The organism is Micromonospora profundi (assembly GCF_011927785.1).
Lineage (GTDB): Bacteria > Actinomycetota > Actinomycetes > Mycobacteriales > Micromonosporaceae > Micromonospora > Micromonospora profundi.
This window is the reverse complement of record NZ_JAATJK010000001.1, coordinates 1667364-1724642: the sequence shown is the minus strand read 5'-3', so window position 1 is coordinate 1724642 and position 57279 is coordinate 1667364. Positions and strand designations below refer to the sequence as shown.

Below are 57279 nucleotides of genomic sequence, written 5' to 3'. Positions count from 1 at the left end.
CGTGGTGTTGACGAGGGTGATCTCCAGGGTGTCACCCTCGTAGATCTCCAGCACCGGTCCGGGCACTGTGGCCTGGCCGGGCGCCAGCCCGTACCCGAACAGGCCGCCGGGTAACTGCTCGGCGTAGAGGGTGATCTTCTTCGTGACGCCGGCGGCGGCCTGTGCGGGGCTGCCGCCGAAGGCGGTGCCGATCGCCGGGGCGGACGCGCCGAGCGCGCCGGCGGCCAGTGCTCCGGTGGCGATCAGCGATCTGCGGGAGAGCTGGCGGTGAGGGCCAGCAGCATGATCGTCCATGGGTCTCCGTTCCCGACCGGGCGAAGACGCGACGAAGGGCAGGGTGCATCAACCGCCGAGCACGGGGCGGAAGCACGACTGAGGTGAGGCTCGTCGCGGGCTTTGCTCGGAAGACTCATAACTTTCGGTGGATGACAGCAACTTATGTAATCCATCGACGAAAGTACAGGTCTGATTGCAAGAAGATTACCTTGACATCACGGCAACGGTCGATTGACAAGATCGAGCGGCGCAGGCCGTCCCCTCCGGACGGCGCCCGCAGAGCGCCCAGCCCGTGCCGCGGAAACCGCCCGCGATCAGTGGTTGAGTAACCGCCCAACCTGGAACGAGTAAGCCAGCGGTGCCCGACGACGAGGCGCTCCGGCATCGACTGCGAGAAGATCACATCAGGGCCACAGCCACGCCGAATCCGATCGAGTGCCGTACGCCGAGCACCACAGCACCGAGGGGGCACCTCCGATGACGGACACTACTCCCACGACGCCGCAGATGGCGTTCGCACAGTTCGTTCGCCAGACCGTCGAGGACGCACGGGAACAGCACGGCTGGACGGTCGGCGACATCGCGCGACACACGGGCATCAGCCGATCGACGCTGTTCCGCTGGCTCGCCGGCGACTGGCAGCGCTACCCGGAACTGTCGAAGGTCCGCAGCCTCTGCGCCACACTCGGACTTCCCATCGCTGCCGCGATCCGGCCTCTCGCGATGGCCGGCACCCCCGCCCCGGCCAGTCCTCCGGCGCTCACGCAGGTCGAGGCGGACATGGGCAGCATCCGCGAACGGCTGCTCGACGAGACCGTCCCAGCCTCGGACAAGCGCCAGATCCGCGCCCTGCTGCACCGCCTGGCCCGCCGCGACGTCCCGGTGAACGCCCGGCCGTCATCGATGCCGCAGGTCGCCCACCGCAACGCTCCACCCCAGCCGAGGGCGTCGCGCCTGTAACGCCGACGGTCCACCTCGGTTAGCGCCGTCCCCTTCCTCCCTCATCCCCGCGGCGTAGGACTCCGACCACGGTCGCCGCAACCCACCGCCGTGGATCCGCCTGAGCGCCGAGGTCGACCGCTCCCTGTGCCGCCCCATCGTCAGGTCGCCCATACCCATGCGAGTCCTGTGTAGCTCCCCATGCGAGTCCTGTGGAGCTGCCCCACCGGTGGGGCAGGCGGCGGCGCCCCACCCTTGTCCGGATGTCGCTCAATCCGATACGAGCTGCGTCGCGCGCGCCCCAGATTTGGGGCAGCTCTACAGCGCGCCACTACACGTACCGAGGAGGCGGCCAGAGCGGCCGGAGCGGGCAGGGCGGCCAGAGCGGGCAGGGACGGCCCCGCCTCAGCGCGCGGCGCCGCCGGCCTGAGCGGTGCCCCCGCCGGACGGCCGGTGCGCGATGCGGGGCGCCCGCACCGCGGAGGCGGTGCCCGACGCCGGGCGGAAGTCCCGCGCCGCCGAGGCCACCATCTCGTCCGGGTCGCGCTCAAGTGCCTTGCGGATGTGCGGCGGGACGATCTCGGACGTCGCCATCGCCAGTCGCACCTGCACCGAACGGTCCTCGACGAGGCGTTCCAGGTCCGCCTCGTCCAGCTCGACCGAGCGGACCAGCGCCGCACGGACGTCCACCACCGGGTCGTCGGCCAGCGCGCTGCGCTGCGCGGCGGTGGTCCGCCGGTTGCGGGCGAGCCCCTTGCGGACGCGGCCGGTGCGGTCAGCCATCAGAGCGTTGATCACGTCGGGGTCGTGGGTGTGGGTGGCGAGTCGTTCCCGCACCTCGGGTGAGACGTCGTTGACAAGCCGGGCAGCCAGGTCCGGCTCCAGCTCGCGGGTCTCGGCGACGAGGCCACGAAGTTCCTTGTCGGGCGCCTCGACCATGGCCTGGCGTACCGACTCGTCGCAGGCCGGGTTGCCGGCCACCGCCCAGCGGACCCACCGGTCGGCGTCCTTGACCAGACGCAGCAGGTTGCCGACCGACGTCGACGGGTTCCTCGCCACGGCCTCGCGGACCTGGCGGTCGTGATCCCGGGCCAGGGGTCGCAGCGCCTGCGCGGGCGCGTCGCCGCGGCTCGCGACGGCCTTACGGACCGCCGGCGACGGGTCGGACGCCAGATCGATGAGGGTCATCTGCGACGTCGTCGGGTCCTGCGCCGCGGCGAGGCGTGCGTCACCGTCTGTCGCGTCGTGGCCGGTAGTGTCCGATCCGCTGTGCCGGTCGGATCCGCCGACGTGCTGCTGCTTGCCCATGCGGGCAATCATGGCACGAGCTGTTCGAGGTGCCTGCGTTCAGTGATCCTGGCGGCTTTTCCCGCCGCCGAACAGCCCAGGATGGCCGAAGAGCCCCGGCAGGCCCCCGGTGTGCAGGAAGACCACGTTGGCGCCGCGCGGGAAGCTGCCGGCCAGCAGCGCCGCCATGGCCCGGCCGGTGTACGTCGGGTCCAGGAAGATCCCCTCCTCGCGGGCGGTCGTTGTCAGCGCCTCCCGCACCCCGTCGGTGAGGGTGGCGTAGCTCGCGCCCACCTGTGACCCGTCGATCCGCAGCGCGGCCGGCTCGACCTCGCCGGGCAGTAGGCCGGCGACTGTCGAACGGGGATCGGGCAGGGCGCCGACGTCCACCCCGACGACCCGCTCGGCGCCGAGTTCGCGTACCAGCCCGGCCATCGTCCCGCCGGAGCCGAGCGCCACCACGACCTCCGTCGCGTCGATGTCCGGCACCTGGTCGCGCAGTTCCCGAGCGCAGTCCACATAGCCCTGGACCGACGCCTGTGAGGTGCCGCCGAAGGGGATGGCGTACGCCGACCGCCGCGTCGCCTCGACCGCCACCACCTCGGCCAGCGGGGCGTCTCCGGCCCAGACGACCTCCGCGCCCGCCAGTTCGTCGAGCAGCAGGTTCCCGCGCCGATCCGGCGGGCGTGGGCCGGCGAGCACCAGCACGCAGCCGAGGCCGAGTCGCGCGGCCGCCGCTGCGGTCAGCCGGGCGTGGTTGCTCTGTGGCGCCCCTGAGGTGATGAGCGTGGTGGCGCCGGCCGCGATCGCCTCGGCGCAGGTGTAGCGCAGCTTGCGGATCTTGTTGCCGCCGCCGCCGAGCCCGCCGAGGTCGTCACGCTTGAACCACAGCTCCGCCAGCCCGAGCCGGGCCGCGAGCCGGGGCGCGGCCTCCAGCGGAGTCGGCCACGTGCCGAGGGGAACAGGTGCGATCATTCCGACAGCTAATCACGGCGCTCGCCACGCCTGGCCGCACTGCTGTCGGTCACCTCAGCGTGGGCGCGGCACGACCAGGCCGCACTCGTACGCGATGACCACGAGTTGGGCGCGGTCCCGCGCGTGCAACTTGGCCATGGCCCGGTTGACGTGTGTCTTCGCGGTCAGCGGGCTGATCACCAGGCGGTCGGCGATCTCGTCGTTGGAGAGCCCACGCGCGACCAGTGCGACGGTCTCCCGTTCCCGGTTGGTGAGCCCGGCCAGGCCGGCGTGGGCACGCAGGTGGGGCGGCTCGGTGACGTACCTGTCGATGAGTCTGCGGGTGATCGACGGTGCGAGCAGCGCGTCGCCGCGTGCCGCGACGCGGACGGCGTGCAGGAAGTCCTCCGGCTCGATGTCCTTGACGAGGAAGCCGGCGGCACCGGCGCGCAGTGCGTGGAAGACGTGTTCGTCGAGGCCGTAGTTGGTAAGGATGACGACGTGCACCCCGGCCAGGGTCGGGTCCGCGGCGATGAGCCGTGTCGCCTCGATGCCGTCCATGATCGGCATCTGGATGTCGACGAGCGCGATGTCGGGCAGGTGTTGCCGGGCGAGGGCAACTCCCTGCCTCCCGTCGGCGGCCTCGCCCACCACCTCGATGTCGTCTTCGGCGTCGAGGAGCGCGCGGAAGCCGCTGCGAAGGAGCGGCTGGTCGTCGACAAGCAGGACGCGGATCATGGTGTCGGGCCGACGGGAAGCTCGGCGTGGACGCTGAAGCCGCCCTCGTCGCGGGGCTCGGCACGGAGCCGACCGCCGAGGGCGGTGACCCGTTCACGCATGCCGAGCAACCCCACACCGGGCGTCGGTGTCGTGCCCAGCCGGGCCGTGCCGTCGTCGTCGACGCGGATGGCGAGGGCACCCGGGCGGTAGTCGACGCGGACCGACGCCGTCGCGGCGGCGGCGTGCCGGGCGACGTTGGTGAGGGACTCCTGGACGATCCGGTAGGCGGTCCGGTCCACAGCTGCCGGCACCTCGTGTCGCTGTCCCTCGATCGTCAACGTCGCGTCCAGGCCAGCCATTCGCGCCCGCTCCACAAGCTCCGAGAGGTGATCGAGCCCGCGCTGCGGGTTGCCGCCGTCCTCGCGCAGCGCCTCAAGGGTGGCGCGCAGCTCGCGGCTCGCCTCACGGCCGGCCTCCCGGATCGCCAGCAGCGCCTCCGGCACCGCCTCGCCGCGCCTGTGGGCCAGGTGGACGGCCACCTCGGCCTGCACCTTGATGATCGAGATCTGGTGGGTGAGCGAGTCGTGCAGCTCGCGCGCGATGTGCAGCCGTTCCTCGTCGGCACGGCGACGCGCGACCTGTTCCCGGGTGCGCTCGGCTTCGTCAGCCCGCCGCTCGGCCTGCCGCAACGCCTCGCCCGCGGCCGCGGCGGCGACAAGCCACGCCACCTCGAGCGCGCCGCGGGCACGTGTGAGCGCCTCGCCCACCGGAAGGTCCAACGGCGGGGCCAGGGCCGTGAGCGGCAGTGCGAGCAACATGAGTACGGCGGCGATGATCGTGACGGCGCGATGCCCTGCCCGCACGGCGGCGTACACGGCGAACAGGAAGGCGACGGCGGGTACGTCGAACCCCACCGCCTGGTAGCCGACGCCGCACAACCCGCTGACCGCGAGGACGGCGACGGGCGCCTGCCGGCGCGCTGCCAGAGCCAGACCGCTGGCCGCCAGGAGCGCGAGGCCGAGCAGGTCCAGGGAAATGTGGGCGCGGTCCTCGGCGAGCCCTGCGGCGAGCAGCGCCGCTGTCACGCACACGGCGATTCCGATGTCTCGGACACCCACCCGTCCCGTGCTCATGCCGGAACCGTAGCCCCGCGTACGCCGCCTGCGACTCCCCCTGGCGGACGAGCCACCACTACCGCGCCCGCTGTAGCGCACGCCGCGCCTGCCCCGACCGTGGCAGGCGGGTACGCCCTCGACGGCAGGCGAGGAGGCGTCCCGCCGCCGGACGACCGGCAGCCCGCCCGACGCCAGGATCAGAGCACAACGATTGACGACGAAGGAGTGGACACATGAACGCGTCAGGGAATCCGTCAACCGCCCGGCTGGTGGTCGCCGTCGTCGCGTCCACGCTTGCCGGCGGGCTCACCGCTCCGGCGGCCGCGTACGCGGCGACTCAGCCGGTCGCCGCCAGCGTCAGCATGAGTGCCGGGCGGCTCGGGGCCTCAGTGGCAGCCGTGGTGGCACTGGTCGGCGTCATCATCGGCGCGTTGTCCCTGGCCCGTCCCGCAAGTCGCGTCGGCACCGGCACCGGTCGGCTCGGCGCGGCCGTGGCGCTGGCGACGGGGCTGGTCGGCGTGGCGCTCGGCGCGCTTGTGGTGGTTACCTCGGACAGCGGGATCGGCACGGGCAACGGCCGTGGCGGCGCGTACGTGGCCCTGGTGTTGGGCGTGGCCGCGCTGGGTCTCGGTTCGATCGCGCTGAGCCGCTCCCGGCGCACCGTCTGACGTGGCCGGGCGCGGCTGTGCTCATCGACTGTTCTGGTTCTGCCGCAGGGCCTCCTCGAGTTGGTCCTCAAGGATGATGATGCGACAGGCGGCTTCCAGCGCCGTCCCCTGGTCGACCATCTCCCGGGCCCTCGCCGCGAGCCGCAGCTGGTAGCGGGAGTAGCGGCGGTGCCCGCCCGCCGAGCGTTGCGGGTGGATCAGCTTGGCCTCGTCCAGCCTGCGCAGGAACTCCTGGGTGGTGCCGACGATCTCCGCGGCACGACCGATCGTGTACGCGGGGAAGTCCTCGTCGCCGAACATGTCCTCGGGTCCTTGGCCCATCTCACCTCCACGTCGAGGGCCCCGGCGCTGACGCGCCGGGGCCCAGGGTTACAGGGTCTGAAACACCATCTACCGACGAGTTCGTCGGCTTGTCCTTTCCGCACCGGCCTGCTGTGCAGACGTCGGTTGCGAGGATCGCGTAAGCGTGACCGGAGACCACCTCTCGTTCGATGGAAACTGCGGTGTCCGCCCGGCCCGAACAGCGACCGGCAGCGGGCGATCCAACGGTGTAGAACCCTCCCTTTCCTCTGCTTCCATTGCCTGAACTGCTCGCTGGCGTCGAGACCCCACGCAACTTCATGGCCTCGCGCCCGTGCGACGAACTGTCAGCTGGAGCCCTGAACGTGCCTCGGCCCCACCTGCGACCCTCCGTCATGTCGACCGGAGCTTGCATACCTGCACTGCCATGCGGGCGGAAGCGGTGCTGTGCGCCGGCTTCCCGCCCTCTGCCCGTCGCGACCTCGCAACGGGTCAGGTCGTCCGCGTCTTTACGTTCCTCTGCTGTCAACGAGAGATACATTAACCGGCCCGGTCGAGAATATCTACGACAACGGGCACAAGTTTTCTGGCCGCGAGGTGTCAGGCATCAGCCCGGCCGGCTGCTGCTGGCGATGCCCCGGATCGCCAGCAGCAGCCGGGCTCACTGCCGCTCGGCCTCGTCCGACGCACCGGTGATCATCGAGACGATCTCGTTGCGGCTGGTCTCCTCGATGTTGCGGACACCGACCTGGCGGCCGCGGCGCAGCACTGCCACCCGGTCGGCGATCCGGAACACCTGGTCGAGGTTGTGGCTGACGACGAGGACTGCCGCGCCCCGCTCCCGCAGCTTCATGATCAGCTGCTCCACCTTGGCGGTCTCGGCCACCCCCAGCGCGGCGGTCGGCTCGTCCATCAACACCAGGCCGCTCGCCCAGTGGGTGGCTCGGCAGATCGCCACCGCCTGACGCTGCCCGCCGGAGAGGTCCCTGATCGTCGCCTTCGCGCTGGGGATGCGGACGTCCAGGGCGTCCACAAGTTCCTGGGTCTCCCGCGCCATCCGGCGGCGGTCCAGCAGCCGCAGCGGGCCGCGGGTCAACTCCCGGCCGAGGAACATGTTCATGTAGACCGGCTGCGAGTCGGCGAGGGCCAGGTCCTGGTAGACCACCTCGACGCCCTGCCGGCGGGCGTCGGAGGCGTCCCGGAACGTCACCGGTCGGCCGTGCATCCGCAGTTCGCCCTCGGTCGGCTGGTACACCCCGGAAATGATCTTCACGAGGGTGGACTTGCCGGCGCCGTTGTCGCCGACCAGCGCGGTGATCTGACCGGCGGCCAGTTCGAGGTCGAACCGCTCGATCGCGACGACCCCGCCGAACTGCTTGCGGATGTCGCGCAGCTGCAACGGTGGGGCGGCCGTGCCGGCCGCGTCGCCGGCCGGGACGGTGTTCTGGGTGACAGTGCTCATGATGCCCTCCCTGTGCTGCCGGTCGCGTGGGTGCGCGGGTCGGTGTCGTCGAGCCGGATCGGCGTAGACCCGTCGGCGGCGTAGACGCCGGTGACAGCCGGAACGCCGGAACGCACGCCGGTCACGCCTGCGGTCAGTGCCCGGGTGACGAAGACCTGCGGGCGGAATCCGAACAGGACGGTGTCACCGGGCGCGACGGACGGCACCGCGCTGACGTCGGCCATCGCGTAGTAGTCGATCGCCTCCGGCGCGGGCATCTCCACGTCGACCAGGTGCGCGTCGTCGAGACCACCGCCCCGGGGCACGATCAGGGCGCGGGTGCCGCCCAGACCCAGTACGGGGTCGACGTAGAGCCCGCCACCGAAGACGTACGCCCGACCGTCCCACAGGTGGGACACCTCGCTGACGTAGAGCACGGCGGGCTCCTCGACCAGGTCGGTGACAGCGTGCCAGGGCGTCGTGCCGGTCAGCCCGTGACCGGGCTCGACCTGCGTGGCACCAGCCTCGGCGAGCATGCCCAGGATTGCGGCGGACGTCGTACCCGGGGCGTTGATCTCGACGTGGGACCGCCCGGCGGCGCGCAACGCGGCGGCGGCGGTCCGCAGGGTGTCGAGGTTCGCAGTCGGCACCACGCGGCCGGCGGCCGGATCGAACAGTTGGGTTGGGAAGCTCGTGACACCGGCGAACCGTGCCCCGGGAAGGGCGTCGAGCCGGTCGGCGACCGCGACGATCTCGTCGGCCGGGTAGCCGCCCTCGTGACCGCGATAGAAGCGGTCGCCGGGGGCGCTGATCCGGGCGAGCAGCGCCTGCTCCCGGCCGGCGGCGGCGCTGGCGGCCGCCGCCTCACCGGCCTTTGTGTCGTTGAAGACCGTCCAGAATCGCGGGGCGAGCGCGGCCGCGGTGGCTGCCTCGTGCCGGGGAATCTGCACCAGGTGACCAAGGTGACCGATGCCGAGCCCGCCGCGCCGGTCGGCCAGGGCGCACTGCAGGTCCACGCCGACGGCCTCGGTGATGCCGGCGTCGCGGATCGTCCGGCAGAAGTCGGGGTTGCGCCCGACCTGCTTGGTCATCGCGTACGCGGAGAGCCCGTGGCGGTCGGCCTCACGCCGGATGGCGGCAGCGTTCGTCGCCACGGTGTCCAGGTCCAGCGCGTAGCAGTTGGTTGGCAGCTCACCAGTGCCGTGCAGGTCCGCGGCAGCGGCCAGGAGGCCCGGGTTGCGGCGTCGCAGCAGATCCAGAAACATGCGTCAGCTTCCTTCCGGGTCAGCTGCGCCGCTCGCGCAGCGAGACGGAGACGGCAACGAGGATGATCGCGCCGCGCGCCATCATCTGCTGGGACACGGACAGCCCGGCCAGGATCAGGCCGTTGTTGAGCATGCCCATGAGCAGGCTGCCCAGCAGCGCTCCGACGATGGAGCCCTTGCCGCCGAACAGGCTGGTCCCGCCGACGATCACCGCGGCGATCACGGTCATCAGGTCGGCCTCGCCGAGGGTGTACCGGGCGCCCTGCAAGCGGCCGGCGTAGAGCAGACCGGCCATTGCGGCGCACATGGCGCTGCCCATCATCACCATGATCTTGACGCGGACCACGTTGATGCCGCTGACCCGGGCCGCGCCCACGTTGTCGCCGATCGCGAGGGTGTGCGCGCCGTACCGGGTCTGGCGCAGCACGAGGTAGCCGACGACCGCTGCCGCCACCGACCAGAGCACCAGGCCGGGGATGCCGAAGATCTCGCCCTGGCCGAAGATCGCAAGGAAGGCTTCGTTGCCGACCGGCACCGACTGGAGGCCGGTGACCTCGCGGGCCAGACCGGCCACCGCACCCATCGTGGCGAGGGTGACAAGGAAGGACGGCAGGCGCACGAGGGTGACGAAGACCCCGTTGACAAGGCCGACCGCCGCGCCGGCGAGCAACCCGGCCGCCGCGCCGAGCAGCATGCTGTCGGTCTCCCGCAACGTCACCGCGCCGACCAGCGCGGAGAGCGCGACGACCGAGCCGATGGACAGGTCGATCTCACCGGCTGCCAGCACGAAGACCAGGCCGACCGCCATGACCGTGATCGGCGCGGTCTGGATGATGATGTTCGTGAGGTTGCTTGTGGTGAGGAAGCCATTGCTGCCCTGCGTGATGGCAAAGAACAGGAACACGACGGCGAAGCCGATGTAGACCACGTAGTCGCGCCAGTTGAACCTGCTCCAGGCCGGCCCGCTTCTGGCCTTCACCGCAGCATCGGTCTGGGTCATCTATCGTCCCTCCGCTGTTTCCAAAGAGGCGGTCCAGCCGGGCTGGGTCGCAACGGGCCGCGCCGCCGAACCGAGGTGGGCGGGCAGGTCGTGGTGGGTCGGCGGACCGCTGTGGACGCCGGCCTCGGTACGGGCGACAGCGATGGCGCCGAGCAGGCCGGCGCGGTCGCCGAGCAGACTGGTCTTGATCTCCGGGGCGTCCGCGCTCAACGCGGCGACCCAGCGCCGGACCGGATCGACAAGCTCGACCCGGGATCCGATCCCGCCGCCGAGGACGACCGCCTCCGGGTCGAGGACGGCGGTGACCGCGACGATTGCCAACGCGATGAAGCGGGCCTCCTCGTCGATGGCCGTCCGGGCGACCTCGTCGCCGGCCGCGGCCCTGTCGAAGACATCGGGCACGCTTGCCTGCTCGCCGCTCACCGCCCGGTAGCGGGCGGCCAGGGCCGCGCCGGCCACCGCCTGCTCCAACGCGCCGTGGACCTGGTTCGCGGGGTCGAACGGGTCGGTACCCAGTGGCAGGTAGGAGATCTCCCCCGCCGCGCCCCGGGCGCCGTGGACCAGTTCGCCGTTGAGCACGATGCCCATGCCGATCCCGGTGCCGACTGCCACGAAGACGAAATGCCGATGGGTACGTCCGCTGCCCAGCCACCGCTCTCCGGCGGCTGCCATGTTGACGTCGTTGTCCAGCACGACCCTGTGACCCAGCCGGCTTGTCAGCTCGGCCCGGATGTCGAAGGACCCGAGTTCGGAGACGTTCGGGGAGAGGTCGACGGTGCCGGTGGCCGGGTCCGGGGCACCGGGCAGGCCGATAGCGCTGACCCGGACGTCGGACCACGGAACGCCACCCCGGACGGCGAGGTCGCGCAGCAGCGCGTCGATCTGCGCGGCGACGGCCAGCCCTCCGCGCGGGTCGGTGGCCAGCACGTCCTCGGCCACGATGTGACCGGTGAGATCCGCGATCGCGGCCCGGAGCTTGGTGCCGCCGAGGTCCACACCGGCGACGTACCCGGTCGAGTCGGACCGCGGGTTCGGGTGGCCGGCCATCAGCCGACCGTCAGGAGTCGGGCCGGGTTGGCCACCAGCATCGCGTCGAGCGCCTCCGGCGGCACACCGAGCCGGGCGAGACCCGGCACGATCTCCTGACCGAGGTACGAGTAGCCGAGGCGGCCGTGCGTGCCCGGATTCAGGTACGCCTCCGCGCCGGTCAGGTCCATCGAGAGCAGGATCCGGTCGGCGTACCCGTCGCGGACCAGCCCCGCGAGCATGTCCAGGCGGGCGCGGTCGGGCCTGTGGTACGCCCGCTTGCCGAACTCGCCCTCGGGCGGGTTGTCCGGCAGCGGGGCGAGCACGAAGTCCCAGAACTGCTTGCCGAGGGTGTCGAAGGCGATGTTGACGCCGGTCGCGAGCACCGCCCGCAGGTAGTCCGGGTCGGGGTTGATGTCCAGGTGGCCGATGACGATGCGGGAGAGGTCGGCTTTCTCCTCGCGCAGAATCTCGACCTGCTCCAGCGCCATCGTGCCGTGCGTCGTGTGGGTGTTCACCGACAGCCCGGTGGCCACGTGGGCGCGGGCGGCGGCACGTAGGCACTTCTCCTCGTGCGGGGTGATCTCGTTGAGCCCGGTGGCCTGCTCGCCGAAGATGCCGACCTTGACTCCGGTGTCGCCCACCCCGATCGTGGCGTCGGCGACGAACCGCTCCCGCATCTCGTCCACGCTGGCGTTCAGCGCCCAGCCCGGCGAGTACGGCTCCAGGTAGATCGCCGATCCGGCGACGACGTGCAGGCCGGTGCGTTCGGCCACCTCGCGCAGCAGTGTGACGTCGTGGCCCACCACCTCGTACGGGGACAGGTCCACGATCGTGCCGAAGCCCAGTTCCGGCAGGCCACGGACGGCGTCGACGGCGAGGTCCGCGCGGTCGTCGCCGGCGCCGCCGGACAGCCACGGCCCGGGCACCAGCGCGCCGAGGTGCTCGTGGCTCAGCACCCGGCCGAGCGACTCGGGGGCCACTGGCCCGAGGACTGTCTGGACGTACCCCATCTGGCTTTTCCTTCCATCGCGCTTCGCAGAGGGCTCGCGGACCCGGCCGTGTCGCGTGGCCGGAGTGAGGCCCGGGGTCCCGTCGGGGAGAGACCCCGGGCCTCGCGTCACCTGCAGTTAGTTGGCGCGCACCTCGGCCGGCGGCTCCTGGCCGTAGTCGTCGCGCCAGGCCTCGGCGATGTTCTCCTTGGTGGCGGCCATCGGCGATCCGACGACCAACTCGGGAGCCTTCTTGCCGAGCAGCCCGTAGGCGCCGACGATGCCCAGGTTCTGGCCGAGGCGGGTGGAGCCGTTGGCGACGACGCCGACGATGTTGCCGCCCTTGACCATGTCGGCGGCGAGGTTCGCCTCCAGGTCGTTCGTGACGATCTTGACGTCGGTGCGACCCTGCTGCCGGGTCGCGGCGAGCACGCCCTCGGCGGCGGTCGCCCAGGCGACGTAGACGCCGTTCAGGTCGGAGTGGCGGGTCAGCATCGCGGTCGCGATGTCCTCGGTCCGCGCCGGGTCGGAGAACCCGGCCTCCTCGACGATCTTGATGTCGGGGTAGAGGAAGTTCAGCCAGTCCTTGAACGCCTTGTCCCGCTGGTTGGTGAACCAGAAGTCGGCGTCGTGGTAGATGTAGCCGACCTTGCCCTTGCCGCCGAGCGCCTTGCCGAGCATTTCCGCGTTGGCCTTACCGAACGCGGTCAGGTCGGCGGTGACGATGCCGACGATCTGCTCCCCGGCCTTGTAGCCCTTCGGCGGGGTGGTCATCACGACGAGCTTGACGCCGGCGTCGACAGCGGGCTTGAACGCCGCCGCGGCAGCGGTGGGGTCGACAGCGATGGTGACGATCAGGTCGGGCTTGAGCGCCAGGACGGTCTGCAGGTTGTTGGCCTGCCGGGCGGCGTCGAACTCGGCGCTGGTGCTGGCCAGCACCTTGATGCCGAGCTGGTCGAACTCCTTGCGGACGCCGGACTCCACAGCCTTGGTCAGCGCGGAACCCTCGTGCCAGACGAAGGCGGCCGAGAAGTTGCCGTCCTTGACCTTCTGCTGCTCCTCGGGGGTCAGCGAGAGCTGGTCGGCGGCGGTCGGCGTCTCCCCGCCGGGGCCGACGAACGACAGGCTCGGTTCGGTCCGGGGGCCGCTCGACGCGCCGCCGTCATCACCGGACGTCTCGTTCGAGCAGGCGCTGACCATGAGCGCCAGGGCGCAGATCGCGCCCAGAACTGCCCCACGCCTACGGGTGAGATTCATAGCTCTTCCCTCCACAGCAACGGGCCCGGAGCCGGTGGCTCCGGACTGAGACGGGGTTCCGACGTGACCAGCACGGCACGTGACAAGGGACCCGTGCCGTCACCCCGGCTCCGGTCCGTACCGGCGGGGCGGCGGCCTCTATTTCCGTTCAGGGTGAAAGTATTAACGTCCCTGCTCACACCCGTCAAGAGGCCCGCTCGGAGATTTCGGCCACGCGGTTCGACCGCAAAGATGGGTATCTGTCCGGCTACGACGGAAATGCAGCCGACAGCGCGGGCTACCGGCGGTATCCCTGGAGCCGGGCGAACCGACACGCGCTCGGGTGTTGCGGCGGCCAGGGCGCAGCCTTAACATTCGGTCGGAAAGAAATAGGGGAGGTGGACGTGGAAGCACAGGCGCCGCGACGCGCGAACCGGTCGACGGTGCTGACGCACGTCCTCACCCACGGCCCGGTGACCCGCACCGCCATCGGCCAGGAGACCGACCTCTCCCCCGCCACGGTGTCACGCATCGTCGAACAACTCCTCGACGAAGGGCTGCTGACCGAGACCGACGGCACCCCGAGCACCACCCGGGGCCGGCGGGCGACACGGGTGGCGATCGCCGCCGGACGGGGCGTGGTCTGCGGAGTCGACGTCGGCGGTTCCAACGTCCGCCTGGTGGTGGCCGACCTCGCCGCCACGCCGCTTGTGGGCCGCACGGTCCCCACCCCGGCCGACTACGACGCCCCCCGGCTGGCCCACTGGCTGGCCGACCTCATCCGGCAGACCGTCGGCGATCATCTCGACCGGCTCGACTGCGTGGCGGTGGGGCTGCCCGGTGCCGTCCGGCAGCACGACCGCACCGTCCGTAACGCGCCGAACCTTCCCCAGGTCGAGGATCCGGAGTTCCTCCGCCTGCTGGAGAAGCGGCTGGCCACCGGCATCGAGGTGGACAACGACTCCAACTACGCGCTGCTGGGTGAGCTGCGCTTCGGCGCGGCGCGCGACACGCAGACAGCTGTGATGTTCACGATCGGGGCCGGGCTCGGTGCCGGCGTCGCCATCGAACGGCGGCTGTTCCGGGGCCGCAGCGGCATGGTGGGCGAGTTCGGGCACCTGCCGGCCGGCCCGCTGGGCGGCGCACTCGAACAGATCATCACCGGGCCCGGAATCCTCGCCCGCGCCCGCGACCTCGGCCTACCGTTCGACAACGCGGCAGACGTCTTCCACTCCACCGATCCCCGCCTGGTGCCGGTCAAGCAGTACGTCGAGCAGGCACTGCTGATCATCCTCACCGCCGCCGTGGTGGCCTACGAACCCGAGGTGATCGTCCTCGGCGGCGGCATCTCCCACGCGCTCACACCCGATCTCGGCCGATTGGGCAGTCGGCTGAGGGAGATCGTGCCCTCCGCCCCGGCGGTCGTCCAGAGCGCCGAACTCGGGGACCTCTCCGGCGCGTTGGGCGCCGTGGTGGCGGCGCTGCACAACGCGTACGGCCGGCTCGGGCTCGCCGAGGCCGACCTCGCCCACGTACCCCAGTCGGACGCGCTCGCCGGCTGCGACCTGCGCGCGTTGGCCGCCACGGCGGACGCCTGATCGTCAGACGCCGCCGGGCCGTGCCCCGACTCGGGGCTCCGGCCGGACGGCGCCGCTGATGGTGGGCCGACGACAGTGCGATCGCCGGCCCACCATGCCGAAGGGCTACCGCACCCGCAGCTGCTGATGAACGGCCGCGGTGGAGGCGTAGGTCGTGTCGCCGGAGTAGGCGACGTGGACCGGGTATCCCCCGGCCGACAGGCCGCTGGTCGGCAGGTTGACGACGGCCGCGCCATCGGTGAGCGACACCACCTGCGTGCTGCCACCGAAGGTCACGGCGATCTCACCTGTCACCTGCGGCGCCTTCTTGTGCTGGGTCTGCGCCCGCAGGTCGACGTCCAGTGTGAACGTGCCACCCCTGACGATCGACGCGGGCGCGGCCTTCGCCTTCACCACGACCCGTGCCGCGCCCGGGGGCGTCAGGGTGACCCCTGCCGTGCCCGCCTTGGTCGGGTCGACCACCGACGTCGCCACGACGGTGAGCGCCGAAGCGGTCTCGTTCGCCGCCACCGAGAGCCGACCGTCCGCGGAGATGGTCGTACCCGCCGACGTCGCTCCCGTGACCGACCACGTGACCGCCGGGCTCACCCCGTCGTTGGTGGTGACCTGGGCGGCGAACTGCCGGGTCCAGTTCCAGCCCCGCGTCAGGGTCTCGGTCGCGGGGGTCACCGACACCGAGTCGACCCCCGACCACAGGAAGTCCCGCGCGAAGATCGTGAACAGTTGGCCGGCGGTCATCCCGTCGTGCGCACCGGGCACCTGGGTGGTGTAGGCGTCGTACCCGCGGGCCCGGAAGTTGTTCGCGATGCCGTTATGGGCGTTGAGGTTGCCCTCGAAGACGCCGTTGCCGAGAAACACGAAGAGATCGTCGTCGCCGACCGCCGCGGCGATGTTGTCGTAGTCCTGCGGGGTGAGGGACGGGTTGCCGGAGAAGTGCCCGTAGAAGCCGAACGTGGTCGGGTAGTTACGGATGACGAAGCCGCCGGTCGACCCGCCGTAGGAGAACCCGCCGTAGGCACGCCCCTCCCGCTCGGTGGAGACGTTGTAGGTGGACTCGATCAGCGGCAGGATCGTCTGGACCAGGTTGTTCGCGGCGTTGGTCTGGTTGTACGAGGCGAACCCGAGGCTCGTACCCGTGAAGTGGTTGCCCATGGTGACGACCACCGTCGGCTCGATCTCGCCCTTGGCCGTCATGTTGTCGAGGATGTTCGGGACGTTCGCGGGGACCATGAAGTCGGTCTCGTCGCCGAAGATGCCGTGGGCGAGATACGCGACCTTGTACGGCTGGGCGCGGTTCGGGTCGTAGTTCGGCGGCAGGTAGACACCGAGGTAGTGGCCGCTGTCGCCGAGGATCGTGGTGTAGGGGATGTACCGGACGGTGCCCCGCCGCGACGGGTCCGCCACTGGCAGCTCGTACTCCGCGCGCTCCTTCAGCACCGGGTCGTTCTGCTTGTCGGCGTACGGCACGTACACGGCGTCGAGCACGTCGTTGTTGCGGACCCGGAACGAGGATTCGCCCGGGGGCCGGGGGTTCGTCGAGGCCGGGTCCCAGATGCGCTTGTTGACCCAATCCTGGGTGGGGTCCCAGACCCGGTACCAGTAGCTGAGGCTGCCGGCGTGCAGCGGGAGCGAGACCGACCAGCGTCCCGTGGAATCCCTGGTCATGTCCCTGAGGAACTCGGTGCCTCCGGAGTGGTACCGACCCGGCTGCCAGGCTTCCGGCTGGTACCGCGTGGTGCCGGTGCCGACGTCGAGCAGCGTCAGGTCGCCGGCCAGGCGGACCTGCGTGGCGTTGGGGTTGTGGTAGACGAACCTGACGGTGTAGCCGGTCGGTGAGGCGCTGTCCGCAGTGACGGTCGCACCTTCCACAAGCGCGGTCGTGGCGGCGGCGGCAGCCGGCGCGGAGACGATCGCGCTGGCACCGAGTGACGCGAACGCGAGCAACGCGACCGCACGCGCGAACCCGCGCCTTCCGATCGCCTTCCTCATCTGAGCACACACCTTTGTAGTCTCATATCACGGCCTTTCAGACCCACGGTTCTATTCGGACACTGTCGACTGAGGGCAGCACTGATCGAGCCCCAACCGGGGGCGCAGCGCTTGATTCGGCTCACTACCGGAGGAGCCACCGGAGCTGAAGGCGTCTGGGGACGGGACGCGGGTTGGTGGTGGTGGGACGTGAAGAGCCTCCTCCTGGGCCACCCGGGCTCGCGCCCGTCGATAACGACCCGTTCCGGCACTCTCTGGACCTGATGCTGCGCTAAATCGAATTAGCAAAATTAGTGTGGCCGCGCACACCTTCCGCTGTCAAGGGATCTAGCGCCCGCGCGCGGGCCCGACCGCCGGATGGCCGACGAAGGTGCGACCGTCGCGCGGGGCGAGCTCCACCGCCACGGCGAGGGTGCTCGGGCTGGCTGCCCTCGTGGCGAGGGCGCCGATGTCGACCCTCCGGCCGGCGCCGTCGGTGACGAAGCCGGCCTCCAGCCGCAGATCGCCGAGGGGTACGTCGAACATTGTCGACGCGGCCCTCAGGAGCCGTTGTCGGGCGATGGCAGCGGCGACCCGGATCGGCGCATAGGACGGCCCGCCGGCAGCCGGGGTGCCCGCACGTTCCGGCCGGGCGTCGGCAAGTGCGACGCGGATCCGTCCGCGCGGTACAGAGAGTTCCTCGGCGATCAGGGCGGCGGTCGAGGTGGTGGCCGTCTGCCCCATCAGGGCTCGCGGCACCGCGATCGAGACGGTTCCGTCCTCACTGACCTCGACGGCGATCAGTGCCGATGTGGTCAGCGCCACGGCGGTCATGATGTCGTTGAGGCCGAGCAGCTCCATCGGGTCCGACGACGGCAGCGCGGCAGCACCGGGGGTCGTCACCAGTTCCGCAGCGGTCACCAGCACCGGCGCGGCCAGCACGTACCCGGGGAAGCGTCCCCGGGAATTGCGCTCCACCATGGCCGTTCTCACTGCTGATCGGTGTGCTGTCTCGCGAACTGGGTGCGGTGCGTCGGCAGGGGTCGGGGACGCGACACCGGCCGCGTCCCCGACTGCGACGTGCACGATCAGGATGGACGGTTGCCGAGCGGGATCTCGATGTTGATCTGCTGCCCCTCGGACAGGAAGAGCAGGGCCAGCTTGCGCAGGAACTCGTCGAAGAGCCAGTACGACGGCGGCGCGAGGGGAAGCGGAAGCAGCGCCTCCCGGACGGCGATGAACGGCCCCCAGGCCGTCTGCAACAAGGTGTCCCAGAGCGGTTCCCGGGGGATCTGCAACCAGTTGGCGATCTGGTTGCCGAGCAGGAACCTCGTGAACGAGCCGAGGATGGGCTTGCTCAGGATGCCGGCGTCGATCTCCTTGCCGAGGTCGAGCAGGATGTCCGCGAGCGCGATGCCCTCGGGGGTCGGTGCCAGCACCGGGTCGAGGACCTGGTCGGCCTGGGCGTTGGCCTCACTCCACGTGGCAGGGATGTACTCGTCCTTGATGCCCAGCATGTGTGCGGCCACCTGCCACAGGTGGAGGAATGCTGTCGACTCCCGGGTGGGGATCGGAACCCGCCACGCATTCAGCTGGCGCATGACAGTGGTCGGCAGGCTGTGCCACGTGACCATCATGTCCCGCTGACTGATCGGGATGTCCTCCGGGGCGACGGCCACCCACCTCGGCGACTGCGGCAGGAGATGACGTACGCCGGCGTGGGCCAGCCGGGTCTTGACGGCCGTCACGATCATCGAGCCGGTGGGCTGGTAGGCGTTGGCCGTGCCGATGTCGTACCCGAGCTTTGCCGTTTTGGAGATGCGGTCCTTCATGTCCGCGCCGCCCTCGGAGTAGTAGACGGCGCGGGCCTCCTTCGGAATGACAGTGCTCATCATGCCGCTGGCCAGACCGTACAGGACGCCGAGGTAGAGCCCCCGCTTCTCGTTGAACTGCACCGCGGTGGCGAGCTTGCCCTGGTCGACCCAGGACGGAAGCTGACGGGCACGTTGGATGAACTGGTGTACGTCAGCGGGCAGACCGTCCGGCAGCGGCTGCCCGTTCCTGGTCCAGGTCCGCAGCACCCGGTTGACCAACGGCGCGTCGCCCCTGTCGAGCAGCGAGGCGACCAGAGGGTCGGCCTCCTCGTCCCACACCCATCGCGGATCGGTGCCCGCCCCGGCGCCCGCGACCGAGCCCATTGGGGACCAGGACCATGGTGCGGCCTGCGCTGACGTGGTGGCACTCAACGCGCCGAGCGCGCCCAAGGCCCCACCGACCTGCAACATCCTGCGTCTGCTGACTGGTTCCACGTTCACTCCTCGGGGTCGAGGCCATTGATACGGTGAAACAAATGTTGCGACTGTGTATCAGATGAGAGCACACTGTGCCGAGGATCACAAGGCCGAATGCGATGACGGTCGATGTTCGGCCCAACCTGAACTGCACGGACGCCACGCCGTCCGCAATCCCCACTGTGGCAAGGGGTTGCGGTGTTCCGTCGCGATCGGACGGTCCATGACCGAAGAGGCGCCCCGCGGAAATGGCCGGGCGGCAGAGGCGCTTGTGCACATGGGACAGCGCGTGGTCGACGGCGGGGCGTCGCGACGCTGGCTCGTGACGGACACCGTCGAGGAGAGGAAACGAGATGAGCGTGGTCGACGGGCAGCTTCAGGGCAAGGTCGCCTGGGTGACGGGCGCCGGCCAGGGCGTGGGGGCGGCGATCGCCGAAGGGCTGGCGGAGGCGGGCGCTTCCGTGATCCTCCAGTCGCGCCGGTTGGACGCGTTGGAGGCGGTGCGCGACAAGATAGTCGCCAACGGTGGCACGGCGGACATCGTGGCCGGCGACGTCACCGACGAGGCTGTTGCCGAAGCCGTCGTGACGTTGGCCCGGCGACGATGGGATCGCCTGGACATCCTGGTGAACAACGCCGGCATCAGCCCGGCGCTGCACCGCAGCGAGCAACTGAGCGTCGCGGACTGGCAGCAGGTGATCGACACCAACCTGTCCGGGGTGTTCATCTGCGCCCGCGCCGCCGGCGCGATCATGATCGAGCAGGGCGCGGGCAGCATCGTCAACATGTCCTCGGTGCACGGCCAGGTCGGTCTTCCGCGGCTGGCCGCCTACAGCGCCAGCAAGGGCGGGGTCGAGCAGCTCACCCGGACGCTGGCACTGGAGTGGGCGGCCGCCGGCGTCCGGGTGAACGCGGTCGCGCCCGGCTACCTGGAGACACCGATGACGGCAGGGCTGCGCAGCCACGACCAGTGGTCGAGGCGGTTGCGCGAGCGGATTCCGATGGGCCGCTTCGGGCTGCCGCACGAGGTCGTCGGCGCCGTCGCCTTCCTGGCGTCGGACGCCGCCAGCTATGTCACCGGCAGCGTCCTGCACGTCGACGGCGGGTGGACCGCGCAGTAACACCGGTCCTGTCCCGACGAGCGCCGCTGCGGCCGCCCCTGCCCGGGGGCGGCCGTTTGGTTAGGCGAAGTTCTAGCGCGGGTCACGACTGCGATCCAGATTAGCCCGTGCGGATAGTCGGTCCTTCCCAGAAAGTTAGCCCTCGTTTACAGTGCTGTCACAGGCTGCGGCACCCTCGCCACCACCACGATGAGGGGTACACCGGCCTCACCCCACCAGGCCCGGTTACGGCTGAAGGAGTAACCCCATGGACCCCGCCGACGCTCTTGCCGACCAATGCGCCAAGACGGCCGCCAATCTGACTGTTCCCGTCCTGCTGCACCGCAACGCCACAGACTTCGCCGACCTGCCGGCGCTGACCACGCTCGACCGCGACGACACCCGCACGTGGGCGCAACTGCACGGCGAGGTCGCCGAGCTCGCCGGCGGCCTGGCCGACATCGGCCTGGAGCCGGGCGGCCACATGCTGATCATGATGTCGAGTCGGCCGGAGCACTGGCTTGTCGACCTCGCCGCAGTCCACCTGGGCGCGGTGCCCTCCACGATCTATCCGACGCTGAGCACCGACCAGATGCGATACGTGGCACTACACAGCAGCGCCCAGGTGCTCGTGCTGGAGAACGCCGCCGCGCTGGCCCGCTGGCGTCCGGTCCTGCCGGACCTTCCGCACCTGCGCCGGATCGTGGTGGTCGACGCGGCCGAGCCCGACGATCTGTCCCCGAAGACCGTGCCGCTGTCGCAGGTGCGTTCCGTCGGTCAGGCCGCGCACCGGGCCGACCCCGCCGCCTTCGAGCGACGCTGGCGCGCGATCCGACCTGAGCAGCCGGTGACGTTGCTCTACACGTCGGGGACGACCGGTGACCCGAAGGGGGTCGTGCTCAGCCACCACAACGTGATCTACCAGGCCGTGGCCCTGGAGGCCAACGTGTTCGTCCCCGACCACGCGCCGTCGGTGGCCTACCTGCCGCTGGCCCACATCGCGGAGCGGTTCCTGGGCATCTACAACCCCATCTACCGCGCCGGCCACGTGACCATCTGCCCGGACCCCACCCAGCTCGTCAAGGCCCTGCGCACTGTCGCTCCGTTCTCGTTCTTCGGCGTCCCGCGAATCTGGGAGAAGATGGCCGCAGGCGTCCAGGCCCATCTGGCCGCCGCGGAGCCCGCCGTGCAGGCCGCCTTCAGCGCCGCGAGCGCCGTCGCCCTCCAGGCGTACGAACTGCGCGCGGCGGGCGAGGCCGTGCCCGACGATCTGGCTGCTCAGTTGGCGCAGGCCGAGGCCACGGTGCTGCGCCCGATCCAGTCCACACTGGGCCTGCAGAACATGGTCTGGGCCGGCAGCGGCGCCGCCCCGATCCCGGTCGACGTTCTGCGGTTCCTGGCCGGGCTCGGCGTCGACGTGCTGGAGGTGTGGGGCATGACCGAGACCACCGGCACCGCCACCATCAACCTGCCGGAGCGTTTCCGTACCGGCAGCGTCGGCCGGCCTCATCTGGGCATGCAGGTACGCCTCGCCGACGACGGTGAGATCTTCGTACGCGGACCGTTGGTGTGCTCCGGATACCTGCGCGCCGACGGCAGCGTCGAGCCGGTCGTCGACGCGGACGGTTGGCTGGCCACCGGTGATGTCGGCACGATCGACGACGACGGCTTCCTCACCATCACCGACCGCAAGAAGGAAATCATCATCACCTCCAGCGGCAAGAACATCTCGCCGGCGTACATCGAAGGACTGCTTCGGGCACATCCGCTCATCGGTCAGGCCGTCGCGATCGGCGACCGGCGACCGTACGTGACAGCGCTGATCGTGCTCGACGACGAGGTCGCTCCCCAGTGGGCGCGGGCACGTGGCATCAGCGACGCGCAGCTGCCCCACCTGGCCTCGGACCCCCTGCTGCTCGCCGAGATCCAGGCCGCCGTCGACGCCGCGAACGCCAGGCTCGCGCGACCGGAGCAGGTGAAGACCTTCGAGGTGTTGCCGTCGAGTTGGACGCCGGAGTCGGGCGAGCTGACTCCGACGCTGAAGCTGCGCCGCCGGGTCATCGTCGACCGGTACGGCGACAGCATCGACGGCCTCTACCAGTCGACTGTCCCGGCGGCCGAGTCCACCACCGGATAGCCGTACACCACTGTCAGCGATCGGTCGGCGGCTCCGGTCCGGTGCTCGGCGGCGGCACCGGGCGGGCCAGCCACTTCGGGTCGAGGTCGGGCGGCGGTGGCGGTGCGCCCAGGTCGGAGGGCTCGTACCCGTGCGGGTAGCCGGGGTAGGTGCGGTTGTCCGGCGCGATTGTCAGCCTGCTGGTGCCGCGCGGCGGCATCAGGCGTACCGCCGCAGCCCGGCCGCGCAGCCCGTAGGTGACCACGGCGGACACCCAGCGCGGCGCGGCCGGGAGCCCGAAGGCGGCGCGCAGCTCGGCGGGCAGCAGTGCGAGCACGCCGAGCCGCGCGGCGCGGCGCAGCGGGCGCGGGTACCAGGAGGCGAACAGATCCAGGGTGTGTGCGGCGATGCGCTGGTTGCTCGGGTCGTAGCGGAACGTGGCCCGTTCGTACTCGCGCTTGAAGTCGAGGAACGCGTCGAAGTCGTCCGGCACGTCGCGGATACCCATGCGCGCGCCGACAGCCCGGTAGTAGTGGAACGCGGCCAGCCGCTCGTGCTCGTGCAGCCGGCGCCAGCCGAACCGGTCCAGCCAGTCGATCGGCTCGTACACGAACGTGGACAGGACGTAGCGCATGTCGTCGTTGGAGATGGCGTACCGATGATGTGCCCGGTTGATGGCCTTGAGCGCCTGCCGGCCGCGCGGCGAGTCGTAGCCGTGCTCGGCCATCTCGGCCATCAGCAGCGCGGTGTCGTCGTACCGCCGCTGGGCGCGGAGCCGGAACTCGCCGGTGGCATCGAGCAGCGCCGAGATGCTCGGCACGCAGTACGTGCGCAGCAGTGCCAGCTCCAGCGCCCGCTGGTAGTCGAAGGGAAACTCGTAGCCGATCGAAATGCGGTAGATCTCGTGATGGTCGCGGACCGGATCGAGTGCCTCGATACGGCGCAACCAGCGGTGTCGGCCGCCATCAGCCATCGCGATCACCTCCCCAGCAGGTTCGGCGACGGCGCGGCCCGATGTCAAGGCCGCGTGCGGCATCCGGCCGGGTGCCAACGACCTTCACAAACGGCGAGAGGAAGCCACGATGAACACGAGCACGGCCCGAACCAGCTTCTCCGAGCTGCGCCGACAGGGCGGCCGGGTATCCGCCGCCGAACTCGACGACATCTGGGCCGCGTTGGACACGGTTCGCCCCGAGGAGATTCTCGGCGAGTGGAAGGGCAGCGCGCTCGACACGGGGCACCCCCTCAACGGGCAGCTGGACCGGGTCCGGTGGTACGGCAAGCGCTTCGTCTCCCGCACCGACGTCAAGCCGTTGATCTGCCGCGACGACAGGGGCGAGTTGTACTCCAACACCGTGCTCGGCAAGGGCGAGGCCAGCCTGTGGACCGTCGAGTTCCGTGGCGAGTCGACCGCCACCATGGTCTACGACGGGCAGCCGGTCTTCGATCACTTCAAGCGAGCTGACGAGAACACCCTCATGGGGATCATGAACGGCAAGAACGTCCCCGCCGACGGTCCCTTCTTCTATTTCGTCCTCGAGCGCGCGGCCTGAGGCTGACCGCTCGCGAAGGAGTCCGCCATGCGAATCCGAGCTGCCGTCACCGACACCCCAGGCGGGCCGTTCGTCGTCCAGGCCGTGGATCTCGAGGCCCCACGGCCGTACGAGGTGCTGGTCCGAATGGCAGCTGCCGGCCTGTGTCACACCGACCTCAGCATGCAGGCGAGCTGGCCCCGCCGGCTGACTCCCATGGTCTTCGGCCATGAGGGTGCCGGCGTGGTCGAGGAGGTCGGCGCGGCAGTGACCACTCTCGCGCCGGGTGACCGTGTCTGCCTGACCTTCAACAGTTGCGGTGCGTGTGAGCAGTGCGTGGCTGGTCATCCGGCGTACTGCCGTCGCCAAGGGGCCCTGAACACCTCCGGCGGGCGGGGCGACGGCACCACCCCGTTGTCCCGCGACGGCGCACCCGTACACGCGGGGTTCTTCGGCCAGTCCAGCTTCGCCACGTTCGCGCTCGCCCACGAGCGCAACGCCATCCGGGTCCCTGACGACCTGCCGGCCGTCGTCGCCGCGCCGCTTGGCTGCGGTGCGCAGACCGGGGCGGGTACGGTACTCAACCGCCTGCGCCCCGAGCCGGGGAGTTCCCTGGTCGTCATCGGTGCCGGCGGGGTCGGACTCACCGCGCTCATGGCCGCGCTCGTGCGCGGCTGCGCCCCTGTCATCGTCATCGAGCCGGTCGCCTCGCGACGCGCCCTGGCCGTCGAGCTCGGCGCCACGGCGGGCCTGGACCCGGGAGCGGCCGACCTCGTCACCAACGTGCGTGACCTCACCGGCGGCGGCGCACACCACATCGTGGACACCACCGGCCGTCCGGAGATGCTTCAACAGGCCGTCGCCTTCCTGCGTCCCCGGGGCGACCTCGCCCTCGTCGGTGTCGGTGCCACAGTCGCCTTCGACGTCATGAGCCTGCTCACCAAGGGGATCCGGGTCCACGGCGTGATCGAGGGCGACGCGGACCCGACGCGCTTCATCCCCGTACTGGCCGATCTTCACCAACGCGGCCTCTTTCCGCTGGACCGGCTCATCGCCGCCTTTGCCTTCGACAACATCGGTGACGCCGTGGCCGGCATGCGCGACGGCTCCGCGATCAAGCCTGTGCTCACCTTCGGTTGACCCGGGTCGCTACCCCTTGCCGACCGAGTTACGGTCCTCTATGTTAATAGAAAATCACACGCCCGGATAACTTGAAACCTGCTTGTAGCACCCACCTCAAGCTGGTGTTCAGGGCGATGTCCGGCTAGCCCGGAAAGCGGTGGCTAATGGAAAATCTCAGCAGACGAAGCGCCCTGACCCTCGGCGCGGCGCTGGGTCTGGTAGCCGTGACTGACGTGCCCAAGGCGTGGGCGTGGTCGTCGACCAACTCGATCGCCGGGACCAACGCGGTCACGGACCCGTGGGACGTGTGGGACGACGACACCGACCCGCTCGTCGCCTCCATGCTCGACAATGGCCAGATCCCGGCCGTCAACAACGCGTTCAAATCGTTCATCAAGAACGGCGACCCGGTGCCCAGCGGTCTGCCCCCCGCACTCACCACCTACCTCAGGCAGTTCAACAAGCTGCCGTCGTGGGCCGACCAGGCCAAGCTGGACCGTGCCGCCCAGTTCAACAAGCGCATGAGCATGTACCTGTTCCTGCTGTACGGGCTGGGCAGCGGCATCATGAGCACTGTCATCCCCCGCGAGGCCCGTAACGTCTACTGGTCCGAGGGCGGCGCCGACATGAAGTCACGCGCGGCGAAGACCTTCACCTACGGCTACGACCTGAACACCCCCGACGCCTTCAAGCCGACGGGCAACTTCATCACCACCTCCACCAAGACCCGCCTGACGCACGCCGCGGTGCGGCATCTGCTGCCGCAGTCAGCGGCGTGGCGGGAGGTCACCGACCATCCGATTCCGATCAGCAACGGCGACATCCTGATCACCTTCCACAGCCTGGGCACCTACGTCCACAGCAAGTTGGTGGAGTGGCGTCGCTACGGCCTGCGGGTCTCGGCGGCGGAGGAGGAGGCGTACCTGCACATGTGGCAGGTCGCGCTGCACCTGCTGGGCGTACGGGACGAGTTCATCCCCGCCACCTGGGCCGCCGCCCACGAGCAGTCGCAGTACGCGCTGACGCCGATCCTCGCGCCGACTCGGGAGGGGATCGACCTGGCCGACATCCTGTTGAACCTGACCTCGTCGCTCGACCTGGGCATCACCAAGGGATTCCAACGCGAGTTCGCGCGCTACGTGCTCAGCGACCAGATCGGCAACTGGCTGCGGTTGCCGCGCGACCTCATCTCGCGAGGCGTGATCGAAGCCGGATGGCCGACGTACATCATGTTCCGCGAAGGGCTGTCCCCGGTCATGCCGCGCACCTTCTCCACCTTCGACCACTTCGTGCGCGGCCTGGCGATGCTCTTCCTCAACAACGGCACCTCGGCGTCGCACACCCCCATCACCATCCCGGTGATGAACCGGCCCGGCAGCTGAGTCGGCCTGTGCTCACCGCGTCAGGGCACCGGTGACCAGAGCGGTGACCGCGTCCCGGTGGCCGGGCGCGTCCTGCCAGCGCAGGGCGCGCCCGGCCTCGACGACCACACCGAAGCCGGCGTGAACCAGCAGTCGGGCCTGTCGTGGGTCCAGTTCCGGGCGGACCATTCGTACCTGTTGCTCCCAGACGGCGATGTGCTCACGCTGCGCGAGGATCAGGGGCCGCCGGAGCTCGGCCGGCAGGCCGGCGACCTCGGCCTCGGCGACGCTGTTGAGCGCGTTGTGCTCGAAACAGTAGGCCACGTACGCCGCCGCCAACGCGACGACGGCCTGATGTGGATCGGTCGCCCGGTGCAGGCTCCGCTCCACCGCCTGGGCCAGCAGGCCCGCCGCCTGCAGGCAGGCGGCCACCAGAATGTCGACCTTGCCGGGGTAGTGCCGGTAGATCGCGGACGGGGCCAACCCCACCGCCTGGGCGATCTGCGCGTTCGTGACATTGGCGAAGCCGTCGCGCGCGAAGAGGGGGACGGCCGCCGCCAGGATCTCGGCACGTCGAGTGCGCGGGACGGGCTGGGCGGGCAGTTCGACAAGGCGCGCACTGCCCTCCGCCGTCGCCGGATCGGTGGCCACCACGCCCAGGGCGGACGCCAGCAACAGATCCTCGATCCGGCGTTGGGCGATCGAGGTGCGGTGCATGGTGATGGACCCGATCACGCCGAGGGCCGCCATCGCCCGCAGGCGCTCGTCGGGCAGCGGGTACTCGCGCCGTACCGTGTCGGTGACCCGCTCCACGACGTGCGCGAACTTCGTCCGCAGCAGTTGGCGGTCCGCGCGCTTGAGGTAGCGGGCCTCCCACCGGTAGAGGCCGCCGGACGCGCGGTGGGACACCGTGACCCGGGTGAGGGCGGCGAGCACGTCGGTCAGGGCCGCCTCCGGCGGCCACTCGTCGACGACCGCGACAAGCTTGTCGACGATGACGTTGGCGCACTCGGCGAACAACGCGTACTTGTTCGGGAAGTGCCGGTAGAGGGCTGCGGCGCTGATGCCGACGACGGCGGCGATCTCCTCCATGGACGCCGCGTGGTAGCCGCGCTCGCTGAAGACCTGACCGGCTGCCTCGAGGATGACCTGCCTGCGGTTGCGAGGTCGGGTGGCCGCGGTCGGCCCGGTGGTCACCGGATCAGTCGATCAGGCGTCGGAGGAGACAGGAGCACGCCTGCTAGTCAATCACAGCGCTGTCGCGACCCGTGCTCACCGCCGGGCCGGCGTACCTGGGCGCCACCGGGCGATCGGCCCTGAGGTGTCCGGCCCGGATGCCTGCTGGTCAGGCGTACAGGACGGCGAGGGCCAGGTGGGCCGTCTGGGTGTCGTAACCCTCGGCACTGTCGAAGCGGCCGAGCCGGCCGATGTCGGTGATGACGTTGAGAGCGGCGTGGACGAGCACGCGGGCGTCGGTCGCCGGCAGGTCCGGTCGCACCGCGCGGACGAGTCGTACCCACTCCTCGACGTGCAGGCGCTGCGCCCCGCGCAACTGGTGGCGGTCCTTGTCCGGCAGGTTGTTGTTCTCCGCGAGGTAGACCGCGACGAGGTTGCTCTGGCCGAAGGCGAAGGCGACGTAGGCCCGCACAACTCGGCGCAGGGCGTCGGCCGGGTCACTCGCCTCGGTGATCGCCTCGCTGGTGGCTCCGGCGAGGCGGTCCGTGGCGCGGTAGTAGGCGGCTGCGAGCAGGTCGGCCTTGCTGGGAAAGTACCGGTACACGCTGGATGCCTGCATGCCGGCGGCGCGTCCGATGTCCTCGACGGCTACGGCGTGGTAGCCGTGGCGGCGGAAGAGGCGGATAGCCTCGATGAGCAGCAGTTCCCGGCGCGCCGCCGGGCGCACCGGCGCGGTGCCCGGCGTGCCGCGCGGCGGTGGCGGCAACTGCGGCGCGTCGCCGCGCAGCAGGGTCCAGGCGACCCGGGTGAGCAGTCGCTCGGTGCCGGTGCCGGTGGTCGCCGCGCGGTAGGTGGTCACACTGCCGAAGGCGCTGAGAGCCGCGTTGACGAGCAACTCGGCCTGCTCGGCGGTCAGTTCGGGTCGCAGCTCGCGCAGTGGCCCGGCGAGGCGGCCGACAAGCGTGGTCAGAGTCGCGGCGAACTCCTGCCGATGCTCCGGGGTGAGGTAGCGGCCCTCCCACTGGTACAGCCCCGCGACGCGCCGCTTGCTCACCGCGACGTCGGCGAGCCTGCCCAGCAGCACGTCGAGGACGCCCTCGGCGGTGACCGCCGGTGGGTCGGCGGTCGCGGCGAGCAGCGCGCCGACCATCTCCCGCGTGGCGTGCACGAGGATGGCGTACTTGTTCGGGAAGTGCCGGTAGACCGCCGGGCCGCTGATGCCGACGACGGCGGCGATCTCGTCGACGGAGACGCCGTGATAGCCCCGCTCGCAGAACAGCTCGGCTCCGGCCAGCGCGATGCGGTCCTTGCGATCCTTGGGACGCTTCGTCGCTGCGGGACCGGTGCCGCTGGCTGCTGTTCGCACCCCTACACGTTAGCGCCACCTCGCAGGATTGCGGCGATGGCCCTCAGCCGCCTCGCTTGCCGACATCGACCCAGGCCGAATGCGGCCAGCGGGCATGAGGGGCGGATGTTGCTTGACAAGCGGCCGCGAGCTCAACGAAAGTTAGGCGGGATTCGCATTGAGGTGAGTAGCGAGGAGCTTGGCTATGACAACCGAGGCGTTCATCTACGACGCACTGCGCACACCGCGTGGTCGGGGCAAACCGAGCGGATCGCTACACGGGGTTAAGCCGGTTTCGCTCGTCACCGGCCTGATCGAGGAGACCCTGCGGCGGATGCCCGGTCTGGATCCGGCGCTGATCGACGACATCGTGCTCGGAGTGGTGTCCCCGCTTGGTGACCAGGGCGCCGACATCGCCAGGACGGCCGCCGTCGTCGCCGGCCTGCCCGACACCGTGGCCGGCGTCCAGCTCAACCGCTTCTGCGCCTCGGGCCTGGAGGCGGTGAACATCGCCGCGCAGAAGGTGCGTTCGGGCTGGGAGGATCTCGTCCTCGCCGGCGGCGTCGAATCGATGTCCCGTATCCCGATGGGTTCCGACGGTGGAGCCTGGGCACTGGACCCGGAAACCAACTACACCACCGGTTTCGTGCCCCAGGGCATCAGCGCGGACCTCATCGCGACCATCGCAGGCTACGACCGCGACGTGGTCGACGGCTACGCGCTGCAGTCGCAGGTCCGGGCCGCCAAGGCATGGGCCAACGGCTACTTCACCCGCTCGGTCGTCCCGGTGCGGGACCGCAACGGGTTGACAATCCTCGACCGCGACGAGCACATCCGGCTGGACTCGACAGCCGAGAGCCTCGCCTCGCTTCGTCCATCCTTCGCCGGCATCGGGGAGCAGGCCGGCTTCGACGCGGTCGCGCTCCAGAAATACCACTGGGTCGAACGCATCAACCACGTCCACACGGCGGGCAACTCCTCCGGCATCGTCGACGGCGCCTCGTTGGTGGCCGTCGGCAGCGAGGCCGTCGGCGCGGCCGCCGGCCTCGTCCCGCGGGCACGCATCGTCGCCACCGCGATCAGTGGCGCCGAACCGACGATCATGCTCACCGGCCCGGCGCCGGCCGCGCGCAAGGCGCTGAGCAAGGCGGGTCTCGGCGTCGACGACCTCGACCTGGTCGAGATCAACGAGGCGTTCGCGGCAGTGGTCCTGCGGTTCGTCGCCGACATGGGCCTGAGCCTGGACAGGGTCAACGTCAACGGCGGCGCGATAGCGATGGGGCACCCCCTGGGAGCGACCGGAGCCATGATCCTCGGCACCCTCGTCGACGAGTTGGAGCGACGCGGTGGCCGCTACGGGCTCGCCACCCTCTGCGCCGGCGGCGGCATGGGCATCGCGACAGTCATCGAACGAGTCTGAGGAGTCACGAATGGTCAACACGATCCGGTGGGAACGCGACGACGACGTCGTCCTGCTCACCCTCGACCACCCCGGCCGTTCGGCGAACGTGATGAACAGCGAGTTCGGTGCGAGCCTCACGGCGACAGTCGACCGGCTCGAGGCCGAACGCGACCACATCGCCGGCGTGATCATCACCTCGGCCAAGAAGACCTTCTTCGCCGGCGGCGACCTGGACGCGCTGCTGCGGCTGACGCCCGCCGACGCCGAGGCGTCGGAAGCGGAAACCCGCCTGCTCAAGGACACCGTACGCCGCTTGGAGACACTCGGCCGTCCGGTCGTTGCCGCCATCAACGGCTCGGCCCTCGGTGGTGGGCTCGAACTCGCCCTGGGCTGCCACCACCGCATCGTCCTCGACAACCCGGCCATCGAGACCGGCTTCCCGGAGGTCACCCTCGGCCTGCTGCCGGGCTGTGGTGGCGTCGTGCGCAGCGTCCGCCTGCTGGGCGTGACCGACGCGCTTAGCAACTGGCTGCTCCGCGGTCAGCGGCGCCGACCGCAGGACGCGCTCTCGCACGGGCTGGTCGACGCGATCGCCGCCGACGAGGCCGACATGATGGATGCCGCCCGCGCCTGGATCGCCGCCAACCCCGACGCGATGCAGCCGTACGACCGCAAGGGCTACAAGATTCCCGGCGGCACCCCGTCCACTCCGGCGCTCGCCGCCCAGTTGCCGGCCGTGCCGGCCATTCTGCGCAAGCAACTCAAGGGCGCCCCCTACCCGGCTCCCCTCAACATCGTCGCCGCCGCCGTCGAAGGCGCACAGGTCGACCTGGACACCGCCCTCACCATCGAGGGGCGGTACTTCACCGAACTCGCCACCGGCCAGATCGCCAAGAACATGATCAAGGCGCTCTTCTTCGACGTACAGGCCGCCGGCTCGCGGGACATCGGTGCGGACCATCCACCGCTGGGGCGGGTGGCGGTCATCGGCGCGGGCATGATGGGCGCCGCCATCGCGTACGTGTGCGCGCGGGCCGGGATGCGGGTCGTTCTCAAGGACGTGACCGTCGAGGGGGCGTTGCGCGGAAAGGCGTACTCGGTGGGCGTCCTTGACAAGGCTGTCGCCCGGGGCACGTCCACGCCGGACGAGCGCGACGCGATCCTGGCCCGGATCGAGCCCACCGAGGACATCGCCGACCTCGCCGGCGTCGACCTCGCCATCGAGGCGGTCTTCGAGGACCCCGCGCTCAAGCAGAAGGTGTACGCCGAGATCGAGCAGGTCGCACCGGAGGCGCTGATCGCCTCCAACACGTCCACACTGCCCATCACACTGCTCGCCGAGGGCGTCAGCAAGCCGGAGGAGTTCATCGGGCTGCACTTCTTCTCGCCGGTGGACAAGATGCCGCTTGTCGAGGTGATCCGCGGCGAGCGCACCGACGAGGCCACGCTCCAGCGGGCACTGGGTCTGGTACGTCGGATACGCAAGACGCCCATCGTCGTCAACGACAGCCGCGGTTTCTTCACCAGTCGGGTCATCGGGACGTTCACCAACGAGGGCGTGGCGATGCTGGCCGAGGGGATCCCGGCGGCCACCATCGAGCAGGCCAGCAGCCAGGCCGGATATCCCGCGCCGGTCCTCGCGCTGATGGACGAACTCACCCTCACATTGCCCCGCAGGATCCGGCAGGAGACGGCCGCGGCGACGGTCGCCGCCGGTGGCACCTGGCAGCCACACGCCGCCGACGCGGTCATCGACCGGATGATCGACGACTTCGGTCGACCGGGACGCTCGGGTGGCGCGGGCTTCTACGACTACCGCGACGGCAAACGGGTCGGTCTCTGGCCGGGCCTGCGGGACAACTTCGGCGGAACCAATCTCGACACACCCTTCGAGGACCTGAAGGAGCGGATGCTCTTCATCGAGGCGGTCGAGTCGGTGCGGTGCCTCGAAGAGGGGGTGCTCACCTCGGTGGTCGACGCCAACGTCGGTTCGATACTGGGCATCGGCTACCCGAGCTGGACCGGCGGCGTCCTGCAGTACATCAACCAGTACGAGGGCGGGCTGCCGGGCTTCGTGGCCCGCGCGCGGGTGCTCGCGGAGCGCTACGGTGACCGGTTCAGCCCGCCCCCACTGCTGTTGGCAATGGCCGACCGGGGCGAGCGGTTCGAATAGGCGGTCAGATCCCGGCGGCGAGTCGTTGGGCGTTCATGTACGCGATGGCCTCGACGGAGATCATCGGGTTGACGCCCAACGACGCCGGGAAGGTGGACGCGTCGGCGAGGACCAGGTTCGGGACCTCCCACGTGGCACCGTCGGGCCCGGCGACCGACGTGGCCCTGCTGCCGCCCATGCGGGCCGCGCCCATGATGTGCAGGGCGGCCATGGCGACCTGACCGGGCGCGGTGCCCAAGGTGTCCGTCTGGCGGATGAAGTCCTCGATGGATCCCTTGCCGCGTTCCCAGATCCTGCCGCGCTGATGGCCGGAGAACAGCTTGCGGGCACCGGCCGCCTCGACGATACGAGCCGCACCGGCGATCCCGGCCCGCATGTGGGCGGCGTCGTAGGCGGAGAGGCGGTAGTGCACCACCGGCTCGCCGTCGCTGCCGACCTTGACCTGTCCACTGTCGCGGTCGCGGGTGATGATGCCGACCCCGCTGAGGTTCGGCAGCGACCGCATCTGGTCCAGGTGGTTCCGGGCGCCCGTCCAGCTCATGAAGGACACGGCGGTGGCCGGGTTGGTGGCGGCGGTCTCGTAGATGACGCCGTAGCCGAGGCCGTCGAGATCGGCGTGTTCGGTGGAGTACCGGGTCTGCATTCCGCCCTCCCACGGGCGGACCTCCTCGGCGAACACGCCCCAGACGCCGGTGGCCGGGTGCAGATGGAGGTGCCGACCGATGTTCGGGTTCGTGAGGCCGGAGCGGCGCAACAGGGCCGGCGTCTGCACGCTGCCGGCCGCGGCGACCACCGCGCGGGCACGAATGGTCACCGGGTGACCGTCGGCGGTGTGGCCGGCGACGCCGGTCGCCCTGCCGGCCGTGATGGTGACCGTGCGGACGTCGACGTCGACGAGGAGGCGCGCACCCGCGCGCTGGGCGTCGACGAGCCAGGTCTTTGTCGCGGATTTCTTGGCGCCGATGCGGCAGCCCAGACCACACCGCCCGCACTCGACGCCGGTGTCGCAGCCGTCGACGTTGCGGGGCATCTCGTCGACATGCCAGCCGAGCGCTGTCAGTCCGCGCTCCATGAGCGCGTCACGAGACGAGATCCTGCCGTGGTCGCTGTTGACGCCGAGCCGGGACCACACCGCGTCGAGGCAACGCTCGTACTCGTCAGTGGCGAACTGTGGCACGCCCAGCGCGGCCCACTCGTCGCGAACCCGCGGCGGGGTGCGGAACGACGTGGTGTAGTTGACGACGGTGCCGCCACCGAGGCACTGTCCCTGGAGGATGCTCAGCTGGCCCTCCGCGGTGGCCGAGGGGCCTGGGGCGTAGAGCCGCGACAATCCGGACAGCTCTCCGCCGTCGAAGTCCCTGTCGTCGTAGTACCCGCCCTTCTCCACGACGATCACGTCGAGGCCGTGGCCGGCGAGGACGGCCGCGGCGGTGCCGCCGCCAGCGCCCGACCCGACGACGACGACGTCGCAGTCCAGGGTGGTCGGCGCGGACGGGCGGATCGGCGCCAGGGCGGGCTCGGGGGCGTCGGTCCTGGTGCCGAGCGGGCCGGGGTAGCCGATGGCGGGCCACACCGGCGATCGGCCGGTCGGCCCGGGCGCCATGTAGTAGGACAGGGTGGCCGCGCCCTTGAGCGCCTGGAAGAGCGCCCGCTTGCGGGTGACGTTCGACTCGGCCAGGGCGAGCAGCATCCGCTCGCGGCGCTGCTGGGTCTGCCGGGAGAAGCGCCGTGCGCCGCCGCCGAGGATCAACTGGGTGGCGCGGGAGTCCCACAGTTCCAGCAGTTGGAGGAACTGCTTGACCTCGGCGGCGCGAGGGTTGTGCAGAACCAGCGCGGCCATGATGTCGACCGCGCCGAGCTGACTGGCCGGCGGGAGGTCAGCCCCGTCGCCCGGTGTGAAGGTGTCGCAGATGCTCGCCAGGGCGGCGCGCTGTTTGGCAGATAATTCCATTATCTTTCCCGTTCAGAGCGGTGGGCGGGATCCCGCGTGGCCGGCGCCAGGCGCGGGGGCGGTGCCGAAGTAGGCCTCGGCGACGGCGCGCCGGTCGGCGCGGAGTTCGGCGGCGGACCCGGTGAGCACGACTCGGCCGTGATGAAGCACCATCGCCCGGTCGGACCGGCGGTACCGGCGGTGACAGGCGATCGGCCCGCGATCGTTGGCGCGGGCACCCTCTTCGTGCTTACGGCACTGTAAATCACACGTAACTTCTTGGGAAGAGTTCTGGGCCTCGCACTGATCGGCATAAGTGCGTGCGCGGCCCCCTGCCCACCGAAAGGTGGGGACGACGAGCGGGTGATGTCGAACCATGCCTAACAAAACACCCCGGCCGGCGAGTGTTCGGCACACTCGTCGGCCGGGGTGTCCGCCGATGGACGTGCCATCGGCGGCGTATCGCTTGAGCCTTACCGCATGTGGTCGGACAACCCGTACGTCTTCGCGATGATCTCGCGCTGGATCTCGCTGGTGCCGCCGTAGACGGTGGAGACGACCGAGGATCGGACCAGGCGTTCCATGTCGAACTCGGTCGCGTACCCGTAGCCGCCCATCATCTGCATGGCATCCAGGGCGACGCGACGGGCCGTCTCGGTGGCCTTGAGTTTCGCCATCGAACTCTCCCGGGGCAGCACCTTCTCCGGGGCCCTGTCGACCTGGGCCGCGGTGTTGTAGATCAGCAGCCGGGCGCACTCGATCTCGGTGGCCAGGTCGGCGAGGCGGTGCCGGATCACCTGGAACGACCCGATGGGCCGGCGGAACTGCTGCCGGTTCTTGACGTATTCCATGACGTCGTCGAACGCCCGCTGCGCGGTGCCGAGCATGACGCTGGCCAGGATGAGTCGCTCCATGTTGAGCCCGGCCATCAGTTGCCGCCAGCCGTTGTCGACCTGACCGACCACGGCGTCGGCGGGCAGCACGCAGTCGGCGAAGTAGAGGTCGTTGACCTCCCGGCCGCCCATTGTGTCGATGCCGGAGATGGTCAGTCCGGGCGCGTTGGCCGGGACCAGGAACATGGTGAGGCCGTGGTGGTCACCGGCGCTTCCCGACGTCCGGGCGACAAGCAGGATGTGCTCGGCGAGATGGGCGTTGGAGCACCACGTCTTCTGGCCGTTGATGACGAAAACGTCGCCCCGGTGCTCGGCGCGGCAACTCAGGTTGGCCACGTCCGAGCCGGCCTCCGGCTCGGACATCGCGACCGCCTCGACGACGCCACGGGCCACCCCGCTGAGGATGCGCTTCTTCTGCTCGGACGAGCCGAAGCGCTCGTAGGTGGCGGCCACGATGATCGACGTGGTGAAGCCGCCGATCGGCGCCATCGCCTTGGCCGTCTCCTCCAGGAAGAGGCACAACTCCACCATGCCGGCCCCACCGCCGTCGAACTCCTCCGGCAGCGACAGGCCCAGCCAGCCGAGGTCGGCCATCTTGCGGTACAGCTCGGGACTGTGGGGCTCCCGTCCGCCGTTCGTGAGGTGCTGCCGCTGCTCACGAGTACCTGCCTCGCGACGACAGAAATCCTGCACGGCGGCGACCAGTGATCGTTGCTCGTCGCTCCATTCCACAGCTGTACCTCCAGCGTCGCAAAGGGATTGACAGCAAGGCTAAACTATCGAATATCAAATGTCAGGAGCTGCGGATGACATCCCTCGTTGAGCAACCTCGCCGGTTGCACCTCGTCGACCCGATCACCGGCGAGTCCCGCACCGACTACGACATAGCTGACGCAGCTGTCGTACGCGCCGCCGTCGACAGGGCACGCGAGGCGGCAGGCTGGTGGGCCGGCCTGGACGCGCGGCAACGCCGGCAGCACCTGCTCACCTACAAGGCGGCAATCGCGAACCGCATCGACGAGCTGGCCGAGCTGATCCGCAGCGAGACAGGCAAGTCGATCGCCGGGGCTCAGCTTGAGGTGATGCTCGCCGTCGAGCACCTGGACTGGGCCGCCCGGCACGCCCGACGCGTGCTGAGGCGACGCGGGGTCTCCTCGGGCCTGCTCGCGTTCAACCAGGCCAGCTCCGTGGAGTACGTGCCGTACGGCGTCGTCGGCGTGATCGGGCCGTGGAACTACCCGGTCTACACGCCGATGGGAGCCATCTCGCACGCGCTGGCCGCCGGCAACGCGGTGGTCTTCAAGCCCAGCGAGTTCACCACCGGCGTCGGCGTGTGGCTCGCCGAGCGTTGGAGTGAGCTGCTCCCCGATCGGCCGGTCCTGCAGGTCGTCACGGGTGACGGCACGACCGGGGCAGCACTGTGCCGCGCAGGGGTCGACAAGATCGCGTTCACCGGGTCGGCGGCGACAGGCCGGACGGTCATGGCCGCCTGCGCCGAGAACCTGATCCCCGTCGTGATCGAGGGCGGCGGCAAGGACGCGCTCATCGTCACGGCCGACGCCGACCTCGACGCCGCCGCCCAGGCGGCGGTCTTCGGCGGCCTGGGCAACGCCGGGCAGACGTGTGCCGGTGTCGAGCGCGTCTACGTGGAGCAGGCCGTTTACGAGCCGTTCGTGGCCAAGCTGGCCGAGCTGGTGCGGCAGGTCCAGCCGGGCGCCGAGCCGGACGCGCCGTACGGGCCGATGAGCACGCCGGCCCAGCCCGGCATCGTGCTGCGCCACATCACCGACGCCATCGACCGGGGTGCCCGCGCCGTGGTCGGTGACGCGAGTTCGGTGCGGCCACCGTTCGTCGAGCCGGTCGTGCTCACCGACGTCCCCGAGGACAGCGCGGCGGTCACCGACGAGACGTTCGGCCCGGTGCTGGTGGTCAACCCGGTGCCCGACGTCGACGAGGCGCTACGTCGGACGAACGCGACACGGTACGGCCTCTCCGGCTCCATCTTCACGCGGCATCGCCGCCAGGGGCTGGCACTCGCGGCCCGGCTGCGGGTGGGAGCCGTGTCGGTCAACTCGGTGCTCGGGTACGCCGGGGTGCCGTCGCTGCCCTTCGGCGGCGTGGGCGACTCGGGTTTCGGACGGGTCCACGGCGCGGACGGCCTGCGCGAGTTCAGCCGACCGCGCTCGGTCACCTGGCAGCGGTTCCGGCCGCCGATCGACGTGATGGCGCTGCAACCCGCCGCTTCCGCCATGCGGACCTCGCTGGCGATGTTCAAGTGGCGTCATGGTCGCCACTGACTCACTCGCTCCACACCCCCAGACCGTCCAGGTGCTTGACCAGCCGCTCAGCGCCGTCGGTGAAGTGGCGGGCCATGACCGGCCGCACGGCGACCGGGTCGTGGGCCTCGAGGGCGTCCAGCAGAGCCTCGTGGTCGGCGATCATGCCCGCCCGCCACTCGGCGTCGGTGGCGTAGAACCGCGACGGCGTGTAGCGCGTCGCGGTCCGCAGCAGCCAGGACAGCTTGCGTGCGCCGGCCAGCCGGTTGATGCCGCGGTGGAACTCGAACTCGAGCTGCTCGACCCGGCCGACCTGCCGGGCCTGGGCGGCCCGGCGCAGCCGCTCGTGCTGCTGCCGCAGGTCGTCGAGCTGGGCCTGGGTGATGCTGACGGCGACCCGGGCGGCGAGCTCGCCGGCGATGTCGCCCTGCAACGCGAACACGTCCACGATGTCCTGACGGAACAGCGGCGCGACCACGTGGCCACGACGTGGTTGCAGCTCGACCATGTCCTCGGCGCGCAGCATCAGCAGGGCCTCGCGCACCGGCGTGATGCTCAGCCCGGTCTCCTTGGCGACTTCCTCGAGGCGGATCCGCTCACCGGGGCGCAGCTGGCCGGACATGATCCGGTCGCGCAGCAGGCTCGCCACTGTCTCGGAGAGCTGGGGATGAGATACGTCTTGGACCTTGCTCCGGGTTGCCACCCAACAACAGTATCAAATATCAGATATCACAAGGGACGCGCCGATGTTCTCCGTGCTTGAGGCCGAGCCGGCCGGTTGTGGTCTGCGGGCCGCGACCCACGCCGGCGTACGCACGATCTGGTTCGACCGGCCCGCTGAGCGGAACACGATGACGCTCGACATGTTCCGCGACTACTACGCGGCGCTGCTGGCAGCCGACGGCGATCCTGAGGTGCGGGCCATCGTGGTGACAGGTGCCGGCGACTGGTTCTGCGCGGGCGCCGATCCGGGGGCGCTGCAGGCGCTGCTCGACGAGCGTCACCGCGACCAACTGACCAAAGAGTTCGGCTTCGAGCCACATCTGCCGATCACGCTGGGAACGCCTATCGTCGCGGCGGTCAACGGCGGCGCCGCCGGCCTCGGGCTGGTCCACGCCCTGTACGCCGATGTGCGGTTCATGGCGACGCAGGCGCGCCTGGCCACGGCCTTCAGCCGGCTCGGTCTCATCGCCGAGTACGGCAGCGCCTGGCTGCTCCCCCGGCTGGTCGGCGTCGGCAACGCGCTGGACCTACTGATTTCCGGTCGCAAGATCGACGCGGCGGAGGCGCTCCGGATCGGACTCGTGCAACGCGTACTCCCCCGCGACGAGGTGCTGGCCGAGGCGCAAGCCTACGCCGCCGACCTTGCCGCACACTGCTCGCCGGCCTCCATGGCGGTGATCCGGCGGCAGGTGTTCGCGGGCCTGGAGTCCGGGATCGCCGAGGCGGCCGCCGACGCCGGTCGACTCATGGCCGCCTCCCTGGGCGGTGCCGACTTCGGTGAGGCCCTGGCCAGCCAGGTCCAGAGGCGTACGCCCCGCTTCGCGCCCCGGGCCGGCGCGTGAGCGGGCCACTGGCCGGGGTCCGGGTCCTGGAACTCGCCGGGATCGGCCCCGGCCCGTTCGCCGCGATGCTGCTGGCCGACCTCGGCGCCGACGTCGTCCGGGTCGACCGACCGGGGCCGGGCGCGCTGCCGGCCGGCGACCCGAAGCGCGACCTGCTCAACCGTGGCAAGCGCTCGGTCGTCGTGGACCTGAAGCATCCCGACGGGGCCGAGGTGGTCCTCGGACTGGCCGACCGGGCCGCGATCGTCATCGAGGGCTGGCGTCCCGGGGTGGCCGAACGACTCGGCGTCGGCCCGCAGGCCGCGCTGGAGCGCAACCCCAGCCTCGTCTACGGACGGATGACCGGATGGGGGCAGCACGGGCCGCTGGCCCACGCCGCCGGCCACGACATCGGCTACATCGCCGTCGCCGGGGCTCTGCACCCGATCGGCCGCTCCGGTGGGCCGCCGCAGATCCCGCTCAACCTCGTCGGCGACTTCGGTGGCGGCGCGCTGTACCTCGTCGTCGGCTGCCTGGCCGCGCTGCACACGGCCCGCAGCACCGGCCGCGGGCAGGTCGTCGACGCCGCGATCGTCGACGGCACTGCCCACCTCACCACGCTGTTCGCCGGACTGCTCGCCGACGGCGCCTGGCAACCCGAGCGCGGCCGCAACCTGCTCGACGGGGGCGCACCGTTCTACGACGTCTACGCGACAGCCGACGACGGGCACATGGCGGTCGGTGCACTGGAACCCCAGTTCTACGCCGAGCTGCTGCGAGGGCTCGGGCTGGCCGACGCGGACCTGCCGGCCCAGCACGACGTCACCGGATGGCCGGTGCTGCGCGCGCGCTTCGCGGAGGTCTTCGCGGGCCGTACCCGTGCCGAGTGGACCGAACTCTTCGAGGGTGGCGACGCCTGCGTGGCGCCGGTGCTGTCGCTCGCCGAGACGCAGCACCATCCGCACCTGGTGGCACGCGCGACGTTCGAGGAGCACTTCGGCATTCGCCAGCCCGCTGTGGCACCCCGCCTGTCGCGGACACCCGGGGCGATCGGCGGCAGCCCGCCGGAGCCGGGCGCGGACACCGCGACAGCCCTCACCGACTGGGGCCTCGGCGCCGACCTGCCGCGGTGGCTCGACAACGGCGCCGTCAGCCAGAGACAAGGAGACCACTGATGCGTATCGCGACACCCCTGGCCTACGCCACGGACCCCAGAAGCGGGGCGGACGCCGTGGCCACCTGGGAGCAGGATGGCCTCGACGTGGTCTGGGTGTCGGAGGCCTACGGGTTCGACGCGCCGACCATCATGGGCTACCTCGCCGCGAAGACCACACGGTTGCAGATCGGCTCGGCCATCCTGCCCATCTACTCCCGTACCCCGGCGCTGCTGGCCCAGACCGCGGCGGGGCTGGACGCGGTATCGGGTGGTCGTGCCATCCTCGGCCTGGGCGCGTCCGGGCCGCAGGTGATCGAGGGATGGCACGGCGTCGCCTACGACCGGCCGCTCAACCGCACGCGCGAGGTGATCCGGATCTGCCGGCAGGTGTGGCGACGCGAGACGCTTGTCAACGAGGGCATCTACCGGCTGCCGCTGCCCGCCGAGGAAGGCACCGGCCTCGGCAAGCCGCTGAAGATCCTCACCCGTCCGGTCCGCGACCGCATACCGATCTACGTGGCGAGCCTGGGCGACAAGAACGTACGGATGACCGCCGAAGTGGCCGACGGGTGGCTCCCGTTCCTCTACGACCCGGAGCGCGCGGCCGACATCTGGGGCGCGGCGTTGGCCGCCGGGCAGCGCAAGCGATCCGCCGATCTCCCGCCGCTGGAGGTCGTGGCAGGTGGTCCACTGGCCATCGGCGCCGACGTGACAGGCCTGCGCGACCTCGCCCGACCGCTGATCGCCCTGTACGTCGGCGGTATGGGCGCAAAGGGTCGCAACTTCTACCACGACCTGCTGTGCCGCTACGGGTACGCCGACGACGCCGACCGTATCCAGGAGCTGTACCTGGCGGGGCGCAAGACGGAGGCCGCCGCCGCCGTCCCGGCCGAGCTGCTGGAGCGCACCAGCCTGATCGGGCCGGAGAGCTACGTACGGGATCGCGTCCAGGCCTACCGCGACGCCGGAGTCACGATCCTCAACGTCACACCGCTGGGACCCGACCCGCGGCGTCTGATCGCCACAGTGAAGGACATGGCCCGGTAGGGCCCGTGCGGCAAGGAGCTGACACCAATGGTGAACCGTCCCATCCTCACCGCCGACCACCTCGCGTTCGCCGAACTGGTGCGCGCCTTCATCGACAAGGAGATCGCACCGCACCACGACCGCTGGGAGGCCGACGGCATCGTCGACCGCGGCCTGTGGCGGGCCGCCGGCGCGACAGGCCTGCTGGGCTTCTCCGTCGACGAACGGTACGGCGGAGGCGGCGTGACGGACCGGCTGTTCAGCGCCGTCCTGACCGAGGAACTTGCCCGGGCGGGCGCGAGTGGCCCGGCGTTCGGCCTGCACAACGACATCATCGGGCCGTACCTCACCGACCTGACAAACGACGAGCAGAAGCAGCGCTGGTTGCCGGGCTTCTGCTCCGGGGACATCATCACCGCGATCGCCATGTCCGAACCCGGCGCGGGCAGCGACCTCCAGGGCATCACGACCACCGCCGTACGCGACGGAGACTGCTACGTCCTCAACGGTCAGAAGACCTTCATCAGCAACGGCATCCTGGCCGACCTGGTCATCGTCGTGGCCCGCACCGACCCGGCAGCGGGGCACCGGGGCATCAGCCTGCTGGTGGTCGAACGGGGCATGGCCGGCTTCGAGCGGGGCCGCAACCTCGACAAGATCGGGCAGAAGGCGCAGGACACCGCCGAGCTGTTCTTCGCCGACGTACGGGTGCCTGCGGCAAATCTCCTCGGCGAGGAGGGCAAGGGCTTCGGCTACCTGATGCGCAACCTCCCCTTCGAACGGCTGTCGATCGCCGTGGCGGCGCTCGCCGGCGCCGAGACGGTGTTCGAGCAGACCCTCGCGTACTGCAAGGAACGCCAGGCATTCGGCCGCCCCATCGGCAGCTTCCAGCACAACCGGTTCCTGCTTGCCGAACTCGCCACCGAACTGCGCCTCGGCCGGGTCTTCATCGACCAGTGCCTTGTCGCGCCGGATCTCACGGCGGAGACGGCGGCGATGGCGAAGTGGTGGTGCACCGAGCTACAGCACCGCACCGTCGACCGCTGCCTCCAGTTGCACGGCGGTTACGGCTACATGCGCGAATACCCGGTGGCCCGGGCGTACCTGGACGCTCGCGTGCAGACCATCTACGGCGGCACCACGGAGATCATGAAGGAGGTGATCGGCCGGTCACTCGGCCTGTGAACCGTGCTCCAGCATCGGTACGAGGAACCGCCGGGCCACGGCGCGCAGCTCTTCGGTGTCATCGAGGTCGATGACGTGGCTGGGGATGAGCAGGAAGGAGCAGGACAGCCGGGTCATCAGCTCGGCGACGACCTCGACGTCCACCGCGTCGGAGATGGTGCCGGCGCGCTGTTCGCGACGGAGCTGGCCGGCGACGAACCGCTGCACAGTGGCCAACGTCCGCCCGCCGTCGCTGATCATCGAAGGGACGAGCATGTCCGGTTCGGCGTCCATCAGCCCCCCGATCAGCGGGTTGCTGCGGATGGCCTGCAAGGCGCTGACGAAGCCCAGCACCACCCGGTCGCCGACGGTCGCGGCCCGCTGGATATCGACGAGGAACTGGTCGAAGTAGCGCCGGAACTCCCGGCGGACCACCTGCTCCACCAGCCGGTCCTTCGTGGCGAACCGGCGGTACGCGGTGATCCGGGAGACGCCGGCCCGCCGCGCCACATCTTCCATTGTGGACCGACGGACGCCCATGCGGCGGAACTGCTCGTAGGCGGCGTCGAGAAGCCGCGTGGTGGTCTCGTCGTTGTCCTCGGAGGGCTCGAGCGCCTCGGTGAAGGCGCGTTCCAGCAGCGACTCCGAGCGGGGCGCGGCCCCCGGCGGTGCCGCTACAGGCCGGTCGTGGGCCGCCTCGGACATACCGGGGATTGCTGCGTTCGCGGAAACGGTCCGGGCCATCGTTGCCCTCTCGTGAGATACGTTGACGCGCGCCTTGCATCACGGTAGCAATCAGGGACCCGAAGTTCCGAGACGGTGATGGCGACGCGGTGGGACCGCTGGTGTCGGACGCCCGCTACGGCCCGGCCACTACTCCACCAGGGCGGCCCGCAGGGCGTCGAGGTCGTCGGCGCCGAAGCCCTGCGACGCCAGCCAGGCGGCGACGCCGCCGTGACGCTCCTGCACAAGCGTCAGGAAATGCTCCATGCTGGCTGGTTCCGCGGTGTGCGCCTCCTCGGGCAGGCTCGCGATCCGCTTCTCCCACTCCGGCAGGAGCCGCGCCTGGTTCCAGATCGCCACCAGGTGCTCACGGGTCCGCGCGTAGTCCTCGACCACGTTGCGCGCGGGGACGCCGAGCGCGGCGAGCAGCACGGCGACGACAACGCCGGTGCGGTCCTTGCCCGCTGTGCAGTGCACGAGAAGAGGGTTCTCGCGGGCGTCCACAGCGTGCCGCACCGCCGTGGTGATCGTCGCGGCGGACACGACGAGCATGTCGGCGTAGTGCTCGGCCAGGCGCACACCGGGGTCCGGATGCACCGGTCGCAGGGTCGATCGGCCGAACGGCAGGTGCATGATCCGCAGACCGCCTGTGAGCCGGTCCCGTTCGCTGGTCTCGGCGATCTCCCGGCGGCCCCGCAGGTCGACACGGACCCGGATGCCTGTCACCTCGCGGAAGGTCTCCGCCTCGTCCGGGTCGAGGAACACGGGGGTGGCGCTGCGGTACACCGCGCCGGGGCGCACCCGCCCGCCGTCCACGGTCGGCAGGCCACCGAGGTCCCGGAAGTTCAGCGGCGCGTGGACGCTCATCGGGCGGCGAGCAGGTGGTCGATGAGTTCCTCCCGCTGCGTCGCCGGCCCGTCGAACAGCAGCTCGCTGCTCTTGGCCCGCTTGAAGTAGAGGCCGATCGGATGCTCCCAGGTGAAACCGATGCCGCCGTGCACCTGGACAGCCGTGGCGGTGACCCGGAAGTACGCCTCGGAGCAGAACGACCGCACGGTCCGGGCCTGGACCGCGAAGGCGTCGTCGTCGAGGGTGTCGTCGACCGCGTGGACGAGCGACCGCATCGACTCCACGTCGAGCAGACGTTCGGCACACAGGTGCTTGATCGCCTGGAAGCCGCCCACCGGGCGGCCGAACTGCTCCCGGGTCAGCGCGTGCTCGACCATCAACTCCAGCGCGCGGGCCGCGCCGCCGGTCTGCTCCGCGGCGAGCGCGACCATCGCCTGGTCCCGCACGCGGGCCACCACCGCCGCGGCCTGGCCGGGTCGTCCGAGCCGCCGTGCCGGGGCTGACCCGAAGCGCACCACCGCCTGGCGGCGGGTCGGGTCCAGCACTGGCGACGGCTGCACTGTCACCCCCTCCTCGGCCGGGTCCACCGCCAGGACGTCGACACCGTCCACGGTTTCGGCGACCACGAGCAGGAGCGTCGCCGCCTCGGCGTCGACGACGTGCGTCGCTGTGCCGTCGACCACCCAGGTCCCGTCCTCGCCGGCCCGCGCACGCAGGTCGCCCCGCAGCGAGACGGCAGTCCGCACGGACCCGTCGGCGATCCGGGGCAACACGTCGGCGCGTGCCTGCTCGTCGTCGAGCCGCAGCAGCAGCTCGGCCCCGAGGGCCACGGTAGCGAAGTACGGGCCGCCGTAGAGGACCCGGCCGAGTTCCTCGACCACGAGCCGCAGCTCCGCTCCCCCGAAGCCCTGCCCGCCGTACGCCTCGGGGATGGCCACGCCGGGCAGCCCCAGCTCGACCGCCATCCGTTGCCAGACTGCGGGATCGAAGCCGGCCGGGGCCTCCATGAGCCGCCGTACCTCGGATTCCGGTGACGCCTTCGCCAGGAAGCCGCGCAGCGACTGGCGGAAGTCGGCTTGGTCGTCGCTCACCGGGTCGCCTCCCAGGTGTCCCAGTAGACGACCGACTCCAGCGGACGTCTGCGGGCCTCGCCCCAGCGGCCAGTCGGGACGCCGACCGGGATCAGCGCCCAGGTGATCGCGTCCGGTGGCAGGCCGAGCACCTCCCGCACCTCGTCGGCGGCGTGCCGGTGCGTGGTGGTCAGCGTCGTGCCCAGGCCCAGCGCCCGCGCCGCCAGCATGAGGTTCTGCACCGCCGGGAACACCGACGACGGCTCGTCCACGGTCGTCACCGGAACGATGAGGACCGGCGCCTCACCCATGTGCTCGGCCAGGTGGTCCGCCGACCGCAGCATCCGGGCCTGCTTCTCGGCCGCCTCCGGGTCGGTGGGCACGCGGTCGTCGTAGCGCCGGCGGACCGGCGCCCAGCAGGCCCGGTAAATCTCGCCGAGTCGGGCGCGTCGTTCGGCGTCGGTGACCACCACCCAGCGCAGCCACTGCGCGTTGCCGCCGGAGGGCGCGCAGTGGGCCGCGCCCAGGATGGTCCACAGTTGTTCGTCGGTGACCGGCACCGTGGGATCCAGCCGCCGCATCGCGCGCGTCGTCCGGATCGCCTCGAAGACGTCCATTGCTCAGGCTCCTTCGGCGGAATGCATCAGGCGACGTTCCAGGCTGGGGGTCGCCGCGATCAGGGCGCGGGTGTAGTCCGACTCGGGTCGGGTGAGCACCTGCTCGGTCGGCCCGTGTTCCATCACCTTTCCGTTGCTCAGCACCAGTACCCGGTCGGCCAGATGGCTCACGACGGCGATGTCGTGCGAGATGAAGATCATCGCGATGCCGAAGTCCACGCGGACCCGGTTGAGCAGGTTGAGGACCGTGGCGCGTACCGAGACGTCGAGCGAGGACACCGCCTCGTCGCAGACCAGCACGGCGGGCTTGGCGGCGAGCGCCCGGGCGATCGAGACGCGCTGGCGCTGACCGCCGGACAGTTGCGTCGGACGACGGTCGGCGTCGGCGTCGCTGAGCCCGACGTACCGGACGTACTCCATCGACGGCTCACGGAACCGGCGGGTCAGCCGCCGGTTGACGGCCGTGACCTCGGCCATCGAACGCCAGACCGGCAGCCGGGGGTTCAACGCCCCGGCCGACTCCTGGACGATCATCTGCACCGACCGTGGCCCGCCGGCGAGGTGCTCGACGCTGCCTCCGCTCGGCGGCAGGAAGCCGGCGACGATTCGGCCCAGCGTCGACTTGCCCGAGCCGGACTCACCGACGACGCCGAGCACCTCGCCGCGCGCCAGCTCCAGGCTGACGTCGGAGAGCACGCGGTGGACGCGGCCGCGGGAGCCGTAGTCCTTCGACACCTTCGACACCCGCAGGACGTCGCTCACCGCAGCACCTCCGTTCGGCCGGCACTGCCGGCGGGAGCCGCCTCACCCAGCGGATGCCGGCAGCGCACCAGGCTCTCCTGGACAACCCGCAGGTCGGGATGCTCCCGACAGTCGTCGGCGGCACGGGGGCAGCGGGCCGCGTAGTTGCACCCACCGCCGGTCCAACCGCCCGCCTGGTCGGCGGCGATCTCCGGGAAGGTCCGCAGCCGGTCGCCCCCGAGCCGCGGCACGCAGTCCAGCAGCGCCTGCGAATAGGGGTGCTGCGGCCGGCTCAGCATCGCGTCCACCGCACCGACCTCCTTCACCTCGCCGCGGTAGAGCACCATCACCCGGTCGCTCACGTCGCCGAGAACACCCAGGTCGTGGCTGATGAACACGGCACTCAGGCCGCGCGAGGCGACCAGTTCCCGCAGCAGGACGAGGATGTCCTTCTGCAACGAGACGTCAAGCGCCGTGGTGGGCTCGTCGGCGAGGACCACGTCGGCCTCGCAGCTGAGCGCCATCGCGATCATCACTCGCTGGCACATGCCGCCGGAGAGCTGGTGCGGGTAGCTGCCCATGACCCGATCAGGGTCGAGCCGGACGTCGTGCAGCGCCGCCACCGCGCGCGCACCGGCCTCGGCCCGACTGCCGGGCAGGTGCGCCCGGATCACCCGGACGATCTGGTCACCCACCCGGCGCATCGGATGCAGCGCCGAAACGCTCTCCTGGAAGATCATAGCGATCCTCCGACCGCGAATCGCGCGGAGCCGGCGGCCCCGGAGCCCGACCAGCTCCTGGTCGCCGAGGCGGATGCTTCCGGTCACCTCGGCGTCCGGCGGCAGCAGTCCCAGCGCGGCGAGGGCGATAGAGGATTTGCCGCTGCCGGACTCCCCCGCCACGCCGAGGACCTCACCGCGTCCGACAGTGAACGAGACGTTCCGCACCGCGGGCTCGGGGCTCCCCGCGAACCTGATTCCCAGGTCGCGGATCTCCAGGGCCGCCTGCTCCGCGCTTGTCACTTCCGGGCCACCGTCGACATGTCCGGCCGGCCGCTGGCGTTCGGCTCGTAGCCGTCGACCTGGTCGGACAGACCGACGATCATCGGTACGGTGAACAGCGGCGCGAACGGCGCGACCTCGGCCACCTTCTTGGCGAGGTCGGTGGCCGCCGCCTTGCGCGGCGCGAAGTCGTACGTGGTCAGCAGCTTGTCCTGCAGTTGCGCGGTGCCGAAGTCGGTCTTGCCGGCGTTGTAGAAGGAGTCCGGGTTGAGCAACCGGCCGTAGGTGATCGCCGGGTCGGCGTGGCCGGTCCAGCCGGACAGGAAGCAGGGCGCCTGACTCTTGGCCCAGAACGCCTCGGTGGCCGCGGCGGCGGTCTCGGACTGGATGGTGACGTCGATGCCGATCTTCTTCAGCGAGTCGATGATGATCGGGCCGCTGGTCTCGTAGTTGAGGCCCGGGAAGGTCAGGCACTTCATGGCGACCCGCTTGCCACCGGTGGCCTGGGCGACGAGCGCCTTGGCCTTCGCCTCGTCGTACGCGTAGGTGGGTGTGATCGACGCGTCGTGGTACGGGTGCGTCGGCGGCAGCGCCGTCCAGGTCACCTCGGCGGCGTCACCGCTTGCCGCCTTACGGATGACCTCGCGGTCTAGCGCGTAGTTGATGGCCTGCCGGATCTCCACCTTGTCGGTGGGCGCCAGCTTCGCGTTAAAGTTGATCATGGTCTCGGAGTACGCGGGACCGACCACCACCTGCTTGCCCGGCACCGTCTTGAGCTTCTCGACACTCAGCGGCGGCACCGAGATCGCCACATCGACGACGTTGCTCTGGAACGCCGTCACCATGGCCTGCGGGTCCTTGAACACCTGCCAGTTGAGGGTGGGCGCCTTGCCCTTGTCACCCCAGTACGCGTCGTTGCGCTTGTAGTTGACGGCAGCCCCGGTCTGCAGGCTCTCCAGCGTGTACTTCCCGGTGCCGACCGGACGGGCGGCGAAGTCCTTGCCCCCCTTCTCGACAGCGGCCGGCGAGACGATCATCCCGGCCCGGTCACTCAACGCCGTCGGGATCGAGGAGTCCGGCTTGCTCATCGTGAGCACCACGGTGTTGGCGCCCTCGGCGGTGATCGCGGAGACACTGGCGATGTCCTGGCCGTTCGCGGACGCCTTGAACCGGTCCATGCTGGCCTTCACGGCGGCGGCGTCCATCGTCGTACCGTCGGAGAACTTGACGCCCTCGCGCAGTTCCAGGGTGATCGAGGAGCCGTCGTCGGCGACCTTCCACGAGGTGGCCAGACCGGGGCCGAGCTCACCGGTCTTGGGATCGCCGACCAGGAGGCGGTCGTAGACCAGGTTGAGGTGCGGGTAGTCGTACCCCGAGGAACTCACTGTCGGGTCCAGCGAGGTCGGGAAGTTCACCGTGCCGATCTTCAGGGGTGCGGCGGCTGTCGAGTCGGTTCCGGAGTCGCCGGATCCGCAGGCGGAGCCGGTCGCGAGAACGAGGATGCTGACGGCGAGGGCGGTGGTGGGTAGGCGGCGTGGGCCGAAGGTGGACATTGCTGCTCCTCATCGAGGGAATTGGTGAGAAGAAAGGAGCGGATGACGGGACGGCTCATCCGATCCGTAGGCGGTCGCGCAGGCCGTCACCGACCTGGCTGATCGCGAACGCGGTTGCGGTGATCAGCAGGCCGGGGGCGACGGTGAGCAACGGGTTGACGTAGAAGTCGGCGTAGGCGCGGGCCAAGTCCGGGCCCCAGCTGGGTGCCGGCGGTTGCACGCCCAGGCCGAGGAATCCGAGCGCGGCCTCGATGATCAGCGCGGTGCTGGCCAGGCCGCAGAGCTGGACGACGACAGGTCCCATGGCATTGGGCAGCACGTGCCGCAACGCGATCCGCCAGCCGCGTACGCCGAGCGAGCGGGCCACAAGCACGAACTCCGCCTGCCGCAGCGCCAGCACCTGGGCGCGCAGCAGCCGGGCGACGATCGGGGCGAAGACGACACCGACGGAGAGCATCGCGGTGAGCAGGCTCGGGCCGAGCGCGCCGGTGATCGCGATGGCCAGCACGATGCCCGGGAAGGAGATCACGGCGTCGGCGAGGCGCATCAACACCTCGTCGACGGGCCCGCCGATATAGCCGGCGACGAGGCCCCACAGGCTGCCGAACACGCCGGCCACACCGACGGTGATGGCGATTCCGCGGAAGCTGGAGGCCGAACCGTGCATCAGTCGGGACAGCACGTCGCGGCCGTTCGCGTCGGTGCCGAGCCAGTGCGCGGCGGACGGCCCGGCGTACGGGTCGGCCGGGTCGATGGCCAGCGGGTCGTACGGCGCCAGCCAGGGCGCGAGCAGACCGGCCAGCAGCACCAGCACGACGACCGCGGAACCGATCCAGAAGGCGACCGCGCGCGGGCCGCTTGCCGACCGTGGCCGTCGGGCGCCCAGCCCGACACGGACGCGCAGCGGCGTGGCCGCGGTGCGGGGGTCCATCGACGTGGTCATCGGTCTTCCTCCTGCGATCGCGCTACCGGGGCGGCCGGCCCGCGCTCGGCCGGGTCCTGCTGCTGGTGCGGGGCGAGCCCGAGTTCGGTGAGGATTTCCGCCGTGTGTTCGCCGGTCCGCGGCACGGTGAGCGCGCCCGGGCGGTCGGTGAGGCCCACGCGCACCGGCCGGCCGGGCACCCGCACCGGGCGGCCGTCGGGGCCGTCCACCGTCAGCACCATGCCCGTTCCGGCCATCGCCGCGACGGCCTCCCCGACCGGGCGCATCGGTCCCGCCGCCACGCCCGCGGCGTGCATCGCGCCGAGCACCTCCGCGACGGTGCGGCTGGAGGTCCAGTCGCCGACCACCTGTTCCAGGCGCTCCCGCGCCTCTCCGGTGGACTCGTCGTAGCTGACGTCGGTGCCGCCCAGCACCGCCCAGAACCGCTGCCAGGCGGCGTCGCCCAAGGGTGCCAGGAAGACCTGCCCGTCCCGCGCCGCAAAGACGTTCGCGAAGGCGGTCTGGACCTGGTTGCCCCAGCGTCCACGGGGGACGCCGGCGGCCGCCAGGCCGACCTCGTGGGCCAGCATGGCGGTGTACGAGTCGAGCATGCTCACGTCGACGGACGTTCCGACGCCAGTGATCTCGCGCTCGCGCAGCGCCATGAGCACGGCGATCGTCGCGTGGTACGCGGCCACGTGGTCGGCCACGAAGGCGCCGACGAACGTCGGCTCTCCGCCGGGTTGCCCGGTGAGGTCGGCGATCCCGCTCATCGCCTGGATGACGCCGTCGTACGCGGCCCGGGGCGCGTCGGACGCTCCGGAGCCGAAGCCTGTGACGTGCACCATCACCAGCCGCGGATTGCGGGCCCGGAGCACGTCGTAGGACCAGCCCAGTCGCTGCGGCACGTCGGCGCCGTAGTTGGTGAGCACGACGTCCGCGGTGTCGCACAGCCGGAGCAGCAGCTCCAGACCGTGTGGGGTCTTGAGGTCCAGGCAGACGCTGCGCTTGCCGCGGTTGTGCGAGGCGAAGTAGACGCTCACACCGTCCACGACGGGCAGGGCGTCGCGGGACATCTCCCCCACCGGCGGCTCGACCTTGACGACGTCCGCGCCGTGGTCGGCGAGCATCTGCGCGCAGTGCGGGCCGGCGATCGCGTGGCCGAGCTCGATCACCCGGATGCCGGCCAACGCACCGGCTGCCGCGCTCACGCCGCTGCCACCACCGGCTGCCGTGCTCACGCCGCCGCCACCACCGGCTGCCGTGCTCATGCCGCCACCCGCCGATCGAGCCGGGCGAGCACGAGGTCGGCGACAAAGTTGAGGATGAGCACCAGCAGCGCCATCAGCAGCACAGTGCCCTGCAACGTCGCGTAGTCCCGGTTGTCCACCGACTGCACGATGAGACCGCCCAGGCCGGGGATCGCGAACACGTTCTCGACGACCACGGAGGCGCCCACAAGTGTGGCCACGAGCAGCGGCAACAGGGTCACCACGGCGGGTGCCGCCGAGCGCAGCGCGTCGCCGAGGTACACCTGCCGGGGCGTGAGGCCCATGGCCCAGGCCGTCCGGATGTGCGGGCTGTCCAGCGCCTGACCGACGGCGCTGCGTACGTGCCGGCAGACGAGCGCGCCGGTGGCGAAGGAGAGCACCAGGACGGGGAGGATGATCGAGCGGATCGTCTGCACCCAGTCGTCGGCGAGCGGCGTGTAGCCGACAGCCGGCAACAGTGCCAGGTCGAGGCCGATGAAGCCGGCCGCGATCGTCGCCAGCCAGAAGTCCGGAACGGCCAGGCCGATGCCGGACACCGCGAGCACCGAGCGGCCGTCCAGGTGGCGACGGCGGGCCGCCGCCCACAGTCCGGCCCCGCCGCCGATCACCAGGGCCAGCACAAGGGCCGACACCACGATCAGCACTGTCGGTTCGAGCCGGCGGGCGAGCAGCGTGTCCACCGGCTCCCGGCTGAAGTACGACGTGCCGAGATCGCCGCGTACCAGGTTGCCGATCCAGGAGGTGTACTGCTCGATCAGCGGGCGGTCCAGCCCGAGCTGCCTGTTGATCTCGTCGATCGACTCCTGGGTCGATCCCGCGCCGGCGATCGCCTCGGCGGGGCCGCCCGGCACGATCTGTTGCAGCCCGAACACCATCAGGGTGATCAGCAGCAGCGTGGGCACGAAGGTGGCCAGTCTGCGAATCAGGAAGGCACGCATCCCGTCACCTCTCTCGCGTTAATCCTGGGAGACCCGCGACGCGCGTCCAGCAGGGGAGTTAGGGTTGACTCTGACGTCGGGGTCAGATTCGCTGCACAGGACGGTAAGACGAGGCACTACCCGGTGTCCAGGATTTTCTATGATTCGGTTCACACGGCCGGTCGACAGCGACCGACCGGGCGACACGAGATCGAATGGGGCGACGAGTGACAAACAGGACCACCACGCCGGCGCGTCCGGACGGCGCGGCGACGCAGTCGAAGCGCTATCTCGAGCGTCGCGCCAAGCTGGTGGAGGGCGCCCACCGGGTCTTCGAGCGGGACGGGTTCATCGATGCCCGGATCACCGACATCGCGAAGGAGGTCGGCCTCGCGCACGGCTCGTTCTACACGTACTTCTCCTCCAAAGAGGAGATCTTCCGGGTCGTCGCGGAGCAGATCCAGGCCGAGATGTTCGACGGCCAGCGCGGCGGGTCGGCCGACCTCACCCCGTACCAACGGATCGAGGCCGCCAACCGCCGCTACCTGGAGTCCTACCGCCGGCACAGCCGGATCATGGCGATCATCGAGCAGGTGTCCACGTTCAACGACGACATCCACAAGATCCGTGAGTCCCGGGCGCAGCAGACCATGAGCCGGACCGAACGCTCGATCCGCAGGCTCCAGGCCGACGGCTTCGCCGACCCGGACCTCGACCCGCACCTGAGCGCCGTGGCCCTCACCTCGATGCTCAGCCGCTTCGCGTACCTGTGGATGGGCGCCGACGCCGGCCCCGACTACGAGTTCGACCTCGACGCCGCCGTCGACGGCCTGACCCGCCTGTGGGCCAACGCGATCGGGCTCAAGAAGGACTGACCTCAGCCGGGGCCTGCCGGTCGCACCTCCTTCGGCATCCCGAGTAGGCGCTCGGCCACCACGTTGCGCAGCACCTGGGTGGTGCCGGCGTAGATGGTTCCGGGTCGCGCGTTGTAGAAGATGTCGACCCAGGAGGCCGAGCTGATCGGCGCGCCGGCCGCGTCCGGGCCGCCGTAGCCCAGCTCCAGCACACGCCCGGTCGGCGTGGTGGCCTCCGGCCCGAGGATCTCCAGGGCCAGCTCGGTCACCGCCTGGTGGTGCGCGCTCCACTGCAACTTGAACAGGGCGGCGTCCCCCGCCGCGTCGGCACCGGTGAGGCCGCCGCCGGCCAGCCGCCGGCCGAGCGCGTCCATCACCTCGATCCGGACGTACGCGGCGGCAAGGCCGTCGCGTACCCAGGCCCGCTCCAGCATGCCGTGCTCCCGGGCGGTACGGACCAGCCGCTCCCACTCCGCGCGGTACCGGATCGCCTGGGTCGTGGCGGACTGCCCACGCTCGTGGCCGAGCAGCGCCATGGCGACCGCCCAGCCCTCGCCGACGGCGCCCACCACGTCGGCGGCCACCGCGTCGGTGAAGAACACCTCGTTGAAGTGGGAGGCGCCGGAGAGCTGCCGGATCGGGCGTACCTCGACGCCCGGCTGGTCCAGCGGCACGAGCAGGAAGGTCAGGCCACGGTGCCGTTCGGCGCGGGTGCCGGTACGGGCCAGCACGAAGATCCAGGACGCCAGGTGCGCGTTCGACGTCCAGATCTTCTGCCCGGTGAGCCGCCAGCGCCCGTCGGCGCCGAGCACCGCACGGGTCTGCACCGCTGCCAGGTCGGATCCGGCACCCGGCTCGGAGAAGCCCTGGCACCACACGTCGGTGCCGTCGAGGATCCGGGGCAGGTAGTGGGCCTGCTGTTCGGGCGTACCGAGGGCGAGCAGGGTGTTGCCCAGCATGTCGATGCCGAACGGGTCGTTGCCGCTGCCGCTTGGCACTCCGGCCCTTGCGAACTCCTCCTGGAGCACCACCTGCTGGTCCGGGGCGAGACCGAGCCCGCCGTGCTCGACCGGCCAGCCGGGGGCGAGCAGGCGGTGCCGGGCCAGCACCGCTCGCCAGCGCGCTATCCACTTGTGCAGTTCGTCCTCCCCGAGCGCCCCGAGCCCGCTCCAGCCGGGCGGAAGTTCCCTTTCCAACAGCGCGCGTACGGAGGCCCGGAACTCCTGCGGCCCGGCGGTCGTGTCCAGGGTGCGGGCCGGCAGGTACCGCTCCCGCAGGCGGTTCTTGGCGAGCTTGCCGGTGGGCAGTCGCGGCAGGGCCTCCACCACGAACACCGACCGCGGAATCTTGTGCCGGGCCAGCCGACCGGCCAGGTACGCGAGCAGCCCGGCCACGAGCTCGTCCCGGTCGGCGGCCGGGTCGACGGGCTGGATGACCGCCACGACCTGCTCGCCGAGTTCCTCGTCCGGAACGCCGAACACGGCGACGTCGACCACCGGCTCGTAGCCGATCACCGCGTTCTCGATCTCCTGGGGCGAGATGTTGACGCCCCCCGAGATGATCAGATAGTCCCGTCGGTCGGTGAGGTAGAGGTAGCCCTCGTCGTCGAGGTGGCCGATATCGCCGAGCGTGGACCAGTCCGGGCGTATCGGGTGGCGGGCCGCCGAGCTGTCGGCCCCACCGACGTACTCGAAGTCGGACCGACCGCCCTCGGCCTCGAAGTACACAAGGCCGTCCTGCCCGGCCGGCAGCTCGTCCCCCTCGGGGCCGCAGATGTGCACGCGGCAGCCGGCGATGGCGCGGCCCACCGACCCCGGGTGCGTCAGCCACTCCTGCGAATCGATGAATGTGGTGCCGTTGTCCTCGCTGCCGGCGTAGTACTCCAGCAGGATCGGCCCCAGCCAGTCGATCATCTGGCGTTTGACGTCGACGGCGCACGGTCCGGCACCGTGGATCACGACGGACAGCGAGTCGAGCACAGCGGCCTTACGCCGCTCGGCGGGCAGCCGCAGCAGCCGGACGAACATCGTGGGCACCATCAGCGCGTGGGTGATGCCGTACCGCTCGATCGCCGTGAGCGCCGCGTCCGCGTCGAACCTGCGCATCAGCACGACGGTGCCGCCGGCCGCCGTGACGGTGCTGGAGAACGACAGGGGCGCGGCGTGGTACAGCGGGGCCGGAGTCAGGAACACCGAGTCGTCGGTGAACTTCCACAGCTCCCTGAGCCAGCGCAGGAAATGCGGGTGTCCCTCCTGCACGGTGCGGCCGGACAACTCGCGGCGTACCCCCTTGGGCCGCCCGGTGCTGCCGGAGCTGTAGACCATCGCGACGCCCAGCGGCTCGTGCTCCAGCGGCTCGGCCGACGACGCCGCGAGCGTCTCGGCGTAGTCGTCGAAGCCCGCCAGCGGGCCACCGACGGCAAGCCTCAACGCCATTGCGGGTACGGCGGCGAGGGCGCCCGCAGCGGGTGCCGCCGCGTCCACCACAAGGGCTCTGGCCCCGCAACTGTCGACGATCCAGGCCGCCTCGTCGGCGGTCAGCGAGGTGCCGATCGGGGTGAGGACCAGCCCGGACCGCATGGCCGCCCAGTACACCTCCAGGAAGCTCAGGTGGTTGGCCATCATCAGTGCGACGTGGTCTCCGGGGCGCAGGCCGGCGTTCCACATCGCCCGCGCCAGTCGGCGGGAGGCGTCGTCCAGCTGACCGTAGGTGAGGGTTTCGCCGGTCTCGGCGATCACCACCGCCGGCCGGTCCGGCCACCGGAGCGCGTGCGCCGTGGGGTACGTCATCGCGTCACGCCATCCGCTCGACAGCCATGGCCATCCCCTGCCCACCGCCGACGCACATGGTCTCGACGCCGACCGTACCGCCGGTGGCCTCCAGCCCGTTGAGCAGCGTCGTCATGATCCGGGCGCCGGTCATGCCGAAGGGGTGACCGAGGGCGATCCCGCCGCCGTGCGGGTTGAGCTGGTCCTCCACCGAGATCTTCAGGGCGTCCACGACCGCCAGCACCTGCGCCGCGAACGCCTCGTTGAGTTCCAGCACGTCGACGTCTCTGATGGCCAGCCCGGTGCGGTCGAGCAGCCGGCGTACCGCCTCGATCGGCCCGACCCCCATGATCTCCGGTGCCAGGCCGGTGGTGGCGCAGCCCAGGATCCGCGCCAGGGGTTGGATCCCCAGGTCGCGGGCGCGCTCGGCGGACATCACGACGACCGCGGCCGCGCCGTCGTTGAGTGGGCAGGAGTTGCCGGGTGTGACCCGTCCGTCGACCTTGAACGGGGTGGGAAGCCCGGCCAGCACGTCGAGGTCGACGTTGGCGCGCGGGCAGTCGTCCTGTTCCACGAGCGTGCCGTCGTCCAGCCGGTACGGGCTGATCTCCCGGGCGAAGAAACCACGGTCCCGGGCGGCGACGGCTCGGTCCTGGGAGAGCTTGGCGTACTCGTCCATCCGGGCGCGGGAGATGTCGAACTGGTCGGCCACGTTCTCGGCCGTGCGCCCCATGGTGATGTAGGCGTCCGGCAGGGGGTCGGTGCCGAACCGCGGGTTCATGGCGGCGTCGTCGATGTGTGCGCTTGAGGTCCGGGAGACGCTCTCGACGCCGCCCGCGACGTACACGTCGCCCTCGCCGGCCACGATGGCGTTCGCCGCGATCCGGATCGCGTCGAGCGAGGAGGCGCATCCCCGGCTGACTGTGGTCCCGGTGACGGTGTCGGGCAGCCCGGCCAGCAGCGCGGCCAGCCGTCCGACGTTCAGGCCCTGCTCCCCCGCCGGATTCGCGGTACCGACGATCACGTCGCCGATCTGGTCAGGGGTGACAGCGGGGACCTTTCCCAGGGCCTGCGCGATGGCGAATCCGGCCAGATCGTCGGGCCGCGCCTGGCGGAGCGACCCCTTGTGCGCACGACCGATCGGCGTCCGTGCGGTGGCCACGATGACTGCTTCGCGGGCTGGCGCCACGTCGTCTCCATTCGTCGCGAAAAGGTCCACCAACGGACCTGTCCGATTTCTTGACGCCGACGTCGACGTCGGCTCTAATTTGAGCACCGGTACCGGGCCGACGCAACCATCCGGATCGTCGGAGACCCGGACTCACCTCCGCTTCCGACCCCGGTCCGATCGACGACGCTTGGAGCTCTCCGTGGACTTCGCCTACTCGCCCACCTCCGCCGCCCTGCGCGAAACCCTGCTGACGTTCATGGACGAGTGCGTCTACCCGGCCGAGCCGGTCTATCGGCAGCAACTCGCCGACAGCGGTGACCCGCACTTCTTTCCTCCGGTGATGGAGGAGCTCAAGCGCGAGGCACGCGCCCGTGGCCTCTGGAACCTGTTCCTGCCGCACAAGACCCAGTGGACCGAGGGCCTGTCCAAC

General features: G+C 70.6%; 50 protein-coding genes (2 of these 50 running past the window's edge). 17 read left to right on the top strand and 33 right to left on the bottom strand.

From position 1 onward, the window contains the following. Positions 1-294 carry the beginning of a multicopper oxidase domain-containing protein gene (locus F4558_RS07410; RefSeq protein ID WP_167943611.1) on the bottom strand. 711 nt of this gene lie to the left of the window's left edge, so the window shows 294 of its 1005 coding nt (coding positions 1-294); its start codon is at positions 292-294; its stop codon lies beyond the left edge, outside the window. A gap of 459 nt (positions 295-753) precedes the next feature. Between F4558_RS07410 and F4558_RS07405 the strand changes: the two genes are divergently transcribed. Further along, the gene (locus F4558_RS07405) at positions 754-1236 is read left to right on the top strand and encodes a helix-turn-helix domain-containing protein (RefSeq protein ID WP_231640080.1); all 483 of its coding nucleotides are present in this window, start codon (positions 754-756) and stop codon (positions 1234-1236) included. 384 nt (positions 1237-1620) lie between these two features. Here F4558_RS07405 and F4558_RS07400 read toward each other — a convergent pair whose 3' ends face one another. The 4 genes from F4558_RS07400 to F4558_RS07385 are packed head-to-tail and all read right to left on the bottom strand — an operon-like array spanning position 1621 to position 5309. Further along, positions 1621-2523, bottom strand: coding sequence for a DUF2336 domain-containing protein (locus F4558_RS07400; protein WP_167943606.1), 903 nt, complete (start codon positions 2521-2523; stop codon positions 1621-1623). A gap of 39 nt (positions 2524-2562) precedes the next feature. Next, positions 2563-3477 (bottom strand): pyridoxal-phosphate dependent enzyme, encoded by a 915-nt coding sequence (locus F4558_RS07395; RefSeq protein WP_053656661.1) that lies wholly within the window; start codon positions 3475-3477, stop codon positions 2563-2565. A gap of 54 nt (positions 3478-3531) precedes the next feature. After that, positions 3532-4194 (bottom strand): response regulator, encoded by a 663-nt coding sequence (locus F4558_RS07390; protein ID WP_167943605.1) that lies wholly within the window; start codon positions 4192-4194, stop codon positions 3532-3534. Continuing rightward, on the bottom strand, positions 4191-5309 hold the full coding sequence (locus F4558_RS07385; RefSeq protein ID WP_167943604.1) for a sensor histidine kinase: 1119 nt from the start codon (positions 5307-5309) through the stop codon (positions 4191-4193). The genes F4558_RS07390 and F4558_RS07385 overlap by 4 nt, the downstream gene beginning before the upstream one ends. Positions 5310-5524: 215 nt before the next feature. Here F4558_RS07385 and F4558_RS07380 point away from each other — a divergent pair, with 215 nt between their 5' ends. Continuing rightward, positions 5525-5959, top strand: a complete 435-nt coding sequence (locus tag F4558_RS07380) for a DUF6223 family protein (protein WP_053656655.1) — start codon at positions 5525-5527, stop codon at positions 5957-5959. Positions 5960-5980: 21 nt separating this feature from the next. On the opposite strand, the gene F4558_RS07375 is transcribed toward F4558_RS07380, so the two are convergent. From F4558_RS07375 to F4558_RS07345, 7 genes are all read right to left on the bottom strand, one after another. Beyond that, positions 5981-6280, bottom strand: a complete 300-nt coding sequence (locus tag F4558_RS07375) for a MerR family transcriptional regulator (protein ID WP_053656653.1) — start codon at positions 6278-6280, stop codon at positions 5981-5983. 640 nt (positions 6281-6920) lie between these two features. Further along, complete coding sequence (locus tag F4558_RS07370) at positions 6921-7721, bottom strand: ATP-binding cassette domain-containing protein (protein WP_053656652.1); 801 nt, start codon at positions 7719-7721, stop codon at positions 6921-6923. Further along, positions 7718-8965 (bottom strand): alanine racemase, encoded by a 1248-nt coding sequence (locus tag F4558_RS07365; RefSeq protein WP_167943603.1) that lies wholly within the window; start codon positions 8963-8965, stop codon positions 7718-7720. Before F4558_RS07365 ends, F4558_RS07370 begins: the two co-directional genes overlap by 4 nt. Positions 8966-8984: 19 nt before the next feature. Next, positions 8985-9965 carry an ABC transporter permease gene (locus F4558_RS07360; RefSeq protein WP_053656647.1) on the bottom strand — a complete coding sequence of 327 codons (981 nt, stop codon included), beginning with the start codon at positions 9963-9965 and terminating at the stop codon, positions 8985-8987. Beyond that, positions 9966-11012: an ROK family protein gene (locus tag F4558_RS07355; RefSeq protein ID WP_053656645.1), complete on the bottom strand. Its 1047-nt coding sequence runs from the start codon at positions 11010-11012 to the stop codon at positions 9966-9968. Continuing rightward, complete coding sequence (locus F4558_RS07350; protein ID WP_167943602.1) at positions 11012-12004, bottom strand: phosphotriesterase family protein; 993 nt, start codon at positions 12002-12004, stop codon at positions 11012-11014. Before F4558_RS07350 ends, F4558_RS07355 begins: the two co-directional genes overlap by 1 nt. A gap of 117 nt (positions 12005-12121) precedes the next feature. Next, complete coding sequence (locus F4558_RS07345; RefSeq protein ID WP_167943601.1) at positions 12122-13240, bottom strand: substrate-binding domain-containing protein; 1119 nt, start codon at positions 13238-13240, stop codon at positions 12122-12124. A 383-nt stretch (positions 13241-13623) separates the two neighbouring features. Between F4558_RS07345 and F4558_RS07340 the strand changes: the two genes are divergently transcribed. Continuing rightward, positions 13624-14817 (top strand): ROK family transcriptional regulator, encoded by a 1194-nt coding sequence (locus F4558_RS07340; RefSeq protein WP_053656640.1) that lies wholly within the window; start codon positions 13624-13626, stop codon positions 14815-14817. Positions 14818-14922: 105 nt separating this feature from the next. Here F4558_RS07340 and F4558_RS07335 read toward each other — a convergent pair whose 3' ends face one another. From F4558_RS07335 to F4558_RS07325, 3 genes are all read right to left on the bottom strand, one after another. Then, positions 14923-16806, bottom strand: coding sequence for an alpha/beta hydrolase-fold protein (locus F4558_RS07335; RefSeq protein ID WP_167943600.1), 1884 nt, complete (start codon positions 16804-16806; stop codon positions 14923-14925). A gap of 327 nt (positions 16807-17133) precedes the next feature. Beyond that, positions 17134-17766: a molybdopterin cofactor-binding domain-containing protein gene (locus F4558_RS07330; protein WP_167943598.1), complete on the bottom strand. Its 633-nt coding sequence runs from the start codon at positions 17764-17766 to the stop codon at positions 17134-17136. A gap of 107 nt (positions 17767-17873) precedes the next feature. Beyond that, on the bottom strand, positions 17874-19094 hold the full coding sequence (locus F4558_RS07325) for an oxygenase MpaB family protein (RefSeq protein ID WP_167943597.1): 1221 nt from the start codon (positions 19092-19094) through the stop codon (positions 17874-17876). Between the two features lie 335 nt (positions 19095-19429). Between F4558_RS07325 and F4558_RS07320 the strand changes: the two genes are divergently transcribed. Together F4558_RS07320 and F4558_RS07315 are read left to right on the top strand one after the other, a co-directional pair. Continuing rightward, complete coding sequence (locus tag F4558_RS07320; RefSeq protein ID WP_053656634.1) at positions 19430-20197, top strand: SDR family NAD(P)-dependent oxidoreductase; 768 nt, start codon at positions 19430-19432, stop codon at positions 20195-20197. Positions 20198-20444: 247 nt separating this feature from the next. After that, positions 20445-22313 (top strand): AMP-dependent synthetase/ligase, encoded by a 1869-nt coding sequence (locus F4558_RS07315; RefSeq protein WP_167943595.1) that lies wholly within the window; start codon positions 20445-20447, stop codon positions 22311-22313. A gap of 13 nt (positions 22314-22326) precedes the next feature. On the opposite strand, the gene F4558_RS07310 is transcribed toward F4558_RS07315, so the two are convergent. Further along, on the bottom strand, positions 22327-23265 hold the full coding sequence (locus F4558_RS07310) for an oxygenase MpaB family protein (RefSeq protein WP_167943593.1): 939 nt from the start codon (positions 23263-23265) through the stop codon (positions 22327-22329). A 109-nt stretch (positions 23266-23374) separates the two neighbouring features. On the opposite strand from F4558_RS07310, the gene F4558_RS07305 reads away from it, so the two are divergent. From F4558_RS07305 to F4558_RS07295, 3 genes are all read left to right on the top strand, one after another. Then, a complete protein-coding gene (locus F4558_RS07305) occupies positions 23375-23845 on the top strand; it encodes a DUF4334 domain-containing protein (RefSeq protein ID WP_167943591.1) in 471 nt (156 codons plus the stop codon). A gap of 27 nt (positions 23846-23872) precedes the next feature. Further along, positions 23873-24964, top strand: coding sequence for an NAD(P)-dependent alcohol dehydrogenase (locus F4558_RS07300; RefSeq protein WP_167943589.1), 1092 nt, complete (start codon positions 23873-23875; stop codon positions 24962-24964). Between the two features lie 146 nt (positions 24965-25110). Next, entirely contained in the window at positions 25111-26328 is a 1218-nt protein-coding gene (locus F4558_RS07295; protein WP_167943588.1) for an oxygenase MpaB family protein, read from the top strand. A 12-nt stretch (positions 26329-26340) separates the two neighbouring features. On the opposite strand, the gene F4558_RS32100 is transcribed toward F4558_RS07295, so the two are convergent. Together F4558_RS32100 and F4558_RS07285 are read right to left on the bottom strand one after the other, a co-directional pair. Continuing rightward, a complete protein-coding gene (locus F4558_RS32100) occupies positions 26341-27504 on the bottom strand; it encodes a TetR/AcrR family transcriptional regulator (protein WP_167943587.1) in 1164 nt (387 codons plus the stop codon). Positions 27505-27652: 148 nt separating this feature from the next. Beyond that, entirely contained in the window at positions 27653-28849 is a 1197-nt protein-coding gene (locus F4558_RS07285; protein WP_053656622.1) for a TetR/AcrR family transcriptional regulator, read from the bottom strand. Positions 28850-29033: 184 nt separating this feature from the next. On the opposite strand from F4558_RS07285, the gene F4558_RS07280 reads away from it, so the two are divergent. Together F4558_RS07280 and F4558_RS07275 are read left to right on the top strand one after the other, a co-directional pair. Continuing rightward, positions 29034-30248, top strand: a complete 1215-nt coding sequence (locus F4558_RS07280) for an acetyl-CoA C-acetyltransferase (RefSeq protein ID WP_167943586.1) — start codon at positions 29034-29036, stop codon at positions 30246-30248. 10 nt (positions 30249-30258) lie between these two features. After that, positions 30259-32403: a 3-hydroxyacyl-CoA dehydrogenase NAD-binding domain-containing protein gene (locus F4558_RS07275; RefSeq protein ID WP_167943585.1), complete on the top strand. Its 2145-nt coding sequence runs from the start codon at positions 30259-30261 to the stop codon at positions 32401-32403. Positions 32404-32407: 4 nt separating this feature from the next. On the opposite strand, the gene F4558_RS07270 is transcribed toward F4558_RS07275, so the two are convergent. Both F4558_RS07270 and F4558_RS07265 read right to left on the bottom strand, forming a co-directional pair. Continuing rightward, positions 32408-34354, bottom strand: coding sequence for a GMC family oxidoreductase N-terminal domain-containing protein (locus tag F4558_RS07270; RefSeq protein ID WP_167943584.1), 1947 nt, complete (start codon positions 34352-34354; stop codon positions 32408-32410). 452 nt (positions 34355-34806) lie between these two features. Next, positions 34807-35958: an acyl-CoA dehydrogenase family protein gene (locus F4558_RS07265; RefSeq protein ID WP_053656614.1), complete on the bottom strand. Its 1152-nt coding sequence runs from the start codon at positions 35956-35958 to the stop codon at positions 34807-34809. A 74-nt stretch (positions 35959-36032) separates the two neighbouring features. Here F4558_RS07265 and F4558_RS07260 point away from each other — a divergent pair, with 74 nt between their 5' ends. Beyond that, positions 36033-37523: an aldehyde dehydrogenase family protein gene (locus F4558_RS07260; RefSeq protein WP_053656612.1), complete on the top strand. Its 1491-nt coding sequence runs from the start codon at positions 36033-36035 to the stop codon at positions 37521-37523. Between the two features lies 1 nt (position 37524). On the opposite strand, the gene F4558_RS07255 is transcribed toward F4558_RS07260, so the two are convergent. Beyond that, positions 37525-38205 carry a GntR family transcriptional regulator gene (locus tag F4558_RS07255; protein WP_053656610.1) on the bottom strand — a complete coding sequence of 227 codons (681 nt, stop codon included), beginning with the start codon at positions 38203-38205 and terminating at the stop codon, positions 37525-37527. Positions 38206-38248: 43 nt separating this feature from the next. Here F4558_RS07255 and F4558_RS07250 point away from each other — a divergent pair, with 43 nt between their 5' ends. The 4 genes from F4558_RS07250 to F4558_RS07235 are packed head-to-tail and all read left to right on the top strand — an operon-like array spanning position 38249 to position 42413. Next, complete coding sequence (locus F4558_RS07250; RefSeq protein WP_167943583.1) at positions 38249-39067, top strand: enoyl-CoA hydratase-related protein; 819 nt, start codon at positions 38249-38251, stop codon at positions 39065-39067. After that, positions 39064-40221 carry a CaiB/BaiF CoA transferase family protein gene (locus F4558_RS07245; RefSeq protein ID WP_167943581.1) on the top strand — a complete coding sequence of 386 codons (1158 nt, stop codon included), beginning with the start codon at positions 39064-39066 and terminating at the stop codon, positions 40219-40221. The genes F4558_RS07250 and F4558_RS07245 overlap by 4 nt, the downstream gene beginning before the upstream one ends. Next, complete coding sequence (locus F4558_RS07240; protein ID WP_167943580.1) at positions 40221-41249, top strand: LLM class F420-dependent oxidoreductase; 1029 nt, start codon at positions 40221-40223, stop codon at positions 41247-41249. The genes F4558_RS07245 and F4558_RS07240 overlap by 1 nt, the downstream gene beginning before the upstream one ends. 30 nt (positions 41250-41279) lie before the next feature. Beyond that, positions 41280-42413, top strand: a complete 1134-nt coding sequence (locus F4558_RS07235) for an acyl-CoA dehydrogenase family protein (protein ID WP_446685549.1) — start codon at positions 41280-41282, stop codon at positions 42411-42413. Here F4558_RS07235 and F4558_RS07230 read toward each other — a convergent pair. The 10 genes from F4558_RS07230 to F4558_RS07185 form a co-directional block, all read right to left on the bottom strand. After that, positions 42399-43097 (bottom strand): TetR/AcrR family transcriptional regulator, encoded by a 699-nt coding sequence (locus F4558_RS07230; RefSeq protein ID WP_231640078.1) that lies wholly within the window; start codon positions 43095-43097, stop codon positions 42399-42401. The two genes, F4558_RS07235 and F4558_RS07230, sit on opposite strands and share 15 nt — an antisense overlap. A gap of 168 nt (positions 43098-43265) precedes the next feature. Further along, positions 43266-43982, bottom strand: coding sequence for a tyrosine-protein phosphatase (locus tag F4558_RS07225; RefSeq protein WP_053656600.1), 717 nt, complete (start codon positions 43980-43982; stop codon positions 43266-43268). Beyond that, positions 43979-45055, bottom strand: coding sequence for an acyl-CoA dehydrogenase family protein (locus tag F4558_RS07220; RefSeq protein ID WP_209273214.1), 1077 nt, complete (start codon positions 45053-45055; stop codon positions 43979-43981). The genes F4558_RS07225 and F4558_RS07220 overlap by 4 nt, the downstream gene beginning before the upstream one ends. Further along, a complete protein-coding gene (locus F4558_RS07215; RefSeq protein ID WP_053656596.1) occupies positions 45052-45651 on the bottom strand; it encodes a nitroreductase family protein in 600 nt (199 codons plus the stop codon). The genes F4558_RS07220 and F4558_RS07215 overlap by 4 nt, the downstream gene beginning before the upstream one ends. Positions 45652-45654: 3 nt before the next feature. Then, the gene (locus F4558_RS07210) at positions 45655-46413 is read right to left on the bottom strand and encodes an ABC transporter ATP-binding protein (RefSeq protein WP_053656594.1); all 759 of its coding nucleotides are present in this window, start codon (positions 46411-46413) and stop codon (positions 45655-45657) included. Continuing rightward, the gene (locus F4558_RS07205; RefSeq protein ID WP_053656593.1) at positions 46410-47414 is read right to left on the bottom strand and encodes an ABC transporter ATP-binding protein; all 1005 of its coding nucleotides are present in this window, start codon (positions 47412-47414) and stop codon (positions 46410-46412) included. The genes F4558_RS07210 and F4558_RS07205 overlap by 4 nt, the downstream gene beginning before the upstream one ends. Then, positions 47411-48946, bottom strand: a complete 1536-nt coding sequence (locus F4558_RS07200; RefSeq protein ID WP_167943578.1) for an ABC transporter substrate-binding protein — start codon at positions 48944-48946, stop codon at positions 47411-47413. The genes F4558_RS07205 and F4558_RS07200 overlap by 4 nt, the downstream gene beginning before the upstream one ends. Positions 48947-49001: 55 nt before the next feature. Beyond that, positions 49002-49889: an ABC transporter permease gene (locus F4558_RS07195; protein ID WP_167943577.1), complete on the bottom strand. Its 888-nt coding sequence runs from the start codon at positions 49887-49889 to the stop codon at positions 49002-49004. Further along, positions 49886-51139 carry a CaiB/BaiF CoA transferase family protein gene (locus F4558_RS07190; RefSeq protein WP_167943576.1) on the bottom strand — a complete coding sequence of 418 codons (1254 nt, stop codon included), beginning with the start codon at positions 51137-51139 and terminating at the stop codon, positions 49886-49888. The genes F4558_RS07195 and F4558_RS07190 overlap by 4 nt, the downstream gene beginning before the upstream one ends. After that, the gene (locus F4558_RS07185) at positions 51136-52077 is read right to left on the bottom strand and encodes an ABC transporter permease (RefSeq protein WP_167943575.1); all 942 of its coding nucleotides are present in this window, start codon (positions 52075-52077) and stop codon (positions 51136-51138) included. The genes F4558_RS07190 and F4558_RS07185 overlap by 4 nt, the downstream gene beginning before the upstream one ends. Positions 52078-52283: 206 nt before the next feature. Between F4558_RS07185 and F4558_RS07180 the strand changes: the two genes are divergently transcribed. Next, the gene (locus tag F4558_RS07180) at positions 52284-52931 is read left to right on the top strand and encodes a TetR/AcrR family transcriptional regulator (RefSeq protein WP_167943574.1); all 648 of its coding nucleotides are present in this window, start codon (positions 52284-52286) and stop codon (positions 52929-52931) included. Positions 52932-52933: 2 nt separating this feature from the next. On the opposite strand, the gene F4558_RS31220 is transcribed toward F4558_RS07180, so the two are convergent. Together F4558_RS31220 and F4558_RS07165 are read right to left on the bottom strand one after the other, a co-directional pair. Continuing rightward, on the bottom strand, positions 52934-55699 hold the full coding sequence (locus tag F4558_RS31220; protein ID WP_209273213.1) for an AMP-binding protein: 2766 nt from the start codon (positions 55697-55699) through the stop codon (positions 52934-52936). Between the two features lie 4 nt (positions 55700-55703). After that, on the bottom strand, positions 55704-56867 hold the full coding sequence (locus tag F4558_RS07165; RefSeq protein ID WP_167943573.1) for an acetyl-CoA C-acyltransferase: 1164 nt from the start codon (positions 56865-56867) through the stop codon (positions 55704-55706). 181 nt (positions 56868-57048) lie between these two features. On the opposite strand from F4558_RS07165, the gene F4558_RS07160 reads away from it, so the two are divergent. Then, positions 57049-57279: the beginning of an acyl-CoA dehydrogenase family protein gene (locus F4558_RS07160; RefSeq protein ID WP_053656580.1), read on the top strand. Its footprint extends 981 nt past the window's final position; 231 of the gene's 1212 nt are visible here — the first part of the coding sequence; the start codon lies at positions 57049-57051; its stop codon lies beyond the right edge, outside the window.

Bases quoted from the DNA above. Each gene is read 5' to 3' on its own strand.
- F4558_RS07280 (WP_167943586.1), top strand. From the start codon at position 29,034: ATGACAACCGAGGCGTTCATCTACGACGCACTGCGCACACCGCGTGGT.
- F4558_RS07335 (WP_167943600.1), bottom strand. From the start codon at position 16,806: ATGAGGAAGGCGATCGGAAGGCGCGGGTTCGCGCGTGCGGTCGCGTTG.
- F4558_RS07365 (WP_167943603.1), bottom strand. From the start codon at position 8,965: ATGTTTCTGGATCTGCTGCGACGCCGCAACCCGGGCCTCCTGGCCGCT.
- F4558_RS07295 (WP_167943588.1), top strand. From the start codon at position 25,111: ATGGAAAATCTCAGCAGACGAAGCGCCCTGACCCTCGGCGCGGCGCTG.
- F4558_RS07385 (WP_167943604.1), bottom strand. From the start codon at position 5,309: ATGAGCACGGGACGGGTGGGTGTCCGAGACATCGGAATCGCCGTGTGC.
- F4558_RS07330 (WP_167943598.1), bottom strand. From the start codon at position 17,766: ATGGTGGAGCGCAATTCCCGGGGACGCTTCCCCGGGTACGTGCTGGCC.
- F4558_RS07260 (WP_053656612.1), top strand. From the start codon at position 36,033: ATGACATCCCTCGTTGAGCAACCTCGCCGGTTGCACCTCGTCGACCCG.
- F4558_RS07190 (WP_167943576.1), bottom strand. From the start codon at position 51,139: ATGAGCACGGCAGCCGGTGGTGGCGGCGGCGTGAGCACGGCAGCCGGT.
- F4558_RS07240 (WP_167943580.1), top strand. From the start codon at position 40,221: ATGCGTATCGCGACACCCCTGGCCTACGCCACGGACCCCAGAAGCGGG.
- F4558_RS07390 (WP_167943605.1), bottom strand. From the start codon at position 4,194: ATGATCCGCGTCCTGCTTGTCGACGACCAGCCGCTCCTTCGCAGCGGC.
- F4558_RS07395 (WP_053656661.1), bottom strand. From the start codon at position 3,477: ATGATCGCACCTGTTCCCCTCGGCACGTGGCCGACTCCGCTGGAGGCC.
- F4558_RS07375 (WP_053656653.1), bottom strand. From the start codon at position 6,280: ATGGGCCAAGGACCCGAGGACATGTTCGGCGACGAGGACTTCCCCGCG.
- F4558_RS07185 (WP_167943575.1), bottom strand. From the start codon at position 52,077: ATGCGTGCCTTCCTGATTCGCAGACTGGCCACCTTCGTGCCCACGCTG.
- F4558_RS07345 (WP_167943601.1), bottom strand. From the start codon at position 13,240: ATGAATCTCACCCGTAGGCGTGGGGCAGTTCTGGGCGCGATCTGCGCC.
- F4558_RS07320 (WP_053656634.1), top strand. From the start codon at position 19,430: ATGAGCGTGGTCGACGGGCAGCTTCAGGGCAAGGTCGCCTGGGTGACG.
- F4558_RS07405 (WP_231640080.1), top strand. From the start codon at position 754: ATGACGGACACTACTCCCACGACGCCGCAGATGGCGTTCGCACAGTTC.
- F4558_RS07195 (WP_167943577.1), bottom strand. From the start codon at position 49,889: ATGACCACGTCGATGGACCCCCGCACCGCGGCCACGCCGCTGCGCGTC.
- F4558_RS31220 (WP_209273213.1), bottom strand. From the start codon at position 55,699: ATGACGTACCCCACGGCGCACGCGCTCCGGTGGCCGGACCGGCCGGCG.
- F4558_RS07300 (WP_167943589.1), top strand. From the start codon at position 23,873: ATGCGAATCCGAGCTGCCGTCACCGACACCCCAGGCGGGCCGTTCGTC.
- F4558_RS07380 (WP_053656655.1), top strand. From the start codon at position 5,525: ATGAACGCGTCAGGGAATCCGTCAACCGCCCGGCTGGTGGTCGCCGTC.
- F4558_RS07230 (WP_231640078.1), bottom strand. From the start codon at position 43,097: ATGTCCGAGGCGGCCCACGACCGGCCTGTAGCGGCACCGCCGGGGGCC.
- F4558_RS07360 (WP_053656647.1), bottom strand. From the start codon at position 9,965: ATGACCCAGACCGATGCTGCGGTGAAGGCCAGAAGCGGGCCGGCCTGG.
- F4558_RS07250 (WP_167943583.1), top strand. From the start codon at position 38,249: ATGTTCTCCGTGCTTGAGGCCGAGCCGGCCGGTTGTGGTCTGCGGGCC.
- F4558_RS07310 (WP_167943593.1), bottom strand. From the start codon at position 23,265: ATGGCTGATGGCGGCCGACACCGCTGGTTGCGCCGTATCGAGGCACTC.
- F4558_RS07400 (WP_167943606.1), bottom strand. From the start codon at position 2,523: ATGGGCAAGCAGCAGCACGTCGGCGGATCCGACCGGCACAGCGGATCG.
- F4558_RS07350 (WP_167943602.1), bottom strand. From the start codon at position 12,004: ATGGGGTACGTCCAGACAGTCCTCGGGCCAGTGGCCCCCGAGTCGCTC.
- F4558_RS07200 (WP_167943578.1), bottom strand. From the start codon at position 48,946: ATGTCCACCTTCGGCCCACGCCGCCTACCCACCACCGCCCTCGCCGTC.
- F4558_RS07225 (WP_053656600.1), bottom strand. From the start codon at position 43,982: ATGAGCGTCCACGCGCCGCTGAACTTCCGGGACCTCGGTGGCCTGCCG.
- F4558_RS07315 (WP_167943595.1), top strand. From the start codon at position 20,445: ATGGACCCCGCCGACGCTCTTGCCGACCAATGCGCCAAGACGGCCGCC.
- F4558_RS07270 (WP_167943584.1), bottom strand. From the start codon at position 34,354: ATGGAATTATCTGCCAAACAGCGCGCCGCCCTGGCGAGCATCTGCGAC.
- F4558_RS07215 (WP_053656596.1), bottom strand. From the start codon at position 45,651: ATGGACGTCTTCGAGGCGATCCGGACGACGCGCGCGATGCGGCGGCTG.
- F4558_RS07305 (WP_167943591.1), top strand. From the start codon at position 23,375: ATGAACACGAGCACGGCCCGAACCAGCTTCTCCGAGCTGCGCCGACAG.
- F4558_RS07275 (WP_167943585.1), top strand. From the start codon at position 30,259: ATGGTCAACACGATCCGGTGGGAACGCGACGACGACGTCGTCCTGCTC.
- F4558_RS07370 (WP_053656652.1), bottom strand. From the start codon at position 7,721: ATGAGCACTGTCACCCAGAACACCGTCCCGGCCGGCGACGCGGCCGGC.
- F4558_RS07355 (WP_053656645.1), bottom strand. From the start codon at position 11,012: ATGGCCGGCCACCCGAACCCGCGGTCCGACTCGACCGGGTACGTCGCC.